The sequence below is a fragment of the Microcoleus sp. ARI1-B5 genome (assembly GCF_036705795.1).
GTDB lineage: Bacteria > Cyanobacteriota > Cyanobacteriia > Cyanobacteriales > Microcoleaceae > Microcoleus.
Window position 1 is genome coordinate 1 of the sequence record NZ_JAUBVK010000042.1, and the last position, 54100, is coordinate 54100.

Sequence of the window (54100 nt, forward strand, 5' to 3'; positions counted from 1 at the left end):
TCACAGCAGCGCCGACACCTGCACCTGTTGTCACACCGATGGTCACAGCAGCGCCGACACCTGCACCTGTTGTCACACCGATGGTCACAGCAGCGCCGACACCTGCACCTGTTGTCACACCGATGGTCACAGCAGCGCCGACACCTGCACCTGTTGTCACAGCGATGGTCACAGCAGCAGCAACACCTGCACCTGTTGTCACACGGATGGTCACAGCAGCGCCGACACCTGCACCTGTTGTCACACCGATGGTCACAGCAGCACCAATTGTTACAGCACCGATTGTCACAGCACCAACGGCGATTGTGACACCGATTGTGAAAGCAGCACCAACGCCAGCGCCTGCACCGACACCGATTGTCACCGCAACGCCGACGCCTGAAGCGCTCGACACATCGATCGGCACACCGACCCCCGCACCGACTCCGAGCGACGACACGCTGAGATCGCTCGTCACATCGATCGGCACATTGAGGGACAGGCTGACATCGATCGCGACGGCCGCACCGACTGGAACAACTGATCCGGCGACACCGATGCGGACACCGATCTCAATGACGACACGAACACCTGTGTTTACCGCCCCACCAACTCCCGCGCGTACAGTCAGCGATTGTCCGTCTGGGAAAATGCCGATCGGGCGATCGACATCCACTCCGATTTTTGTGAAGCGCGATCGCGAGGATGAATATGACTCTCTAACTTGCCCTCAGCAGAATCCAGTCAATTACCGCAGCCATACTCCAGCACAGATTGCCAAGCCGATCGCACATTGGGCACCTAATTGCAATTCTTTTGGGGGCGATCGGGATAATGATGACTTTTTGATCGGCAGCCCCAAAAATACCAACTTCGGCAGTCAAAAGAGCGATCGGCTATTAACTGTCAGGTTTTCTTTGTCGGGTGAATCCTGTTCTCTTGGAACTTCGCAACCATCCACATTTAATAATCGTCAGAGTTTTGGCCTAAAAACTGAGTTGCACTTTGGGATTTCAACATTAGTAAATACCGCACCTCAATGCCAGATTCGCTTGGTTTAGTAGGGCTATTAATAGCCAACACTAAGTAAGTACCTAAAAGTTACCTAAAGCCTAATTCCTGACACTATACGGATACATGGATAAAAAAATCATTGATTTATCCCTGTATCCGTTTTCTTTTCTCCCTGTGTGTTTCTACTTGTCTATTTGCTAAGTTGTCGCGCCTTTAATTTGTACGTTCCTGTCTGTTCACACACTTGTGGGGTTAGTCCGAAAGCCCGCCGGTACAGTTAAATTTGGACTTTGAGAACTTATTAGCTAGAATTGCCAAGCAAAGATGGCAATTTGGCTTAGTGCCTTAAGCCAAATTGCGGTTGACGTAAGATTTTATTTTTACTATACTAAAAAATAATGTCCTGTGATATCGCTGACATGAGCATCAGAATAATAATTTTCCGAGTGCGGTGCGATCGTCCCCCTCGCATCATATCGCTTCCGCCGTCATCTAAAAATCTACTTACCTAAGCTATAAAGATGATTTCAATCAATACACTGACACTTCCCGGCTACAAAATCAGCACCTCCATCTCCGACGGCTTCAATACCAGCGTTTACCGGGGAATTAGAGAGTCTGACGAACAACCAGTCATCATCAAAATTCTCAAGGCAGAATTTCCCACCCTCGAACAAATTACCCGCTTAAAAAACGAATATAAAATTACTCAGCATTTACACGCAGACAGCATCGTCAAATATTACAGTCTCGAAACCTATCAAAACCGTCTCGCCCTGATTTCAGAAGACTTTGGTGGCAACTCCCTCAGCCAAATTATCTCAAAGAAACTTAACTTGACGGCATTTTTAAACATTGGCATTCAACTAGCATCAGCACTCAAGTCGCTGCATCAAAACTGCATCATTCACAAAGACATCAAACCCTCCAACATTATCATCAACATTGAAACAGGAACTGTCAAACTCACCGACTTCAGCGTCGCTTCCCGGCTGAGCAAAGAAAACCCCCAAATTAACAGCGCTAACTTGGTTGAAGGTACAGTCGCCTATATGTCTCCCGAACAAACCGGGAGAATGAACCGCACCTTAGATTATCGCAGCGATTTCTATTCGCTCGGCGTCACATTTTACGAAATGCTGACAGGCAAATTGCCGTTTAACAGCAGCGATATTTTAGAACTCGTGCACTGTCACATTGCCAGACATCCCGTGCCGCCTTTTGAATGCAGAAAAAATGCAGAAAGTAGCGATGAGATTCCGCAAGTTGTTTCGGATATTGTGATGAAGCTTTTGGCGAAAAATGCCGAAGATAGGTATCAAACTGCGGAAGGGATCGAGGCAGATTTAGAAAAGTGTTTGAATTGTTTGCAGACAATTGGGGAAATTGTTTATTTTGTACCGGGACAGTTGGATCGATCGGGACAACTGTCAATACCTCAGAAACTCTACGGGCGAGAAGCCCAAGTCGATCGCCTGCTGGCTGCTTTTGAACGAGTTAGCGGGCTTGAGGAGGCGCAACCGCCAGAAAATGCGGAAAAATCTACCAGCTTCCAAAGCGAAATAGTCCTAGTTTCCGGTTATTCTGGCATTGGCAAAACCGCGATTGTTAATGAAGTTCACAAGCCAATTGTCCGGCAGCGCGGCTATTTTATAAACGGCAAATTTGACCAATTTAAGCGCAATATTCCCTATGCAGCTTTGATTCAAGCTTTCCAGTCATTAATCGGGCAGTTGCTGACTGAAAGTAGCGAAAAATTGCAAGCTTGGCGCGAAAATTTGTCGGCTGCTTTGGGTGCAAACGGTGCAGTAATTGCTGACGTGATTCCTGAAATCGAGCTAATTGTTGGCAAACAGCCGGAAGTGCCACAATTGGGGCCTGCCGAATCTCAAAATCGGTTTAATCGAGTATTCCAAGAGTTTATCGGTGTCTTTACTCGCGCAGAACATCCGCTGGTAATATTTTTAGACGATTTGCAGTGGGCTGATTCGGCCTCGCTGAATTTAATGCAGTTGTTGGTTGGCAATTCGGAAAGTCAATATCTGCTTTTGATCGGTGCTTATCGGGATAATGAAGTTAATCCGACTCATCCGCTCGTGCAGGCGATCGAGCAAATTGCAAAAACTGGCACTCCTGTTCATCATATCGTCTTGCAACCGCTGGATTTGGGCAATGTCTGCGAATTAATCGCCGATACCCTCACCGCTAACGACAAGGTGAAATTGCTGGCTGAGTTAATCTTTCACAAAACAGGGGGCAATCCTTTCTTTATCACGCAGCTTTTGCAAGCACTTTATCAAGAAAATCTGTTAAAATTTGAATTTAGCAGCGGTAGTTGGCAGTGGAATTTAGAAGAGATTCAGGCGATCGGTATTACAGACAAAAGTGTCGTCAAATTGGTAGCCAGCCGCATCGAAAAACTGCCAGAAACCGCGCAACAAGCGTTAAAATTGGCTGCTTGTATTGGCGATACATTTACCCTCGATGTTTTGTCCATTGTCAGCGAACAATCCCAGGCGCAAGCAGCTAGCGAACTCTGGGCGGCACTGCAAACTGGATTGGTTCTCCCCTTGAGCAATGCTTACAAAATTCCGCTGGTTGGAGGCTGGGAAGCGGAGAATTTGTGGGGGCGGACACGGGGGTACCACCCCTACGAAGAATCCAATATTTCCTACAAATTCCTGCATGACAGAGTGCAGCAAGCAGCTTATTCTCTGATTCCCGACGGCGAAAAGCAAGCAACGCACCTAAAAATCGGTCAACTGCTACTCAACAATACTCCCGCCTCTAAGATTGAAGAAAATGTCTTTGATATTGTCAACCAACTGAATGTCGGTGTTGAATTTCTCGCAGCAAAAGCCGAAAAAGATGAATTGGCAAAACTGAATCTCATCGCCGGGAAAAAAGCGAAAGCATCTAATGCTTACGAAGCTGCTGTCAGGTATTTGAATGTCGGTTTGGGACTCATTAACTCCTCCCAGTCCCCCGTCGGTACAAGCTCAAGTTGGGAGACTGATTATGACTTGACGCTGAATCTTCACGTAGAAGCAGCGGAGGCGGAATATCTCAATACTAACTTTGGGCGATCGCAAGAATTAGCTGATATCCTGTTGCAACAAGCTACAAACCTGCTAGATCGAGTTAAAGTCTACGAACTGCAAATGCAGTCTTATTTGTCTCAAAACCAGATGATTGAAGCAATCGATACTGGCTTAAAAGCTTTGGAAATCTTGGGATTTTCCCTATCAGAAATTCCCCCACAAGGTTTGGCAGGAATTAAGTTACCTCAGCTTGAGGAACTCAAAAACATTCCGGTAATAACTGATGGCTATCAGTTGGCCACAATGCGGATACTCTCGGCTGTTGTTTCTCCTGTTTTTGTGGCAAAACCAGAACTCTTGCCGCAGATCGTATTCACAATGGTTCATTTTTCTCTTGAACGCGGTCATTCAGCACTTGGGGCGATCGGCTATAGTTGGTACGGCTTGCTGCTGATTGGGGTATTAGGAGAGATAGACGCTGGATATCATTCTGGACAGCTAGCTTTGAAGCTATTAGACCAATTCAATGCTAAACAACTTAAATGCAAAGTTTACCACCTATTTAACACTTTTGTCCGGCACTGGAAAGAACACGCCCGCGAGACAATTGCACCCTTAATAGAGAGTGTTCAAAGTGGCCTGGAAACAGGAGATTTAGAATTTAGTAGTTATGCTGCTTTAAACAGTTGTTCTTGCCCATTTTTGATGGGAGAGCCGCTAGAAAATGTCGCTGAAAAACAAGTAAAATACTTCAGTTTAGCACAAAGTTTAAAACAAGAACTTTCGCAGCAATTGCTGGAAATTTGGGGGCAAATAGTTTTAAATTTACGAGGAAAATCCGCGAATCCATCTCAATTAATAGGTGAGAGGTTTAACGAACAAGAAATGTTACCTCGGCTGCACAAAGCTAATAATTATATGTCAGTTTTTAATGTTTATTTGGCGAAAATGCTACTTTTTTACTGGTTTAAAGAACCAGAACAATCAGTGGCTAACGCATCTTTAGCAGCAGAATATGCACAAGCAGCAATTGGCTTCATGATGATCGGTACGCACAATTTTTACTATTCCCTGGCACTCCTCGCTGTGTATCCAACTGCTGACAGTGCAGCACAAGAAAAACACTTGATGCAAGTAGCAGCAAATCAGGAAAAAATGCACAAATGGGCGCACCACGCCCCCATGAACTATCAGCACAAGTACGACCTGGTAGAGGCCCAAAAAGCGCGAGTTTTCGGTAAAAATTGGGAAGCCGCAGATTATTATGACAAAGCCATTCAAGGAGCAAAAGAGCAGGGATACATCCAAGAAGAAGCACTCGCCAACGAACTTGCAGCCGAGTTTTACTTGTCTTGCAACAAAGACAAAATCGCTCGAGTCTATCTCACAGAATCTTACTACGGTTATATCCGCTGGGGAGCGATCGCAAAAGTCAAAGATTTAGAAGCCAGATATCCCCAATTAGTCGCCCAAACCCTCAACCGAGAAACCAAAACCCGCGATTTAACTGTCACCGCCACGACAACAACCACCAGCAGCGATTTTAGCAAATCCTTAGATATCGGCACATTCGTCAAAGCATCTCAAGCTATTACCAGCGAAATTGTGCTGGATAAATTGCTCGCCGGTTTAATCAAAATTTTGTTAGAAAATGCCGCCGCTCAAAAAGCAGTGCTGATGCTCTACAAAGATGGCAATCTTTTGATCCAAGCCACCTGCACGTCAGAGCAAAATCAAGCCGTTGTCTTGCAATCCCTTCCCGTTGAAATTAGTCAAGATTTGCCCCTTTCTCTTGTCAACTATGTTGCTCGAACTCAAAAAGACTTGGTTTTAAACAATGCAGCTTCAGACGGCTTGTTTACCGCAGATGCTTATATTCTCAGCACTCAGCCCAAGTCAATTCTTTGCAATCCCGTCATCTATCAGGGTCAACTAACAGGCATTCTTTACCTGGAAAACAACTTAGCAGCGGGTGCATTTTCTGCCGAGAGATTACAAGTTTTAAAAGTCTTAACTTCTCAAGTCGCCATCGCCATAGAAAATGCTAAACTCTACGCACAAGCACAAGAAAAATCGCAGCAACTAGAACAATCTTTGCACAAGTTGCAGCAAACCCAAGCTCAACTCGTGCAAACGGAAAAAATCTCTAGTTTGGGGCAGTTAGTAGCAGGAGTTGCTCACGAAGTCAATAACCCCGTTGGCTTTATTTCCGGCAATCTTCACCATGCTAATGATTACGTACAAGACTTAATTGGCATTGTCAATCTTTACCAGCAATACTACCCACAGCCGGTACAGGAAATTGTAGAAGCAGCAGAAGATATTGAACTCGATTATCTGATGGAAGATTTGCCAAAAATGCTGGGTTCTATGCAGCTAGGAACCGATCGCATCCGCGATATAATGCAATCATTGCGCAACTTCTCGCGCATTGACGGCACCGACAAAAAACTCGCCGACATTCACGCAGGCATCGACAGTACGTTGATGATTTTGCAGCACCGCTTGAAAGCTACATCCGAACGTCCAGCAATTCAAGTTATTAAAGAATACGGATCTTTGCCGCAGGTTGAGTGTTACAGCGGACAACTCAATCAGGTGTTTATGAATTTGCTGTCGAATGCGATCGATGCTTTGGATGAGTCGAATTGCGATTCCCTACGGGATAGCTGCGCCGCGCGTACTTATGCTGAAATTGAAAAGCATCCGAATATTATCACAATTTACACGGAAGTCAAGGAAGGTTCGGCAGCGGATTTTGTAGCGGATTTAACGGATGTAGCGGATTTAACGGATGTTAGGAAGAAGGAAGAAGGAAGAGGGCGGAAAACTGAGGGTTTTGCGGTGATTCGGATTAAGGATAATGGGCCTGGGATGCCTGAATCAACGCGGTGTAAACTGTTTGACCCGTTTTTTACAACTAAACCAGAGGGGAAAGGTACCGGATTGGGGTTATCGATTAGCTATCAAATTGTTGTTGAAAAACACGGCGGGGCGATCGAGTGTATTTCGGAACCGGGAAAAGGTGCGGAATTTGTCATAGCAATTCCGTTGAATTAGGATTAAATCTTAACCGCAGATCGATGCAGATTCATCACATCTGCGGTGAAAATATTCCTCAAGATACAGGAAAATAAACAACAAGCATCGAAATATTTGGGTGAGCCCGGGCGATGGCTTCCGGTTCTTTGAGAGTTCCCGGTTGTTCCCACAAATTCTGTTGCTGAGAAATTGTTGTTAAAATCAGCAAATCGTGTTCTAACAAATTCTGCGAAACTAGCTTGATAAAATTTCCCCGCACCCAATTTACCGGTATCTCAGAAAGAATTTCTACCTCCGCCGCACTTTTGTTGCTTTGTTCCCGTTTTGTCGCCACCAACACCACTTGCAAAGTCGCCTTGAGTTCCTGGGCCAAACTCTTAGCAATATCCACCGTTTCCTGAAATCCAAACCGAGTTAACTCGCCCTCAGTAGCCGCCAAAATAACTCTGGCCGTATTCTGGAGAGGATCGGGAAATCGAGCAATCAGTACCGGTACGGGCGATCGCCTTACCACATTGTCAATGATGCTGCCAAAAAAATTGTCGCGAGTCGTGGAAAATCCCTTCCAACCGCAAACTATTAAACTAGCCTCGCGTTCGGTTGCACTCCGCAGAATTCCGCGATCGATCGCATCATCGATTCTCGCGATCGGTTCCACCGCACAATCAGCCGCGTTAGCCACAGTTTGGGCCGCCGTTAAAAGTTGAGTTTGCTGCATTTTATCGGATGGCGAAATTGCTTCTGTGCGATCGGACAAAATATGCAGCGGCAGCAAAGTTCCCCGAGATGTTTTTGCTAAAATCAAAGCCAAACGCAGCAAATTATCTTCCGTACTCGGATTAGCAACAGGTACTAAAACCCGCTCTCCCCACGAATGCTTTCGGGAAGTAGCAGCCGGCAAACTCGACCCCGGCTGCTGCATTTGTTGACCCCACCGAGATACAATCCAAGGAGAAGCCACACAAGTTACTAAAATCATGGCAATGATGCCGTTCACCGTGACGCGATCGACCAATTTAATGTCAAAAGCAACAGTAATCGCAGCCAAAGTAGAAGCAGCTTGAGCAACAGAAAGGCCGAACATTACCATAATGCTTGGAAACTCAAAACGAAATAATTTCCCCGGTATCCAAGCTGCCAAAAACTTGCTCACCACCTCTGCTAAAATCATCACCGCCGCCACCAACAAAGACTGCGGCTGCTTTACCAAAATTAGCGGGTCAATTAACATCCCCACAGAAATCAGAAAAAACGGCACAAACAGCGTATTGCCAATAAACTGAATCCGATTCATCAGCGGACTCATTTTGGGGATAATTTGAGTAATGGCAATTCCAGATAAAAACGCCCCAATAATTGCCTCAATCTCAATTTGTTCGGCTGCGTAAGAAACTAAAAATAGGGTAGCCAATACAAATATAAATTCTGCATTTTCGTCGTGTCCGAATTTCTTAAAAAACCAGCGACCGATTTTGGGAACTCCCCACAAAGTAGCAAAAGTGTAGATAGCAAGAGATGGAATTAGAAACAGCCAAAAATTGAGAGTGAGATTTCCTTTGAAAGCTTTGACAACAATTGCCAGCACCAACAATCCCAACACATTCGTAATTAAAGTCCCCCCCAAAGTCGCAGTAATAGTCTGAGTTCGCATCAATCCCAATTTTGTGAGAATTGGCAGCGCTAAAAGCGTGTGCGTAGCGAAACAAGAAGCGACTAAAATTGCAGCCAGCCAGCTATATCCCAACAGCAGCATCGCTCCCGTCCCCAATATCATCGGTAGCGAAAAAGTAGCCAGCCCAAATATAACAGCTTTGTCCGCATTGAGTTTGAGGTCGTCGAGGCTAGTTTCCAGTCCTGCTAGGAACATCAAAAACAGCAATCCTACTGTACCTAACAAAACAATAGTAGCGTCCCGTTGCAGCAAATTTAGACCGTTTGGCCCGACAATTACGCCAGCAATAATTAAACCGACTATTCCCGGCAGCCGCAAGCGCTCAAATAACAGCGGCGCGATTAGCATGATTGCTAAAAGAACCAGGAAAACGGGAACGGGAGCGGTAATCGGGCCGGAAGTTAACATAAATTTTTACCCTAAATAATGGCAGCGAACTGCTACCTGTTTTAAGATAAAAAATCAAAATATTTATCAATCTAAAGAGGGATTATGGAATAATTGCAGCGGATTATTGGTAATAACTATGACTTGCCCGGAGAAACTCGGTTTCTTGGCAAAATATCGGTTTGCCAACCAAAAATCTATGAAGAAACCGGGTTTCTAGCCCCCGCGCACAAGTCCAGATTTGGAATACCAGTAAAAAGGAGAAACGTACTTTTCTAGCAACCGCCCAGATGCTGAGGACGTTCTTAATTGCTGAAACCGTTGCGGAAGATTGCGATTTTCATTTCTCTTCTTCCGACTTCACGCTTGACGAATTCCCTATTGAAAATCCAAAACCGGGAAAGGTTTCGCCGCTTCTATCTGCGCTGCTAAAGCAATTAAAGTAGCTTCCGCCGCCGGCCGCCCGATAATTTGAATTCCCACCGGCAAACCGTTATCATCTAAAATGGCAGGAAGCGCGATCGCAGGCAAACCGCTAGCATTAAACGGCGGACAAGGAGCAATCCAATTAATAATATTAGCCAAAGTTTCCTCACAACTCAAATGGGCCCACTCGCCGATGCCAATGGGCGAGTGCATATAAGTCGGCAAAACTAACACATCAAAATTTTCAAAGAATCCCACAATCCGCCGTGAAATCACCTGCATTTGATTCACCGCGCGCAAATATTCCCCAGCCGAAACAGTCCTTTCCAACAACCAGCGATTCATCGGTTCCATCACCTTGCCTGGAATGCCGCTTGCAGCAGCCCCAGACTGCCAAATTACCGTAAACGGTTCGATTAAACCCGTAAAATCGGGGCATCCAAGTTCGACATCGTGACCCAAATCTGTCAGTAATTTTACGGTTTCGAGTACCGCTTGCTGACACGCAGGCGCCGCCTCGCCCACGGGGGCAATACTGGTAGAAAAAGCAATTCGCAGTTTGCCCAACTTTTCGCCGGAAGCCTCTAGAAATGTGGGATTTGGGTCTGGTAGCCAGTACGGATCGCCTGTTGTGTAGCCTGACATTACGTCCAAAAGTGCGGCCGCGTCAGCCACAGTGCGGGCGAGAGGGCCGTTGGCAGAAATGCCGCTGAGGTAATCTCCGACAGGTGCCCAGGAAACTCGCCCGCGCGAGGGTTTAATGCCTACTAAACCGCAGGCGGAAGCTGGGCCTCGGATCGAACCGCCGCCGTCTGAACCTTGGGCGATCGCGCATAAACCCGCCGCTACGGCCGCCGCTGAGCCGCCGCTGGAACCTCCGGGCGTGTAGTCTAAATTCCAGGGATTGCGCGCGGGCCGGAAACCTGGGGGCTCGGTGTAAGGCAATGAGCCTATTTGAGAGGTTGCTGTTTTGCCCAGAATGTTAAATCCGGCTGCTTTGATCCGCCAGACTACTGACTCGTCGTAGGGAGATAGGTTACCGTGCAAAGCCTGAACTCCGTAAGTACACGGAACGCCGGCAACTGGTGTTAGGTCTTTAATGGCGATCGGCACTCCGAAAAAAGGCGGCAATTCCTGTGACTTGTTTAAGCCTGCTAGGTGTTCGGTTTGCGCTGTCGCTAGCTCGATCGCCCGATCGGCCGTTACGGTAAAATAACTGCCAAGCTCATGGTTTAATCGATCGATCCGTTCCAAGTACACATTGACCAGTTCTAGGGGCGAAATTTCCCGCTCGCGGATCGACTTCGCCAAATCCAAAGCTGAAGTAAAAGCCCGATCGACAGAATTCATCGGTTTAAGTCCTTAAAAGTTTGGTAAAGTATCAATTTATACTGTTGTTTGCGGAAAACTGTTTCTCTTTAAAAAAAATATCCAGCAATGTGGAAAATCCATATTCGATCGTAGATCGATTTGGCTCGCCCGCGTGCAAGAGACGAGAAAATTTCCTTACTGGTGGAGAAGTGTGACCCCTTTTTGGGATAGACTGAACACAACAGTTAAGCTTTTGTGCAAGAAACGCACTTCGGGCGATCGGCATTGTCCAACTTCCACAAATCATCTGTTCGAGTCAGCCTTCTCACCAAATCAAGGTAGCGCATATGACACAACAGCATCCGCCAGCTCCTCGCCCGCCCGTACCCGGAGCTCCCCCACCCCCAGGGCTGCCCCGCCCTCCAGCTCCCGGCATTCCCAGAGCAGCAGGATTGCCGCCCGCACCGCCGCCCGCGCCACCTGCGCAGCCGGCAGCCGCACCGCCACCTGCCGCCGCGCCCCAATCCTCCGCCACACCTAAAAACCCCAGCAGCAGCGCAAATCCGACTCTCAAAGAGCTAGTCATCCGAGCCAAAGAAGAAGGAGTATCCGACCTTCACCTGGGAGTAAACGAATTCCCCCGCTTCCGCACGCGGGGCGAGATTGCCGACATCGGCTATCCACCGACGGATTTAGATACGTTTTTTGGCTGGCTGCGCGAGTGCATGAGCGATGAAGAAATTGAAATTTTCCAAAAAACCCTAGACTTTGACGGCGCTTTCGACTTCGGCTTCGTCCGCATCCGGATCAGCTGCATGGACTCCTTGGCCGGGCCGGCGATGGTGCTGCGACTAATTCCTTCCAAAATAATGACACTTGAGGAATTGAAGCTGCCGGATGTCTTTAAGAAAATATGCGGCTACCACAAAGGGCTGATTTTGGTGACGGGCCCCACAGGTTCGGGCAAATCTACCACCTTGGCGGCGATGATCGACTACATCAACAAGAGTAAAGCCTACAACATCATCACGATCGAAGACCCGGTAGAATTCGTACACGAAAGCAAAAAATCCTTGATCAAGCACCGGGAAGTCGGCAGGCACACCCTCAAGTTTATGAGCGCTCTCAAAGGCGCTCTGCGGCAAGACCCGGATATGCTGCTAGTAGGAGAAATTCGGGACAGAGAAACCGTGGAAATCGCCCTCAAAGCCTCTCAGACAGGTCACTTAGTTGCAGGAACCCTGCACACCAACAGTGCGGTTAAAACTTTGAACCGGATTCTGGATATGTTCGGGGCGGAAGAACAGGATGCCATACGGGTTTCAATTTCCGAATCCCTAGTGGCGATTATTGCTCAACTGCTGTGCAAAACCACAGACGGCAAGCGGGCTGCTTTCCACGACGTTATGATCAATACCGACGTGGTTAAGGAATACATTCTGAAGGGGCAGAATGAGGAAATCAATCAAATCATGATCAAAGATACTTATGAAGGCATGACGACGATGAATAAGTCGCTCTACGGCCTTTATCAAGAAGGTCGGATTACTGAAGAACTTTGTGTAGAAAACTCGCCGTTCCCGAACGAAATGGCTCAGATGCTCCGAGGTCGAGTCTAAAGGTCGAGTGTTAACAATTAACAGTTAACTATAGGGCTGACATATGGGCGCCCCGAAACCGGGTTTTTAAACGAAAAGACTTGCCTGAAACCCTCAATCTCGGTTTAAAAACCCGGTTTCTTTGTGAACGAGTGGGTAAGTCCTAAACTATTAACAGTTAAGTAGATAAGGGCAAAAAAACAATCTTGCAGGGGCGGGCGCGAGCTAAAAATCTATCAGACAAGCGAGTTATGGAGTGCGGTCATTCTCCCTGTCCATCTAATGTTTATTTGTAACCACCTACTTAACTTTAATGGGTGTACTTAATTGAAATTCGATCGCCCGATTTTGCCAGAATTTTTCAAAGGCATTGCACTGTTTACACCAGGGGGAGACTTAATCTATTGTATAGACTCCCGCAAGCAAACTCAGTGGCACTTGCAGTTGTGCGTTGCTCTCCAGGAGATACTTGGTTTGTCGGAACCGCCGCATTTTCTGATACCTTGCTACACGGCAACCGTTGATTGCTGGCGAGATCCGAGCGATCGGCAGTTGCGGGTTGCAGCCGAAGCCTACCCGCCGGTGCTGCGATATCAAACGCTGCTAAATGCCATTTTTGGCACTGGCGACTTGGTTTGGGAGGCCCGCAGCGACGAAATCTGCGAACCAATGGCGATCGCCACTTATCACGAACAATTCCCCGAACTGTGGGAAAATCACGACTTAGTTGTACAGTATCCCATGGAGCTTGGGCGATCGGACTCGCGCAGTTCCACGATTAGCTTACCTTCCTCGCGCTTCGAGCGATCGCAGGGGATGCCGACAACCAAACCAACAGCAATCACCCCACCGCTACAAACACAAGGGTACGTTTTGCGGCTGTTTGTTTCCGGGAGCAACCCCAGCACCCAACGCACCCTCGAAACTTTATACCAATTGTTAGAGCAATGTCTCGATCGCCCCTACACTTTGAAAGTAATCGATGTGTTGAAACATCCCGAACAAGCAGAAGCAGATCAGATTTCAGCAACTCCCACTTTAATTAAAATCTGGCCGAAACCCGTGCGGCGAATAGTCGGCGAACTGAACGATGCTGAAAAAATAGTGCGGTTGCTGAGCTATTCTGAATTTTAGATTTGTGCGAGTTATTGAATACTGGCGATCGCAGGTTGACTCACCATCGAATTAACAAGCTCTAGCAATTGCTCCTGAGACACTGCACTCAATGAAATTATGTCTAATTTTCACGATTTAATTAACAATAATTTCCATCATCCAGATTACGGAAAATTACTCCATCATCGCGACATTCACCAGCCCAATATCTTGCATTATTCAGTACAACTCAACGATTGCGAATCTATCGCATGGGAACCAATTCATAGCAATCGCCAAAGAGATACAGGACGATTAGCAATTTGGCAAATTGATTGGCATAGATTTCAAACTGCCAAATGGATATCATATCGGCAAAAGGAACGCATCAACAAAGCATTGCATATTTCTGTGGCAGAATTTCACGAATGCTGGCAATATGAACTCTATCGATTCAATTGCGAACATTGGGCAAGACTGGTAACGACAGGGAATTGTTGCTGCCATCAAATTACCGAATTCAAGAAATCACAAAAAATCCCTGTCCTGGGTGTTTTGGTTGTAGGAATAGTTGGTTGTGTGACAGGTGCTTGGGAACACAATGGATACGCACAAAAGTTGATTGCTGAGAGTGACTAGATGTGGAGTGAGGGAAACCCTAATTATTTCCTAGGCACCGTAAGTAGTAGAGCACCTGATAATTAGTTCCTAGTGAGGACTTCAGTCCTCTAAAATTCAAGAGGACTGAAGTCCTCACTACCAACCTTTTGGATCAATCAGGAAGACAAACATCCGGCGCGCACAAACCGTGAAAATCCAAAGTTGTAACTTCCAAAGTATCCAACTCAACTCGCCGAATCACGTGATTGTTCGTATCAGCAACAAACAAATGAGACCCGATCGCGCTCAACCCTGAAGGTTCAAAAAATCGAGCCTTGAGACCTTTAGCATCAACCAAACCCGCTGTACCATCTCCAATCATCGTCATGCAAGTACCGCCCCGGTGGTCGATCCGCTTAATTTTGTGATTGTAAGTATCAGCCACCCAGAGGTAATTTTGAGCGTATTCAACACCCAAACAGTGCTGCAACCTGACCTCTTCACCGCGACCATCCTTATCCCCAAAACCAAACAATTCACCGCTACCGCAGACAGTGCGCACCTTCGGATCTTCATCGATACCCACAGCCCGGATCGAACTAATTTCGCTGTCAGCAACAAACAACTCCGATCGATCCGTAGCCAGGCCGCTGGGCTGAGAAAAAGCAGATTCTGCAAGACTCCCGTCAACACAGGATTCTCGGCCAATACCCGCATAAGTCGCGATCGTACCCGTATCTAACTGCATCTCCCAAACTTGGTGCGAACCCGCCATGGCGATAAAAAGTCTATTTCCCACCCTTTCTAAATCCCAAGGCGAATTCAATGGCGTTTCTAAACCCTTGCCGCTGCGGGGTGCAATGTCGTGACTTTGTTCGCCAGTACCAGCAATAGTTTCAACTTTCTGAGTCGTAAAATCAATCTGTCTGAGAGCGTGATTTTCCGTATCCGCAACATAGAGAATTTGACTTTCTGCATCAAAAGCCATACCTTGAGGTGCAAAAAACTCAGCTTCTTCAAAGTTGCCATCAGTTAAACCCGGTTTCCCCGTACCGATGACGTGCAGCACCTCGCCTTCAGTAGTGCTCACAACAATCCGGTTGTGTCCAGAATCCGCAATAAACAAGCAAGAACCTACCAAGTTTTGTTGAACCGAGTTAGCAGGCCCCGGCAATACAATTTCATCTACAGATTCATTATCCTCAGTCATTTCGCCCAAAAGCGCGATTTGTTGGTGAAGCTTTTTTGCCTCCGTTGCAGTGATGGCAAATGCCAGCACTTTACCGGGAAAAGCCAGCGGCGTTGATAGAGGTTTGCGCTGTTTTTCTAAGCTGAAACGAAGTTCCTTAAAGTCGATCGCATTTTTATCTTTGTATTCAGCAATTAACTTACCAACTAACTGGTCAAGTGCTTCTCTATTGCCCTCGCCGGAAACAAAGCCGATGACATAACTTTCCGGATCGATCACCATTAAAGTCGGCCAAGCGCGAACGGCGTAGCTTTGCCAAACTTTCATGCCGCTGTCTACGATTACCGGATGTTCGATATCGTAGCGGAGGATAGCTTGGCGGATGTTTTCTACATCTTTTTCGTTTTCAAATTTAGCCGAGTGAACGCCGATGACAGTCAGGGAATCTTTATATTTTTGTTCCAGGTATTTTAAGTCGGGGAAGACGTGCAAGCAGTTGATGCAGCAGTACGTCCAGAAGTCCAGGAGGACGACGCGCCCTTTTAAGGATTCAATGGATAAAGGTTTCTCGGTGTTCAGCCAGGGGTAGTTTCCGGGGAATTCTGGTGCTCTGACGCGAGGCATGGCATCTCCTTGGTGGGGTCTGAATGATTTTTTACCTTCTTTAATTTAGCGGGAAGTTTCGCCGGATGGGGGAAATGGGAGGTTAAGGGAGGGAACCGCTTGAGGGCACAGGCGAGACGCCTGTGCCACAAGAGCAAGGGGAGGGGGCGATCGCACGGGAGTTTTGAGTCTAAGGCGCTCGGTCAAAAAACCCCCAACAGTCCAAAATCCTCTCCCTGAGCACCAAATACTGGCGATCGACCGGGTTGTCAACCAAGAATGCGTCCGGGACTGCATTCGTTGCCCAAAAACGCCTGAGAATGACCGTCACAAAGCTTGGCCAGTACCCTCCTCAACCTAGTCAACTTCCAAGATACAATAGGTTGGCTTAATAAATAGAGGTCGGGTGCAATGCTGGAACTTAAAAACTTGTTGGAACAGCAACCAACTAATATTATCAAACGCATTTCTCCAGAGGATTCGATGTATGTACCCAATGGAGATGCACACTATTATGGAGTCGGATGTTCAGCTTTAAAATCTGTGCGCTTAGCCATGCTGGCTGCGTCTAAGTCTGACTCGTCGATCGCAATTCTGGACTTTCCTTGCGGACACGGCAGGGTATTGAGGACACTTAAGGCAGCTTTTCCGAATGCTGAGATTACAGCCTGCGACTTGGATCGAAAAGCTGTTGATTTTTGTGCCGAGGTATTTAATTCGATTCCAGTTTACTCGGATCGCAATCCCGAACGCATAAAAATAGACCGCCAATTTGACGTAATTTGGTGCGGCTCTTTACTGACTCATTTAGACTCAAAATATTGGCCGGGATTTTTAAAGTTTTTTTACGAACATTTAACTATAGGAGGAATTGTAGTTTTTTCAGTACACGGCCGTTATGTTGCTGACTGCTTCAAAAGCGGTCATAATTATGGGCTGCCACCGCATAAAGTGACTGCGATACTAAATAATTATCAGCGTCAAGGCTTCGGTTATCAAGATTATGATGGCGCTTCAAACTATGGCATTTCTGTATCTTCGTCAGCTTGGGTAAATTCGCATTTAGAAGCAATACCCAATCTTCGGAAACTATTATTTTTAGAAAAAGGATGGGACAATCACCACGATATTGTTGCTTGCGAGCGGGTGTCAGGTTAGACTTTTCGACTTCCAGGCAGAGCCTGTTCAGTTGACAGTTGACAGTTGACAGTTGACAGTTGACAGTTGACCGCACGGGGGGCGACCTCTACCTGGAAGTCCGAGGATTGGAGTAATGAATAGTCTTCTTTTAATTTCTCAAGGGATCTCGGGGCTTGGGGCTTTAAACCAATTCTTTCTGGTAATGCCGGCCGCGAGTCTCTGCCTCGTCCTTTCTATAATATTAGTTGGAAATTAAACATATCGCTGTAGGGGCGGGTTCACCAAAAATATTTGCCTCCCACAAATAAGCAAAATAAACCCCCCCTCTTCTCTTATTCCGGGGATTAATGCTAGGAAATAGCAGATTGATGGTCTAGTTCTGGCATTGGGGCGGGGCGGGTTTATTAATATTTGCGCTACAAGCTACAGTCTAAGAGTGAACCCGCCCCTACAGGAATCTAAATATTTAAAATCCGACTCTTTACTCTTTCACCTAACAGCAACCGCCGCCGTTATAATGCCAAGTCGAATCAGTAATCAACACCTTATCCGGCATCAATCCCCCCAACTTCCCAGCCGTTTTATCGCACACCGCCGCCGGAACTCCCCGCTGCAAAACGTGACCCGCCCCGTCATCAAACAGCTCTTCAGACCCCGCATAAATCGCCGTCTTGCCAGTAAAAACGCAAGCGCCGTCCGGGGGAATGTCCACTTTAAAAGACACTGTATCGAGGCTTTCTAACAGCAAATCCGCATCCAATTTGTAATTGTGTTTGTCCAGCAGCCGGTAAGGACGGCGCGCCCGAACTTCCACTTGCCCAAAACCCACGTCTACAAGGTGTTGAACGTATTCTGCATATGTCAGAGCACCCGACAAACACAAGGCCCGCAAGCGTTGGTCTTCTTTCAAATGCTGCGGAATTGGCCGAGTTGCGATCGGATCGCTCATCAACAACCGGCCCCCGGGCTTCAAAACCCGATAAGTTTCTTTTAATGCTGCGGCTAAATCTGCAGGTTCAAAGATATTAAACAAGCAATTTTGTGCGACAACATCGACAGAAGCATCCGGTACCGGCAACGCAAAAGCATCGCCTTCTATAATTTCCACAAAACTCGCATCAAACCAATCATTTTCGTGGGCGGCAATTTGCAAGTTGCGCGCAGCCGCGTCTCGCATTGCTGGAACCGGATCGACGGCAATCACCGCTCCTTTGTGCCGAGAAAAATAAGCAAATTGCAGTGCTTCCAAGCCGCCGCCGACTCCTACATAAAGCACGACTGGATTGCCGACAAGTTCGGCGGCATGAACGGTTGTGCCGCAGCCGTAATTCATTTCTTGCATTTGTTCGGGAATTTTTAATCCTGGCAGTTGCAATGGACTGGTTTGGACGCAGCAAAGTCCGATTTGGGGGGTTTCGGCAACGTCGCTGTAGAATTTGGCTGCTGTTTCGAGATAGGTCATTTTCGTTTCTCCTGGTTTGTGTTTTTTGACCGCAGATGTAGGCGGATTTACGCGGATGTAGGCGAAGCCTTCCCGAAGGGTACGCTGATGAATGCAGAAATTTTTTGTTAGGTTTCAAATTCGACTTTTTGTTCGGATTTGGGCGGGTTTTCTGGTTCTGAAACTGTTTTTTCGGGAAGGGCTAATTCGGCGCTTTTGGGAGCGACAACCGAGGGCGCTGGTGCTACCAGATTGGGAGACTCTTCTGGTATCGCAGGAGCGACTACTTTTGGTACTGGTGCTTTGTCTGTTATTTCTGGCAGGGTTGGCGGCTCTGAAGGATTAGCGGGTTCTGGCTCTTGACGCAAAAAGTTGCGGAACCGATTGTAGTATCCTTTATATTCCTGTTTCTGTGCTTGGGGAGATGCTGTTGGTTTCGGTTCTATTATTTTAACTGGTACAACAACTTTGGGGGTTTCTAACTGGGGTGTTGCTGTCGGTGTCGGTTCTATTATTTGAACTGGTTCTACAATTTTTGGCGCTTCGAGTGGCGGTGTTGCTGTCGGTGTCGGTTCTATTATTTGAACTGGTTCTACAATTTTTGGCGCTTCGAGTTGCGGGGTTGCTGTGGGTGTTGGTTCTATTGTTTGAACGGGAGCAACTTTCGGAGCAACTTGTGGCTCTAAGCTGGGTTCGGTAACTGGGGTTTCTGGAACCGCTGGTGAGGGTTCGGCTACTGGTGTTTTTTCTAATGCAGGTGTCGGTGTCGGTGTCGGTGTCGGTTCGGGGGTTGGCGTTGGTGCGGGCTTGGGGGCTTGGTAGGTGCGATCGACTGTACCGCGAGCATCTGCTACGCTTAGCTCACCTCGCACTAATTTTGAAAGAGTGTCTTGCCCCTGCGGTTGGTAATCTATCAGTCTGACTGTATTGTTAAAGGCGTTTTTGACGGTATTTCCCCGTTCGTCGATTAATTCTAGCTGTACCCAGTTTTTGCCGGGTTTGAATCCTTTAAGATATATAGGTTGCCACTGGTCGATCGCAAAGCTTTCGCCGTTAACTGTGGCTCGAATTTTCCAGTCGAGTATTTCATCTTGGGAATTTTCTTGAGCCACTTGGTGCAACGGGGCATTTGTCAGGTAAAAGTCGAGCAGGATCGGTTCTGCGCCGTAGCTGCCCTGGGGGCTGTTGTACGTTAATAGGGGCAATGCTCGATCGGGATTGTTGTCCTCTGTTTTGGTAAAAATGTGAAAGGTGGTTTGGGCGAGGGCACCTTCGTTTTTAAAGCTTTCTTCCCAAGGGCGAGCGGCGAACACCCGCAGGGTATGGGTTCCGGGTTCTAAGTCCGAGAGCGTTACAGGCTGGTTGATGTCGTAAACTGTTGTGTAAGGTTGGTTGTCTAATAAAACTTGCAGGTGGGGGCCCAAACCCAAGTTTGCCTCTTTGAAAATGGGGAAGTCCTTGACTTGGAACTTAACGGACACATTTATATCCTGAAGCACTTCGTCAGGTTTTGGATTCAAAATACTTATTTGAGGCTGGTAGACTTCTTGAGCCTGACGCAGTTGTTGAATGGCTTCTGGGGGAGAAACCTCTGAGATTCTGTTTACCGGGGCGGGAGCTGAGCCGCTCTTGTTCCCTGAGTTGGGCAATTCCCGAGGGCCCGCGCCACAACTTGCTAAACCCAAAATTAATATTGCTGCTGCGAATAATGCCAGCAGCCTGCTCGCAACCGTTCTGTGCCAATTGATGCCAATCACGCAACCATACTCCTAGAAGCCTTCTCATAGGGAACTATAGCCCAAAACTGAATTTAGTATTGGGGAATTGCCGATCGGGAATTGAGCAGGCCAGTCTGCCCCGGATTCAGGCACGTCGGGCAACCAACCCGATCCGACTCATAACTCCCGCACCAGTTTTCCGAAAAATCTCTCTATAAATGAGTATTCCTCCATTACCTTATCTTTGAGTTTTGTAAAGTTAATGGCACTACCCCTTGACTTTTTCTGCGGGCTGTGGAAATTAAAACGGTTATTACATCAAGAATTGAGGCTTTTTTAAGTATTGTTAACAAGCGATTAATACTCCTCAGAGCAGGCTTATAATTCATAAAACTCCCTCAAAAGGAGCAGCCGGATCAAACCTAAATCAAGGACGCGACCGGCAGTTCATCTGACGAGAAGAGTTGGCAGTACCCAGGGACATTGTTAGCGACACTGGGGAACTGGCTTCTTTAAAGAAGCAAAATGCTTGGGGAAACGATGCACCTGCATATAACTCTTCAATGAGTGAAATGCAAGCTGTTTCGGGTAACCGAGAATCCCCCGCCTAATTAAGCGCGGGGAGTGTCAGATACAGTATTCATTTCTCGTTCCTTGTCTTACCGAGAGGAGAGTCTTCATGACCATTAGTCCTCCAGAGCGAGAGGCAAAAGTTAGGGTAGTAGTCGATAAGAATCCGGTTCCAACTTCCTTCGAGAAGTGGTCAAAACCAGGTCATTTCGATCGCACTCTAGCTAAGGGGCCAAAAACCACCACTTGGATTTGGAACCTCCACGCTAACGCTCACGACTTTGACAGTCACACCAGCGACTTAGAAGACGTTTCGCGCAAAATCTTTAGCGCTCACTTCGGCCACTTGGCAGTAATCTTCGTGTGGATCAGCGGCGCGTACTTTCACGGCGCGAAGTTTTCCAACTACGAAGCTTGGCTGACGAACCCTACAGGCATCAAGCCCAGCGCTCAAGTGGTCTGGCCGATTTTTGGTCAAGAAATTTTAAATGCAGATGTAGGCGGCGGCTTCCGCGGGATTCAGATCACCTCTGGTCTGTTCCAGTGGTGGCACGCCAACGGCATCACTAACTCATACCAGCTATATTGCACTGCGATCGGCGCCTTGGTAATGGCAGCTTTGATGCTGTTTGCCGGTTGGTTCCACTATCACGTCCGCGCTCCGAAACTGGAATGGTTCCAGAACGTGGAATCGATGATGAACCACCACTTGGCTGTGTTGTTGGGCTGCGGCTGCTTGGGCTACGCGGGACAGCAAATTCACGTTTCGCTGCCGATAAACGCTTGCATGGACGCGATCGATGCAGGCGCACCGCTGACAGTCGGCGGCAAGCTGATAAAAACAGTTGCGGACATCCCCCTGCCACACGAGTGGATTTTGACGCCGGGCTTGATGGCTGACATCTACCCGAGCTTCGCAAAAGGTCTAACGCCTTTCTTCACCCTCAACTGGGGCGCATACACAGACTTCCTGACCTTCAAAGGCGGTCTGAACCCCACCACAGGCGGTTTGTGGCTGACTGATTCAGCTCACCACCACTTAGCTTTGGCAGTGCTGTTCATCGTCGCCGGTCATATGTACCGGACGAACTGGGGCATCGGCCACAGCATGAAGGAAATCCTGGAGAACCACAAAGGCCCGTTCACCGGAGAAGGCCACAAAGGACTCTATGAAATCCTGACTACTTCTTGGCACGCGCAACTGGCGATTAACTTGGCACTGATGGGCTCTCTGAGCATCATCGTGGCTCACCACATGTACGCGATGCCTCCGTATCCGTACATCGCGACCGACTACCCGACTCAGTTGTCCATCTTCACCCACCACATGTGGATCGGCGGATTCCTGATCGTTGGAGGAGCCGCTCACGGGGCAATATTCATGGTGCGCGACTACGAGCCGAGCGGCAACGTCAACAACCTGCTCGATCGCGTGATCCGTCATAGAGATGCGATCATTTCCCACCTGAACTGGGTGTGCATCTTCTTGGGCTTCCACAGCTTCGGTTTGTACGTTCACAACGACACGATGCGGGCTTTCGGTCGTCCTCAAGATTTGTTCTCGGATACTGGGATTCAGTTGCGTCCGATATTTGCCCAGTGGGTGCAAAACATCCACGCCTTGGCTCCGGGCACAACAGCGCCTAATGCTATGGAAATCGTCAGCCACGCTTTTGGTGGCGGTGCAGTAGTAGTGGGCAACAAAGTAGCGATGATGCCGATCGAGTTGGGTACGGCGGACTTCATGATCCACCACATCCACGCTTTCACCATTCACGTTACAGTCCTGATTCTCTTGAAGGGCGTGTTGTTTGCACGCAGTTCTCGCTTGATTCCTGACAAAGGCAACTTGGGCTTCCGGTTCCCTTGCGACGGCCCCGGCCGTGGCGGTACCTGCCAAGTTTCGGGTTGGGATCACGTGTTCCTCGGCTTGTTCTGGATGTACAACTGCATCTCGGTCGTGATTTTCCACTTTAGCTGGAAAATGCAGTCGGACGTGTGGGGAACAGTATCGCCAGACGGCACAATTTCTCATATCACCGGCGGCAATTTCGCACAAAGTGCGATCACGATTAACGGCTGGCTGCGGGACTTCCTGTGGGCGCAAGCTTCTCAGGTAATTCAGTCCTACGGTTCGGCACTGTCGGCATACGGTCTGATGTTCCTAGCCGGACACTTCGTCTTCGCCTTCAGCTTGATGTTCCTGTTCAGCGGCCGCGGCTACTGGCAAGAACTGATTGAATCCATTGTTTGGGCTCACAACAAGCTCAAGGTAGCTCCCTCGATTCAGCCTCGCGCTCTGAGCATTATTCAGGGTCGGGCTGTGGGTGTAGCTCACTACCTCCTGGGAGGAATTGTCACTACGTGGGCATTTTTCCTAGCGCGAATCATTTCGGTAGGGTAAACTACCCCTAGGTTTTGGATTCGGGATTTGGGAGGAATCTCAAACTCTGAATCCAAACTCCGAACCGAATCCCTTCAATTTTGTTCAGGATTCAGGATTAATCAAGGCTTATGGCAACGAAATTTCCAAAATTTAGCCAAGACCTTGCCCAAGACCCGACCACAAGGCGGATCTGGTACGGGATTGCCACAGCGCACGACTTTGAAAGCCACGACGGCATGACCGAAGAAAATCTTTACCAAAAGATTTTTGCTTCTCACTTCGGCCACGTAGCAATCATTTTCTTGTGGACTTCGGGCAGCCTGTTCCACGTAGCATGGCAAGGTAACTTTGAACAGTGGATTAAAGACCCCCTAAACGTCCGCCCGATCGCTCACGCGATTTGGGACCCGCAATTCGGCGCTCCAGCAGTAGAAGCTTTCACTCAAGGGGGCGCTTCTAACCCGGTGGATATCTCTTACTCTGGTGTCTACCATTGGTGGTTCACCCAAGGGATTCGGACAAACGCCGACCTGTATCAAGGAGCTATCTTCTTGCTGCTGCTGGCTGCCGTCTTCCTGTTCGCAGGTTGGTTGCACCTCCAGCCCAAGTACCGCCCGAGCTTGTCTTGGTTCAAAAATGCTGAATCTCGCCTCAACCACCACTTGGCTGGTTTGTTCGGTGTCAGCTCTTTGGCTTGGACTGGTCACATGGTTCACGTTGCTATCCCCGAATCTCGCGGACAGCACGTAGGTTGGGACAACTTCCTGTCTACCCCGCCTCACCCGGCCGGTTTGGCTCCGTTCTTCACTGGTAACTGGGGCGTATACGCCGAGAATCCAGATGCAGCGAACCATGTCTTCGGTACCTCCGAAGGCGCGGGAACCGCAATTCTGACTTTCTTGGGCGGCTTCCACCCTCAGACAGAATCCCTGTGGCTGACAGACATCGCTCACCACCACTTGGCGATCGCAGTTCTGTTTATCGTTGCCGGTCATATGTACCGGACTAACTTCGGTATCGGTCACAGCATCAAAGAGATGTTGGATTCTAAGGCTGGTTTAGTAGGCGGCAAGAGTGAAGGTCAGTTCAACCTGCCTCACCAAGGCCTTTACGAAACCTACAACAACTCGCTCCACTTCCAACTGGCATTTCACCTTGCTGCTTTGGGCGTGATTACCTCGCTGGTAGCACAGCACATGTACGCGATGCCTCCCTACGCTTTCATAGGTAAGGACTTCACGACTCAGGCTGCGCTGTACACGCACCACCAGTACATTGCTGGTTTCATCATGGTCGGCGCTTTCGCCCACGGAGCTATCTTCTTGGTGCGGGACTACGATCCTGAAGCTAATAAAGGCAACGTGCTCGATCGCGTGTTGCAGCACAAAGAAGCGATTATCTCTCACTTGAGCTGGGTGTCGCTGTTCTTGGGCTTCCACACTCTCGGCTTGTACGTTCACAATGACGTTGTAGTTGCTTTCGGAACTCCTGAAAAGCAAATCTTGATTGAACCAGTGTTCGCACAGTTCATCCAAGCTGCTCACGGGAAGGCTCTGTACGGCATGGACGTGCTACTTTCCAACCCTGACAGCATTGCTTCTACCGCTTGGCCGAACTACGCTAACGTGTGGCTCCCAGGCTGGTTGGACGGGATTAACAACGGTACTAATTCTCTGTTCTTGGCGATCGGACCTGGCGATTTCTTGGTTCACCACGCGATCGCACTAGGCTTGCACACCACCACATTGATCTTGGTCAAGGGAGCTCTCGACTCTCGCGGTACTAAGCTGATGCCGGACAAGAAAGACTTCGGTTATGCTTTCCCCTGCGACGGCCCCGGCCGTGGCGGTACTTGCGACATCTCTGCTTGGGACTCTTTCTTCCTCGCTATGTTCTGGATGCTCAACACTCTGGGTTGGGTAACGTTCTACTGGCACTGGAAGCATCTGGGCATCTGGCAAGGTAACGTGGCTCAGTTCAATGAGTCTTCTACCTACCTGATGGGCTGGTTCCGCGATTACCTCTGGCTGTATTCCGCTCAGTTGATCAACGGTTACAACCCGTATGGTACTAACAACTTGTCTGTCTGGTCTTGGATGTTCTTATTCGGACACCTTGTTTGGGCAACTGGTTTCATGTTCCTGATCTCTTGGAGAGGTTACTGGCAAGAGTTGATCGAGACTTTGGTTTGGGCTCACGAGCGCACTCCTTTGGCTAACTTGGTTCGCTGGAAAGACAAGCCTGTTGCTTTGTCCATCATCCAAGGTCGTGTTGTTGGTCTGGCTCACTTTACTGTGGGATACATCCTCACTTACGCGGCTTTTGTAATTGCCTCGACGGCCGGGAAATTCGGGTAACTCTGAACTCTGGTTTCTAGGTAATTAAATGAAATCCCCTGCCTTCTGGCGGGGGATTTTTTTTGATATGTTGGTTAATTGTTGAGAGTGAAAAAAATTTTTTATGGCGAAGTTACCGCAGGAAACCACAAGCATAGTTTTGGATTTGCAGGCGAGGCTTTTGGACACAATTGATACTGCTAAAGCAGCCGAATTTACTATTCTCGAACAATTTGGCCAGGCTGAGGCAACCATTGAGGCTCTGGAGCAGCTTCAAAATATTACAGAACGCCTGAGAAATCCTTACTCTCGTTTTTGTACGTTGTTACTGCGAATAGCTGAGGCTCAACCTGTGGCTGACGCTGATACACTAGAGTTATTAAACCGAACTATGGAACAAGCACAAGCTACAATTGCTGGTGCACAGGTCAGCATTCGAGAATCTAAAGCAGATTTGAACTTATCATGACTCAAACAGTACAACTTCCCGACCCGGAGAAAGTTAAGCGAACCGTCGCTCGGTTGCGTGAAACTGGCCAACAGCTTGACGCGCTGACTATGGCGCTGGATGAATTGATTGCTAAGGTAGAGGCTGATATTCGCAACAGTCCGATTAATGTTCGCCGACGCGAGAAGGCGAAGCACTTGGGTGAATCTGTCAAGCACGAGTAAGAGGGCGATCGTATTCCCTATCTTTAATAGCATTTAATGTATGATTTTCAAATTTAGACAATGATATGCACTCAACGACAGAGCAACTCATCAACAAGTTCAAACAGTATGCGAAAAGTTTGAACCCGTTTTGGTGGGATACAGAGCGTAGAGGAAGCTTGAATGCCTGGAATCTGTTAGTCTCAGAAGGGTTTGTTCAGCTTGCAGACCTCGATCGAGCTATTACAGCGTGGAAAGCGATCGAGCGACGTGGATTGCCAGTTGACCCAAAGGAATATCCGGGCTATGAATACGCACCACCTCGACGCAAACGTGAAGATAAATCCTGGAATCCATATTTACAATCACAGCATTTCAAGTATTACAATGCTTTAGCATACTTCTTAAAAAATAGTTTGCAGAATCTTAAAGTTTACAGTTTGAGGAGTATTCAAAGTAGCCTCAACGCTCGTCGGGGGTCGGGCGAATTTAAGATTTATATAATTGTTGGTCAAACTCCTGATTCGGACTGGATTTGTCTTGCTCCTACCGTTCCGGATCGAGTTTGGAATCGATACGAGTTATCATATCATCCAGCTTTCGCGTCACTAACTTCCTGTGACTCACCAAACTTGGTAACACAAGATTTACATGATAAAATTTGCAAAATTATTGCAAAATTTAAACCTATTCAAGTGACTGGTTACTACAACGAATACAGCCACCATCATCAGATTTTTTGTACAGCAGCTTCTGAGGAAGCTACAGCAATTGAAAAAGCTATGAAGGTAGGCAAGTTTTTGGATGATGACATTTACTATTTCAACATAAATTATCATGACTTTTCTGAGGAGGAACCTGCTAATCAGTTAGTGCATGAATACCTGCAACACCAAAAACAATATATGTTTTGCTTTTGGGATGTTGGATGCGGATACCAGTTTGGCTGTACCGCACAGGGTGATTGGATTGGCTTGAGATACCAGAGCTTCATGGACTACAATCCTTGACAGTGGCACAACAATCCTGTCAGAGCAGACTCAATCGCCATTCTCCCTCACCTCACAAAAATCCCGTGAAGCGAAGCTATCCCCAGCGTGAATCGCCCTCAACCCCTCAAATCTCCCCATTCACCTGCATCTGATGCACCTTGTCAGCCAACTCTTGCAAGCGCTTTTTGTCCAACTCGTCAATCGCCAGCATCCCGACATAGATGATTTCCTTCAGCGTTAGTCGGGTTGCTAGCGCCTTTTTCTGCACAAGTTCCTTGATGATGGGGCTCACCCCGATGGCGGTACTGGCTCTAGTCATCCAATTTTAGATTTTAGATTTTAGATTTTAGATTGATCCCACAGATGAATCCGAGGCCCCGAACCAAATTGCTTGATTGTCACAAAGGTAACGGGAGATTAATAACTTGGATTAAATCTTAGCACTTTTCACCTGAGCTTTTAGATGGGATGCAACTTGTTTAACCGCGTTTTGACAAGATGCAACACAATGTGAAGTCAATCTCTCAAAAAATGCTGACTTATCTAAGAAATATTACAAACTCTACCGTAAGATGATTTGATGGTAAAGTTATCAATTGATGTGGAGAGCGATCGCTCTCCATCGTCGCACCGAGCTAGAGACTAAGTTGAGTTTGGCTTAGACATCGGCTGCTGGCTTTTTAACCCTATGTCTCTGTAAATGACCGAGTGCTGACGATTCAATTTACCATCACAATTGGAGATTTTTCAATGAAACTCAGTAAATCTTTGGCAACGTTATTGACATTAATTTGTATCACAGTCATAGTTGTGACTACTTTCAGATTAAGCCCTAGTTTCGCTCGTTCTACGCCTGTGATGTCAGCACAAGAATCAGCAGAAAAAGTAACTACAGATCTGATAGCACAAGGTTCTTCAGGAAGATCTCTCTACACTAGGTTAGGAGGCTACAACGCGATCGCAACAGTCATTGATGATGCAGCAAATTTCATATTCAATGACCAACTAATTGGTAAATACTTTATTGGCTTGAGCACAAACTCAAAACAGAGGCTGCGTCAGTTGTTAGTGGATCAATTCTGCCAAGCGGCAGGGGGACCTTGTGTTTATACAGGGCGGACTATGAAGCTTTCCCATAGTGGAATAGGTGGAGGTCTAACGAACAGTGAATTTAACGCTTTTGCTAATGGTGTGTCCCAAGCTCTCGATAAAAATAGGGTCAATCAATCAGAGAAAGCCGAAGTCCTGGCATTTGTTGAGAGTCTCAGAAGCAAGATTGTCGAAAAGTAATATGAAACGCTCGAATCTCCTCCTGCTCTCGGTTGCATTTCTGCTGCTGTCAGGAATGGCAACGGCCGACGCAGCCGGTGCAAAACCGTCACAGGCAACCACCGAGATGAAAGTTCCAGTATCCCCAATGCCGAGGCAGTCTTCTGAGCGCTTTTCCATGCCTGCTATTTTTGCTCCACCCCATGCTCAATCCAACGATCGACCTTTTTGTTTTTATCAGCGCTCCGATACCACGATAGTTGATTTGAGCAGACTGTGTGGGGCTAAGAGCACCGAAACGGGTACAAATACTAGATGGGAGAACGCTCCTGTTGAGGAGAAGAAGACCCCAATTTATTGGTAGAAAAATGAGAATTTGTTTCAGTAGACGAATTACATAGGAGCGCCCTTGCTTTACTTCACTCGAAGTGGGTGAAGTAAAGCTATCCCGAGCGTGAATCGCGCTTTTCCCCTCAAATTTCACCATTCACCTGCATCTGATGCACCTTGTCAGCCAACTCTTGCAAGCGCTTTTTGTCCAACTCGTCAATCGCCAGCATCCCGACATAGATGATTTCCTTCAGCGTTAGTCGGGTTGCTAGCGCCTTTTTCTGCACAAGTTCCTTGATGATGGGGCTCACCCCGATGGCGGTACTGGCTCTAGTCATCCAATTTTAGATTTTAGATTTTAGATTTTAGATTGATCCCACAGATGAATCCGAGGCCCCGAACCAAATTGCTTGATTGTCACAAAGGTAACGGGAGATTAATAACTTGGATTAAATCTTAGCACTTTTCACCTGAGCTTTTAGCTGCGATGCTAAATGCTTAAGCGCGTCTTGACTAGACGAAACACAAGGGTTTATAGTGGAAACGTGGAAAGGCCGATCGACCTATTCCTCCAAAATCTCCACCAAATCCTCAATCATCACATCAAAAGTCCTAGCCAATTTGTGGATGGCGGTAAAATCAACCATTGCCATTTCAGGACGGCGAGCATAGCTTCTGACTGTACTGTAAATTACCCCAGAACGATCGGACACTTCCTTCAGTGTCCAGCCTTTCTCAGCCGCCAGTTCCCGAATTTTCAGCCTGACTAAACCCATGCTTGACAGTTGATGCAATTGCGTCATATAATAGGACATACAAACCGAAAGCGCGTTCTCAGTCTACAAGACTCACGGACTTTCAGCTATTCTTCCAAAATCTCCACCAAATCCTCAATCATCACGTCAAAAGTCCGAGCCAACCTGTGCAGGTAGGCAAAGTTAACGGTTGTCATGCCTTGACATTGGGCGTAGTTCCTAATGGTACTTTGACATACTCCCCGGCGTAAACGCGCGGGGATTCTAAGGTCAAACAGCGATTGCAGGCATGGCCTGTCTAACATCACCTAACTCGGGCGGTTGATGCCCCAACCGCACAAATATTCTTGGCAGCATTTTCATCCCGTCCATTGATCGATTGACAGGATGGACAGCGCCATTCTCTCACCGACAAATCCAATTCTTTCAGGACGTGTCCACAGTTTGAACAAGTCTTACTAGATGGATACCACTGGTCTATAAAAACGATTTGCTTATCTTTTTTATTGGCAACCCATTCAATAATTTGTAGAAATTCCCCAAACGCCAAGTCAGAAATTTTACGTCCCCAAAGACGTTGCATTCCTTGGAGATTTAATGTCTCAAAACACAGAATATCAAACCTATCGGTTAAATCATGAGCCAGCTTCCAAAACCAATCAGAGCGACGATTTACAACGTCTTCATACTTGCGAACTAAATTTTTTCTAGCTCTTTCACGGTTAGCCGAGCCTTTCACTTTTTTAGAATGTTGACGATTGGCTTTTTTAATAACAGTGAGAGATTGCCTGAGAAATTGAGGTGATTCAATCTGAGTGCCATCTGAAACTGTGAGAAATACTTTGAGGCCGAAGTCAAATCCAGCGATTTTACTCATCTCGAATTTTGCCTTTGAGCCAACAATATCATCAACAACTACGACCATAAACAATTCACCCAATGGGGTGCGTTTAATGGTTAGTGTTTTGACTTTCCCTTCAATCTCTCTGGAATTCCAATACTGATAAACTATCTGCCCAATCTTGATTCGATTGCCACCCAGAAATTTATACCCAGCTTGCTTGAGAGTGAATGATTTGTACTTGCGAACCTTCTTGAAGTTCGGCGGTCTAACTCCTTTATTATGATGCTTGAAAAACAATTGGTAAGCTCGCTCAATACGTTGACAGATGTCTTGCACAGCTTGAGAACCAACCAATTGCCAGAACTCTTGACGTTTACGTAGTTTGGCAATATGAGCTTGAAGTTTAGCACAGTTCAAATGCTTGCCCCACATACGGTAGTAGCGTTTGTGGAGCGCAATACAATGGTTGTAAATTACCCCAGCGGCATTGATTGACCGCTTGAGAAATCGATTTCGCTTGTGTTGATATAGCTTAAACTTCAAGGTTTTCATTCTACTATTTTACCATCAATAACTGTATTGTACAATTAAGAAATAATTAATTAGTGTGAGAAAGGAATACAAATTTCATTTTTTTAAGGAATGTTGCAAATTCGTTGGTAGAACTAAAAACTGACCAAATCCAAGGGACTCATTAGAAGCTTAAAGAAAAAAGCCGTCCTAAAAGGACGGGGCTTTAAACCCAATTTTCCGGTAAATTGGTAGGTACAGTTAAATCGGTCATTTCTACTTCAGCGCTGCAACAGCTACGAGATGTTTATGCCGCCGAAAAAGATTTGATGGAGAAATTTTAAAGTGCGATCGAATAATACTGATAATTTTGAGTTGTTTGTCAATTAATTTTGATTTGTTTGTCAATCATGGCTGACAAGTAGCGATGATTCACGTTCAGAAGCTTTGCAAGATTTATTAAAAATAGATAAGGTGTCCAGTGCGCGACCTAATCGGAACCAAGAAACCGGGTTTTTCAGCGATATTGATGATTTTCAGCAAGTATTTTCGTGAAAAAACCCGGTTTCTGGCAACCCGTTCGCCCAGGACTAAATCAGTGGAAATTTAAGCAGGTTCTAACTGGGAAATTACCTTTTCCATGTACTCGGCAACTTTGGTTTCCTTTTCCACAGAATTGGTTTCCATGTAAACGCGCATCAGAGGTTCAGTTCCCGAAGGCCGCAGTAATACCCAACCGCCGTCTTCAAGATAAAGTTTAATCCCGTCTTTGCGGCCGAGTTCCTTAACACCAATACCCGCTATTTCTGTCGGGGGATTCTTGGTGAAAGAGTCCAAAACGGCTGCTTTGTGCGCGTCATCTAGGTGCAAGTCCAAGCGTTTGTTGTACAGGGGGCCGTCGGCTTCTTTGATGGCTTCTTCTACTAATTGAGAAAGCGGTTTGCCTTCGTAGGCGATCGCCTCAGCAACTAGCATATCAGCCAAAATCCCGTCTTTTTCGGGGATGTGACCCAAAACGCTCAAACCGCCCGACTCTTCGCCACCGATGAGCACCGCTGTTTCCCGCATCTTTTCGCCGATGTATTTAAAGCCGACTGCGGTTTCGTAGATGGTTAAACCGTATTTGGCGGCCATATTGTCCAGCAAGTGGGTAGTTGCGACGGTACGGACGATCGCCCCAGTCAAGCCTTTATTCTTCACCAAGTGACGCGCCAACAGCAACAGTACAGTGTTTGGAGTCAAGACATTACCCAACTCGTCAACAATACCAAAGCGATCGCTGTCGCCATCGGTAGCCAAACCCAAATCAGCCGCATCCTTCTTAACAGCTTCCACCAACTCGACTAACTGTTCGCCCTTGGGCTCAGGCATTCCGCCCCCAAACAGCACGTCGCGGTAGGTGTGAAAACTTTCCACATCGCAGCCGCAGTGTTCCAAAACGCCGTCGAGATAGCCGCGAGAAGTCGAATAAAGAGCGTCGTACTTCACCTTCAACTTAGCAGAGCGAATCCGCTCCACATCGATCAAAGTATACAGAAACTTCAGATATTCGGGTTTCGGGTCAAAAGTGGAGATTTTATCGTTGTGGCTGCCTTTGGCTGGGGCATCAGAAGCACCAGCAATATTTGCCACAATGGTATCCGTAATTTCCGGGGTAGCCGGCCCTGCGTAGTCGGGGATGTATTTGATGCCGCAGTAAGGTGCGGGATTGTGCGATGCCGTGAACATCAGGGCGCCTGCGGAGTTGAGATGCTTGGCGCTGTAGGCGATGACTGGTGTCGGGCAATCTCGATCGACTACCATCACCGTCCATCCCAAATCTGCCAAGACGGACGCCGATGTGCGGGCGAATTCGTCTGCCAGAAAGCGGGTATCGTAGGATACTAGCACTGGACGGTCTTTGGTGTAAGCGGTTTCGAGGTAGCTGGCGATCGCCCGGGTGACTTTTCGCACGTTGGCAAAAGTAAAGTCATGGGCAATCAGTCCCCGCCACCCATCGGTTCCGAACTTGATTTCTGTTGAATTGCTGCTGGCGCTCATTTTATCCACTTCCTCTCGTCCTACTAATCGTACCCGAGGGATAGCCTTAAAGATGCACTGACCGTGCTGTTTATGAGGATCGATCGCCCGTGGGGCCCTTAAACCTAATCCTATGGTTGTAGGGACGGGCTACCACCTCCGGCAGAGGACTCGCAGCAGCCAGATTTGGTAAAATACCTAAGCGATCGGACGAGTCGATCTAAATTCCGGTTTGGCAGCCCTCAGGGGCGATCGGGAATCTCAAAAAAACTGAGCGCTGCCAAACCGCGCTGGCAATGGCATTAACGAAAATCACATAAATCTGATTCTCATCTCACATTTAATTATTTATTTATAAAAGCCGATGGTTGAATTTGTTAAGGTTTCCTAACAACCGCAGGGCTGAAAATAAATTTCTTGCTTCACCTAGGGAAATAAATTAATCAAAGTCACCGCTCGATCGTGATGTAGCCTAGATTCTTTGAGAAGGTAGGGCGATCCTCTTCGAGGGCTTCGCTAACGACAAAAGCGATCCAAAACAAAGATAAAATATCTCAAGGAGTAGTTGTTTCGAGGCATACTTGACTTTAATTCTGAGCTTTTAAGACAAATTAAATTTATTTTTCCCCGTATTTACAGGTCAAGAAAAAAATATCCGCTGGCGATCACATGGTGACGGTGATCGAGCGCACAATAAATAGCGTTATTAACGTGCAACTTATATAAGATGCAGGCAGTGCAGCCAAATGGCCCAGAGCTTTAAGCAAAATGGCTGATGACTGTCAGCCTAGAAATGCAGAAAATTGTAGTTAATAACGTTAAAAATTAGGGGAATCGATCGAGTGCGACTTCAAAAAAAAACGAGGTTTCTCATGACAGGTATTTCACAAGTATCTTCAAAGTCTTTACTTACGGGCGACGAAATTCTACAGGGCGACAGTCTTGCGTCACAGGGCATTACAGGATCGGAAACTCACAAACTCCCAGAGGGTAAAGGCGTTAGCGTTTCTTCCTTAGCAGTTAGCTGGGCAAAAAAATATTACAGTACAGTGGCGGCACGAGAAAACCAAGGGCCGCGGCAAATTCCCCAAACCCCAGAGTCAAACAATTTTTTTGAGGGAAATCGAGCCAAAATAGTTGACAAATTGACAGATACCCTGAAAGTAGCCAGCGAGATAGCTTGGAGTAAAGTAGAAGCGGTTTTAGGGGAAGAAATAGAGCGGCACGCGATCGATCCCAGCTTAATTAATCCTGAAGAAATTGCCGCCGACACTCGCACCTTATATCGGAAAGCAATAGACGCTTACGCCGATAGAGAGCCTGTTTTCCGCTTGTCAGTGCTGGTGGGAAAAGATATTGTCCGAGTGAGGCGGAAATACTCAGAGACAGATCCGTTAGTGCTGGGATTTGTGACGTTGGAGTTTCAATACACTAGCAAAATCTTGTTAGGATGTCTTTCGGAGTCAGAGCGATCGGAATTTGCACCCTACTTAAAAGTTGTAGACGACTACCTCCACATTCCCCACGGAGAGATGAACGAGGCTGCGGCGGATCATGCCCCGAATTCAAAAGCTCTCTTAGCCGTTCAGCATTTGTTGCCGCACACGACTCAGATTGCTAGTGCAGTGTACGATCGCGCTAGTTCCCAGCATCAAGGATATCGCAGCAGCAGCGGTTATTTGAGCCATCCGCAGGTAAAAATTTCTGGCATTCGGGATGTCGAGATTTTTCAAAGCTATTTGTGCTGGTGCGTTTTGGAAAAAAGCATTCGCCCGCTACAGCAAGAATTGTTTCCAATTTGCGTGATGCTGTACCCGAAACTTCATGTAAGTTGGGAATTAGTGCAGGATATGCTGCTGATTTTGTTTTGGGAAATATCCGATCGCCTCCCTGCTGCGGATGTTATGATATTTTTACCTTACTTGCGCACTGTGACAGAGATGTTTTCCAGCGATGTGTTTGACAATTAGGTAATTGGTAATTGGGAATTGGTAATTGGGAATTGGTAATTGGCGTCAGAATTTACCAATTGCCTATTTAAAAGTAAAAGCTGCAACTGCCAAACAGCCCCAACCGACAAGAAAAGCAACTCCGCCCAGCGGCGTGATTGCACCCAGCCATTTGATGTCTGTCAGACTCAGGGCATACAAACTGCCTGAAAAGACGATCGTGCCGACAATAAAAGCCCATCCAGCCGCTGCAAAAAAGGTTTGAGACTCTGGGGCGCGGTTTAATAGTAAAGCGACGAGCAATAGAGCCAGAGCGTGGTACATTTGATAGCGGGCGCCGGTCTCAAAAATTGCTAAAGCTCGATCGCTCAATTGATTTTTCAAAGCGTGGGAAGCAAAAGCGCCGCCTGCAACCGACAAACCTCCGAATACGGCTGCGGCTGCCATAAAAATGCGTGTTAGGATCGGCGTTGACATCATATTTATTTAATTGGTAATTGGTGAACATAAATAGACTTGAGTTGCATTCATTCACAAACTATATTAAAATCATCTGCGTTATCTGCGTTTATCTGCGGTTTCCCTATCAATGAAAAATTAGCGAAGCAATCCCATAATAGGGATCAGTCCTGTAGGTACGTTGTTGCGATGAAAGCGCTCTTTTATATACGAAAGAGCGCTTTCATCGCAACAACGTACCTTTATTTAATTTGACAGTTGCGCTCGCGAACTGTGGATGTTAATTTGCTTAACTCCGGGAAGGGAAGGAAAGGTACGCGGCGCGCCCCCTGCGTTTATGAGAAAGTCACTTTTTAGCCGATATTTTTAACCTATTTGCGCACAGCTTCCAGCAAGCGAGAATAGTAAAAGCTAGTGCTATTCATGGCTGTTCTGTTAATCACAAAACCGTTGCTTTCTAGGATTTTGATAATATCGGCTTCGCGGTGCTGGTAAGCGCGGGTAGTTTTGCTCGGGCCGGGGAAAAGTTCGCCAAATTTTTTGAGGGCGGTAAGTGTTAAAGTTTTGGGGGCAAAACTGAGAATTAGCCGCGATTGGGCGATCGAACTTAGGTGAGCAATCATGGACGCAGCCTTACTCTGAGGATAGTGGATCAGCACGTCCAGGCAAATAACCGTGTGAAATTTGCCCGTTAAAGCTTCCAAATCTTGGGCGGCGAAGGAGATGTTGTAGAGCTTGCCGGGAACGGCTGTCGATCGATCGTAGGCTTCTGCTACCATCTTTTCAGAAATATCGCTCGCGGAAACAATTGCCCCAGCCTCAGCTAGGGGAATGCTCAGAGATCCCACACCGCAGCCGGCATCGCACACACCAAGCCCGCGCAAATTGCCGTCTGCTTGCAGCCATTCGATGACTGTATCCACCGTTTTCTGGTGCCCGGTGCGGATGTCTAGCTGCACTTTGTTGACTTTGCCGTCGCCGTAAATTCGCTGCCAGCGATCGAATCCCGTCGAGTTAAAATACTGTCTAACTATAGTCTTGTCGTCTACCAAATTCATCGATCTGCCTGCTGCTGAGTTATTGCCAACGGTTTGATATTATAGCAGAAGAAAGTTCGGCAACGGATTTTTTAACGGATTTAACGGATGTCATGGATAGAAGGAAGTTCGGCAACGGCTTTTTTAACGGATTTAACGGATAGAAGGAATTGACCGTTTATGTTTCAGCAATGGAGAACGTCCTAATTTTCTGGCGCGATCGCTATTATACAGCAATCTGGAGCGGACAACGCGCAAATTGGAACAACCGATTTTAGATTGGAGATTTTAAATTGTAGATGAAAATCTCAAATCTCAAATCTCAAATCTCAAATAGTCGGTGCCAAGTCAATTCTTTTGTCGCCTCATTTAAATTCCAGCGCAACAATTGAGTGGCCGGTTCGCCGATAATTCCCGAAAGTCCTATCGCCTTTCTGGGAGATTCAGTTGCCAGGGCGATCGCACTTTCGGCCCCGCAAATCCCCCACTTCACCAAATTTTGCACTCCCGCCAACAGCGGCAGAGTTGTACCTGCTAAAGTAGCAGATTCCAGGGGCGAGTGGTAATCCAATCTTACCCAAGCCGTACCTTTTCTGACTTCAATTTGTCGGGAATCCCAAGGATAAACACCGTCAGGCAAACCCAAAGGAGCCAAAGCATCGCTCACTAAAAAAACTCCTGTTTCGTACCTGCCAGCCCGCAGCAAAAAATCGATCATTGTTGGAGAAACGTGCTTGCCGTCAGCAATTAAACCGCATTTTACTCCCGGATAAACGATCGCCGCTCCCAACAAACCCGGTTCTCGGTGGTGCAAACTCGGCATCGCATTAAAAGCGTGAGTTACCATGGAAGCTCCTTGCGCGAATGCTTGCTCCGCTTGCTCTGCAGTCGCTTGGGAGTGTCCGAGACTGACGGCAATTCCCAAACTTTGCAAATAGGGGATTACTTCGCCAGTGCTGTCTAACTCCGGCGCTAAAGTAATTATTTTGACAATATCGGCACAATCTCCTAAAACTTGCTTGACATTTTCTATAGTTAGGGGTAGTAAAAACTCAACTGGGTGAGCTCCTCGCTTCTGGGGGTTGAGAAAAGGGCCTTCGAGGTGAACCCCGATAATTTCGGCTGTTTTGGGTTTATTGGTGGCGGTAGCGGCGGTTTTTGCAGTGCGGATGCAATCAGCTATCGTCGAGAGCGATCGCCTAAACTTATCCAGGGAAGTTGTCACCAAAGTCGGCAAAAAAGCATCTACTCCCTGATACCATAAAAACTGACAAATTTTCGGTAAAACTTCAATATGCTTGCTTTCTAAATCGGGGAAAGCAAAACCGAGGGCCCCGTTAATCTGCAAGTCAACAGCGCCCAGAGAAACCAAGTTGCCTGCTACATCCAGGACTTGCAAATTGGGAGGAGCAATCCGCTTAAATACGGCGTCCATCGGGCAGACTTCTTGAATGATGCCCGCTTCATCAACAGCAAGCATCTGCAAATCTTTGCAGCCCGGGAGGCGAGCATTGAGAATATCTGTAGGGGCGGCAGTTCGGGTTGTGGCTTCAGTCATCCGATTTTAGATTTTAGATTTTAGATTTTAGATTTGCTCGCCTCGATCGATCTGGGGCTGGTTATGAGGATGCGGAGCTTTTTGCTTGGGGCAGGATGGCTTGTAACCCAATTGCTTTCGAGCGTCTGTTTTGCTACCAAATATCTAAATTTGAGTTAACGCCATAATTTAAAATTACCATTAATCTGAAATCTCACATCTGAAAATTGCATGAATGAACCGACAGTTGGAATTATCATGGGTAGCGATTCGGATTTGCCAACCATGAAAGATGCGATCGCCGTTTGCGAAGAATTCAACGTACCGTGCTCCGTAGCGATCGTCTCCGCCCACCGCACCCCCTCGCGCATGGTAGAATACGCCCAAACCGCGCACCAACGGGGTTTGAAAGTCATTATCGCAGGTGCTGGGGGAGCGGCGCACCTTCCGGGCATGGTAGCATCTTTAACGCCCTTGCCGGTAATTGGCGTGCCGGTACTGAGCCGCCACCTGCAAGGGGTAGATTCGCTGTACTCGATCGTGCAAATGCCAGCCGGGATACCCGTAGCAACAGTGGCGATCGGCAATGCTAAAAATGCTGGCTTGCTGGCAATTCAAATATTAGCAGTTTCCCAACCAGAATTACTAGAGCGAGTCCTGGATTACCGCAAAACTTTGTCCGAATCTGTCATGAAAAAACAAACTCAGCTAGAAGAGCTAGGCTATCAAAACTATCTCAATCAGAACAATAATCTATAAACTTCTGTAGTACAATTAGGGGATTTTCAGAATATTGCTGAGCTGATTAGTTGTAAAGAGGGTGAAAGTGATTAAAATGACTGTCGGAAAGAAAAACTCGAAACAAGTCAGGCGGGAGTCCTTAAATTTGCCAGCAACTAACTTTTTGACGAAAGCAAACAGGCTCAAGAAATTACAAAGGGCTCTCGCCCGCCTCAGCCCGAGCTGGCAAGCCTGCATACCAATAGCAGCCATCATCGTCTTGATGTGGGGATATGCGGCGGTAGCCCAAACCGCTCCCGCGCCTACCGCCGAGGAACAATTAGCCAGCCTCAAGGTGGGGATGGATACCATGTGGGTCATGGTAACTGGGATGCTAGTGTTCTTTATGAACGCCGGTTTCGGTATGTTGGAAACAGGTTTCTGCCGCCAGAAAAATGCAGTTAACGTGCTGGCCAAAAACCTGATTGTTTTTGCGCTTTCTACGATCGCATTTTGGTCGATCGGCTTTGCCTTAATGTTCAGCGACGGCAACGGTTTTATCGGCAGCAGCGGCGGATATTTCCTGTGGAATGTAGCTGACAACAGCCCCGCCACAGGAGAAGCTTATCAAGGCATTTTCGACTCGCTAAACTGGACGGGAGTCCCCCTCAACGCTAAATTCTTTTTCCAATTAGTTTTTGCGGGAACTGCTGCGACGATCGTTTCTGGAGCAGTTGCAGAGCGAGTTAAATTTATTGACTTCTTAATTTTCAGCTTGCTGCTAGTAGGCATTGCTTACCCAATTACCGGACACTGGATTTGGGGCGGCGGCTGGCTGGCAAAAGCAGGCTTCTGGGATTTTGCCGGTTCGACAGTGGTTCACTCGGTAGGCGGTTGGGCTGCTTTGATGGGAGCGGCATTTTTGGGGCCGCGGATCGGCAAGTACCGCGACGGCGAGACTGTGGCGATGCCGGGACACAATATGAGCATTGCCACCCTGGGCTGCTTGATTCTGTGGTTGGGTTGGTTCGGGTTCAATCCCGGTTCGACAATGGCACTCGATCCAAATGCGATCGCCCACATTGCCATCACCACCAACACCGCCGGCGCCTTCGGGGGAGTTGCTGCCACAATTACAGCTTGGCTTTACCTAGGAAAACCCGACCTTTCGATGATTATCAACGGCATCCTCGCCGGCTTAGTCGGGGTAACAGCGAGCTGCGCTTGGGTCAATGTGTCCAACTCTGCCATTATCGGCACGATCGCGGGCATCCTGGTAGTTTTCTCCGTAACTTTCTTCGACAACTTGAAAATTGACGATCCTGTAGGGGCAACTTCAGTTCACTTAGTCTGCGGCATCTGGGGAACTCTAGCAGTGGGTTTGTTTGCTGACGGGCCTACAACTGGACTTTATACCCTTGGGCCGAAAGCGGGATTGCTAGTAGGGGGAGGCTTCGATCAATTATTACCACAGTTGATCGGTATTATCTCTGTAGGCGGGATGACCGTCCTGCTGAGTACGATTTTTTGGGCCGCACTCAAAGCTTTGCTGGGTATCCGCGTTTCTGCTGTAGAGGAGGCTGAAGGTTTGGATATCGGCGAACACGGGATGGAAGCTTACACCGGGTTTGTGAAGGAAACTAGCTCTGGCAACCGAACTGAGGGCAGCTACGGCGGTTATGCTGGAGGTTCTGGGGGGAGGACTACCAAACTTTAGAGCGATCGATCGAGCAATTCAGCTTTCAGGCCCTCGATCGGCGATTTGTACGCTAATCTAGGGCTTGATTAACAAAAACCGCAATCTGAAATCCCCCGCCCACAGATGCAGTCCCGGACGCACTCTTGATTCTTTTACACCCGGTTTATCGTTCTCAGCGTGTTGCTAAAATCGCGCAATTACGTTAACAAACCGGGTTGGTGCGTCCAGGCCTCTTTCCAAAAAAATGCTGCTGTAGAACAGCTCTCAATCCTTATGCAGTAAGTCATTCCCCAATTTAAAATCTAAAATCTAAAATCTAAAATCTAAAATAGTCGGATTTGTGTGCTGTGAAAGTTTGGCAGGCAGATTTTTTATGGTAGAGTAGTGCGAAAAAGCAAAGTTCTGCATCGCCACCGCGCCCAACACATGACAGTGCTTGATTCTTACAAGCATTGAGGCGAAAATTGAGCGGTAAAATTTGATGCAGCAATGAGTGCCAATTATTCGGTGTGGTGCCTGCAAATCGCTTGAGTTTATGGAGAAGTTTGGAGGAGTTAGCAGAAGTAGAACTCATAAATCCCTCTTGGGGATGGAAGTTAGCCGATCGAAAACTGTTCCGGTTTGGGCTTTGCTATCTCTGCTGACGAACGGGTTACTGATACTCGCAGTCGTTCAACTGCTGCGGGGACACAACTTGACAGAAAGCTCCACCCAGAGTGCTGCGGTGACGGTAGATAGCCCTGAGGAAGAAATTCGCTCAGGGCCGGTGACAAACTCTGCAAAGGCAGTGCTAGACGTGCCGGTTCCGGGACAGCGACACAAATGGTCTTACCAGCAATGGGTCACGCAGTTGGGCCGGGAAGCTGAGGCGGCGGCGGCGAATCGCCCCCCAAAACTGAGTGTTTTGGCTGGGGATTCTCTGAGTATGTGGTTTCCGATGAAGCTGTTACCAGCCGATCGCATTTGGCTCAATCAAGGGATTTCGGGGGAGACATCCGTAGGTTTGCTGAAGCGGTTGCAGTTGTTCGATCGAACTGCGCCGGATACGGTGTTTGTGATGATCGGGATTAACGATTTGTTGCGGGGAGCCAGCGACGAAGGGATTTTGAACAACCAGCGACAGATAATCCGCGATTTGCGGTGGGCTCACCCGAAAGCACAAGTGGTGGTGCAGTCGATTTTGCCGCACAGCGGAGAACAGTCTACCTGGGAAAATCGCGATCGGCTGTTGGCGATTCCCAACAGTCGGATTCGGGCAATAAATCGGCGGCTGAAAGAAATTGCTAGTTCAGAAAATGTTTCCTATCTCGATTTGCAGCCGCTGTTTGCGGATGCTGACGGCAATTTGCCAACCGAACTCAGCACAGACGGCTTGCACCTTAACGATCGAGGTTATCTGGTTTGGCGATCGGCCCTGCAAATGTTCGGTCAAATGCAGTTGAGAAATTAGTCATCAGTCATCAGTCATCAGTCATCAGTCATCAGTCATTAGTTAGAAAGATCGAGGATGAAGTCATATTCTCCGAAACTGTCCCACTCTCCCACTCTCCCACTCTCCCACTCTCCCCCTCTCCCCCTCGCGGCTTACTCTGCTTCCACGGGTTATGTCAAGTATCCTGGGATAGATTAAGAAAATATTATAGAGGGGAAATTAGTATAAGGTAATACAGAATAACTGTTATTACAAATGGTGCAATCCAAAAGGCACACAGTATGGGATAGATACTTGACGAATTAAGATGAGTCCGGCTAGAGGAAGTCGGGGAGTTGAGGATTTGGAAATTATCTATTAAAGATGTGTTCCGCTAAAACAGGGACGAAAAACCAAATAACTATTGCATCTAAAATCCTCGCATCTAAAATCGGCTCGGTCTTCCCTGCAAATTGCTGAGTATTAGAAGGTAAAAATAACGTGCTCAAAAAAAGTTTAACGATCGGCATCCTCGCACTGTGGCTGTTAAGCTGGCCGCTGATGAACAATGCCTTAGCTCAAGATGCTCCTGCTGCTGCTCCTGCGGCGGCGGCGGTGGTAGCGAATCCGATCGACACCGGCGATACAGCCTGGATGTTGGTATCCTCAGCACTGGTATTGCTAATGACACCCGGGCTAGCGTTTTTCTACGGAGGGCTGGTGCGATCGCGCAACGTCCTCAACACCATGATGATGAGCTTAGTCATGATGGGACTGATCGGCGTCACCTGGACGCTGTGGGGTTACAGCCTAGCCTTTGACGTTTCCACTCCAGTTTCCGAAGGCTTTGGGAAAGGATTTGAAACCTTCATCGGCGGCTTCGACTGGATGTTCTTGAACAACGTCGCAGCCGACAAACCAGATCCGATCGGCTACGCACCGACAATACCCCACCAAGTATTCATGGTGTACCAGATGATGTTCGCCATCATCACCCCAGCCTTGATTTCCGGGGCGATCGTCGAACGGGTAACATTTAAAACCTACTTCTGGTTCGTGCTGCTGTGGTCAACATTCATCTACTCACCTTTAGCCCACTGGGTTTGGGGTAGAGGCTGGCTGGGCGCGATCGGAGCATTAGACTTTGCAGGCGGCACAGTCGTGCACATCAGTTCCGGCGTATCAGCCGTAGTCGCAGCTTGGGTAATCGGGCCCCGCAAAGACCACTTGAACAAGCCCCACACCCCCCACAACGTACCCTACGTCCTGCTCGGAATTGGGCTGCTGTGGTTCGGCTGGTTTGGCTTCAACGGCGGTAGCGCTTTGGGTTCCGGTTCATTAGCAACCGTTGCTTTTGTCACCACAATGATTTCTACCGCAGCCGGGGGCTTAACTTGGACAATCATCGAATGGGTGCTCAGAGGCAAACCGACAGCAGTCGGAATAGCTAGCGGCTTCCTAGCGGGATTGGTAGGCATCACACCGGCGGCTGGATTCGTGCTGCCAGTAGGGGCGCTGTTGATCGGATCGATCACTTCCGTTTGTTGCTTCTTTGGCGTTAGCTTGCGAGCTAAGCTGGGATTTGACGACTCTTTGGATACCTTCCCAGTTCACGGCCTCGGCGGGACTGTAGGGGCGCTGCTGACTGGCGTATTTGCAACTAAAGCCGTGAACGCTGCCGGAAATGACGGGCTGTTTGCCGGAAATCCGGGGCTAATCGTGACCCAGTTTGTAGGCGTTCTAGCTACTTACGTGTTTGCGGCTGTCGGCACTTTTGTGATTTTGAAAATTCTGGCGCAGTTTATGGAACTGCGAGTGCCGTCATCTGCTGAAGACCAAGGTTTGGATATCGGCCAGCACGGGGAAGAAGCTTACGGTGAGGATTTTGCCGGCGGTTTCAGTTCCTTTGAATCTGGTTCTCCTTTTGCGCCGAAGAAGATTTGAGGCTGATTTTCTCGATAAGTTCGATCGTGTAGAGATGCAGTTATGTGCGTCTCTACGCTTTTTTTTGTTTTTTTTTGAACGAACCCATGAAAGTCGCGCCTCTGTTCGTTACTGAATTAAATATAGCAACCGCCACATCTGGCGCGGACATAAATAACCTCATCAATAGCTCCCTGAAACCGCTAGCATAAACGGTTTGATTAGGGTACATAGTAAGCTGTCAACTGTCACAGGTCAACTGTCAACTGCTATAATACCAGTTTCAAAAGAGAATGTAACTTTATACAAGCCACTAACCCTTATGCAGTAGTTCATTCCAATCTAAAATCTAAAATCTAAAATCTAAAATCTAAAATCTAAAATCGTATAATCCCGATCGCACCCAGGCCTTCTAAAATCAAAGGTAATTAACCTAGATTTCAACTCGGTACCGCATGGATACTAAAGCTTTTAAACGATCGCTCCAACAGTCTGAAAACTACCACCGCAAGGGTTTCGGACACGAAGCTGAGGTAGCTGGCGTCATGCAGACGGCTTATCAAAGCAGTCTGATCCAGCAAATTCGCGAAAACAATTACAGGCTCCAGCGAGGTGCAGTCACGATCCGGCTGGCTGAGGCTTTTGGCTTTTGCTGGGGGGTGGAACGCGCTGTGGCTATTGCTTACGAGACTCGCCAGCACTTCCCCTCCCAACGGATTTGGATTACTAATGAGATTATTCACAATCCGTCTGTCAACCAGCATTTGCGGGATATGGAAGTTGGTTTTATTGCTGTTGAAAAGGGACAGAAAGATTTTTCGGTTGTTGATAGCGGCGATGTGGTAATTTTACCTGCTTTTGGGGCGAGCGTGCAAGAAATGCAGTTGCTTAACGATAAGGGCTGCAAGATTGTTGATACTACTTGTCCTTGGGTTTCTAAGGTTTGGAATACTGTTGAGAAGCACAAGAAAAAAGATTATACTTCGATTATTCACGGTCAGTACAAGCATGAGGAAACTGTTGCTACCAGTTCTTTTGCTGATAAGTATTTGATTGTCCTGAATTTGCAGGAGGCTGAATATGTCAGCAATTATATCTTGCACGGGGGCGACAGAAATGAGTTTCTTGCTAAGTTTAGCAAGGCTTATTCGGCTGGTTTTGACCCGGATCGCGATTTGGTAAGTGTCGGGATTGCTAACCAAACTACTATGCTCAAAACTGAAACTGAGAATATTGGCAAGTTGTTTGAAAAGACGATGATGCGGAAGTTTGGGCCTTCCAATCTTAACGAACATTTTCAGAGTTTTAATACTATCTGCGATGCGACTCAGGAACGGCAAGATGCTATGTTGGGTTTGGTTGAGGAAAAGTTGGATTTGATGCTGGTGATTGGCGGTTTTAATTCTTCTAATACTACCCACTTGCAGGAAATTGCGATCGACAAAGCTCTTCCTTCTTATCACATTGATTCTGCGGAGCGCATTTTACCGGGAAATCGTATCGAACACAAGCCTTTGGGCGGAGATTTGGTTGTTACCCAAAATTGGCTGCCTGATGGTAATATTGTCGTGGGCGTGACTTCGGGTGCTTCGACTCCTGATAAAGTGGTTGAGGATGCGATCGATCGCATTTTAACCCTGAAAGCCGCTGTTATTGCCTAATTCTATTGTTCGCCACTGCACTAGGAATCTTCATTTTCTCCGTGCAGTGCGATCGTCTCCTTCCTCAACAGACTATCAACTCGAATTGCTCTTCATTCCCTCTCGATGCTGAAAATTATCTGCGTTAAGGAGCGTTTATCTGCGGTTAGTTTCCCTAGCAATTTCTCCCCTGCGTCCCCAATTATTTTTTTCACAAATCCTGAAAAATTCGCCTTTTTTTTGGGGTAAAAAGCTTGACACTGGTCGCTTGACAAGGTATTATTTAATAATGGCAATAGTGGCAATTTTCAAACTTAAGTCACCACTTCCATTATCTAAAATATACCCCAAAAATCCCGCAAAATCAATAGGTAAAAACTCCTTTTTTTGCGCCGCGATTTGAAACTGTGAAAGCGCTGCTTTCGATGCCACAGAAAATGGCAAATTAAGCTTTGCTCGCAGCGAGAGATTGTCTGTTTGCCATCTCCTACAACCAGGGGAGTAGGGGTCGAGTAGGGGGTATGCGAGGAGGAGCGAGACTAAACAAGAAACAAGATCGATCGCACATTTGAGCCTGAAATTTATAGAGTTTCGCCGCCGAGTCGGCCCGAGCAAAAAATTCATCGCCCGCATCCAAGTAAAATAAAAAAAATAGGACTCGCGCGCCCACTATTTCATGAACAAATCGCTGACTCGCCAAATCACCGCAGGTATCGGCACGGCCTTGGCGCTGCTAATTTTAAACGCGGCAACTTCCTACCGCAATACTCTGAAGTTAGTCGAAAACGAAGCCTGGGTGAGCCACACTCACCGAGTTTTAACTGAACTCGAAGCCACACTTTCGACGCTAAAAGATGCTGAAACCGGACAGCGCGGTTATTTGCTCACGGGAGAAGAACGGTATTTGGAACCGTATCGTAGCGCGATCGCCCGCGTCAACGCACAAATAGGCGGATTGCAGCAGCTAACCGCTGACAACAACCGGCAGCAACAGCGCATTCGCGACTTGAAAATTGCGATCGACTCTAAATTAGCCGAACTTGAAGAAACGATCGATCTGCGGCGCCAAAAAAACTTAGCAGCAGCCCTGCGGCTGGTAAAAACCGATCGGGGAAAGCAAATCATGGGCGCCATTCGGCAGCAGGTAGCCGTCATGACTGCCGAAGAAACTCAGCTATTGCAGCAGCGCGCCCGAGAATCCCAAGCCAGCGCCCATTTGACAATCGTGACTTTTACCGTTGCTGCTGTAGTAGATTTGCTGTTGCTGCTGTTGGTTTTCTATTTGGTGAAGCGCGATCGCACTTTGCGCGACAATGCCGAAATCAAGCAAAATCAACTCTTAGAAGAGCTAGAACACGATCGCCACTCCCTAGCAGTAACCGAAGAACGTTTCCGCCTCGCGATTCTCAACGCTCCGCTGCCGATTATGCTGCACGCTGAAAACGGAGAAGTTTTGCAAGTTAACTCGGCTTGGACAGAACTCTCAGGTTATGAATACTCAGAAATTCCCACAATAGAAGATTGGACAGAAAAAGCTTACCACAGCCGCAAATCGCTAGTGCAACAAGATATCGAAGGGCTGCACCAATTAAACGGGCGCGTTTCTGAAGGCGAATATATAATTACCACAGCCAGCGGCGAACAACGAATTTGGGACTTTTATTCCGCACCTTTAGGCAAACTTTCTGACGGCAGAAGTTTAGTAATTAGTACCGCCATTGACGTAACTGCGCGCAAACAAGCAGAAGCGGAAATTCGGATGCTCAACGCTACCTTAGAACGGCGGGTGCAACTCCGCACCAACCAACTTCAAGCAGCTAACGAAGAATTAGAAGCTTTCACCTATACCGTCGCCCACGATTTGCGCGCTCCCCTGCGGGGAATGCAGGGATTGGCTGAAGCTTTGTTAGAAGATTACCGCGATCTCCTCGACGAACTCGGTCAAGAATACGCCCAGCAAATTGTTAATTCTGGGCAACAATTAGAAGCATTGATCCAAGATTTGCTAGCTTACAGCCGCCTGAGCCGCACTGATTTATCGCTGCAAGTTCTAGACTTAGAATCTGCTGTCGCCGAGGCAATTGCTATGATACAAGCCGACGCTAGATCCCGAAGCGCTCAAATCAGTGTTCGATCGCCCTTATTTGCGGTAATTGCCCACCGCGTTACTTTAGTTCAAGTAATCGCAAATCTGCTCACCAATGCTCTAAAATTTGTGGATGGCGCATCGCCCCAAGTGCAGATATGGGCCCAGGAAATTGAGATTCCTCAAGAGCCACAGACAGACACGCAGACAGCGGGAAAATGGGAAAGGGGGACAGTGGGACAGTGGGAGAATTCCCAGTTACTGATTGCCAGTGGCCAATTGCCCGTTAGCGAAGCCCTCGAAGAGGATCGCATCATCCGTCTTTGGGTAGAAGACAACGGCATCGGTATTGCTCCAGAACATCAAAAACGCATTTTTCGCGTCTTTGAACGGCTGCACGGTATCGAGTCTTACCCCGGAACTGGTATAGGATTAGCTATTGTACAAAAAGGAGCCGATCGCATGGGCGGTCAAGTAGGGGTGGAATCTCAATTAGGACAAGGGAGTCGTTTTTGGATCGAGCTGAGGAAAGGATGAGGGTAACGCAGACGATTTTGCTGGTGGAAGATAATCCTGTTGATATTTTGTTGATGCAGCGGGCTTTTCGCGATCGGACTTTTACTAATACTTCGCTGCAAATTGTCCGAGATGGAGATGCAGCGGTTTTTTATTTAAATGGTGACGGAGAATACAGCGATCGCGATCGCTATCCTTTACCTGCGATAATTTTACTAGATTTGAAATTGCCCAGGCGATCGGGTCACGAGGTTCTGGGTTGGCTGAAGCAGCAGCCTCAACTAAAACGCTTGCCGGTGGTTGTTCTTACTTCTTCTAGGCAAACACTTGATGTCGATCGAGCTTACGATTTAGGGGTGAATTCTTATTTGGTTAAACCGGTCGGGTTTGCTTCTTTATCGGAAATGATGCAGAGTTTTGGCGAGTATTGGCTCAACCATACCGAACTGCCGGAACTTATAGAACTTTCTGGTTTTTAGTGGCGGTTTCCCAGTTTTATTGCCTCGTTTCCTTGTTACCAGGCTCTTCCTAGTAACGAGAAAATTAAGTTTTTAGTGAGCATGAGTGTCAACTCGATCCTAAAACTATTGTATCTCTCGTTTATACCCGAGTCTCGATCCCCCCGGCGCCCCCGCAACGATTCGGGGGGGATTGGAGTCTTCTCTTTCGTCAACCCCTACTCCCCTAAAATCAGGGGGAGTAGGGGTTGACGCAAGATGCTCTTTCTCCCCCCTTAAAAAGGGGGGTTGGGGGGGATCTTAGGGTTTGAAAACACGCCCTAGGAGTGGGATCGGCGGGCCTAATCGTCAAACGGTAGAACGGTACTTTTGACGCTAAGTTGACACCAATGGGTAGTGAGGACTTGATTCCTGTATCATCTTAAATGAGCGACCTCCAACATTTTTATGATGAGCGATTGACCCACCCGATCGGACAGCAAAATTATCAATTGTTAAATGCTACACATTCTGGTAATTGACGACAATCCAACGGATAGGCTGCTCGTCAAACGCGAATTAGAGCGGGAATTCTCGCCATTGCAAATAACGGAAATTTCCGACGCTGGGTCCTTGGGGGAAGCACTGCATCGAGGCGGATTCGATCTGGCAATTACCGACTACCAACTCCGCTGGACGAACGGTTTAGATGTGCTTAAAACTATTAAAGTTAGTTATCCAGAATGCCCGATCGTCATGTTTACCAATACTGGGAACGAAGAAATTGCTGTAGAGGCGATGAAAGCTGGATTGGACGACTACATTATCAAGTCGCCGAAGCACTACCTCCGCCTTTGCATTGCGGTTCGCGCTGTGTTCGATCGAGTGGCAGCCCAGCAGCGAGCCGCCAGACTGGAAAATCAACTTAATTCTCTGCTAGAACGCTTAAATGTCGGAGTTTTTCGCTCGACTTCCCAGGGGCAGCTTTTGGAAAGCAATCAAGCTTTTTTGCGCTTGTTTGATGCCAGCAATTTAGCAGATGTCCAAGGCATTTATCGGCGGCAATTGTTTTTGCAGCCGCCTGATTCAGGTAATTCTGGGCCTCAAACTCTAGAAATTACCTTTCCGGTGGCGGACGGTAGAGTAAAATGGATTCGCTTGAGTCAATATCTCAACAGCGCAGAAGCTGAAAGTACGATCGAGGGATTGGTTGAAGATGTTACCGAACTCAAGGCGGCCCAAGTTGCTTTGCGCGAATTTAATGAAACTTTGGAAGAGCGGGTGAGAGAGCGTACTGCTGAGTTAGAAGAAGTTAACGCACAGCTCGAATCGTTTACTTATTCAGTTTCTCACGACTTGCGCGCTCCCCTGCGGGGAATTTTGTTTTTTGCTGAAATGTTACTAAAAGATAGCGCCAGGGATTTGGATGCTACCGCACAGGATTACTTGTCCCGGATTAGCAGCAGTGCAACTCTGATGAATACTTTAATCGAAAATTTGCTGGAGTACAGCCGCCTGGGCCGGACAAACTTGCCGCTAAAACCTGTCTCTCTTAATTTAATTGTGTCTCGCTCGATCGCGCAACTCGATGCTGAAATTGCCCAAACACAAGCTCGGATAACTGTTGTCGAACCTCTACCTGCGGTGTTGGCCCATCCTCCCACGCTGCTGCAAGTATTGGCTAATTTGCTCTCCAATGCTATTAAGTTTGTGCAGCCCCCGATAGTGCCGCAGGTGCGAGTTTATACAGAAGCTGAGGAAGAATTTATCTATCTTTGGGTAGAAGACAACGGTATTGGTATTGCACCAGAATTTCATGAGAGGATTTTTGGATTGTTCGATCGCCTGCACGGTCAAGAAGTGTATCCGGGGACGGGCATTGGGCTGGCGATAGCGAAGAAAGCCTGCGATCGGATGGGCGGCGCGATCGGGCTGGAATCGACTCTGGGAACCGGTACCAGATTCTGGGTAAAATTACGCAGTTGCGAGTGCTGAAGAAGAAGGAAGAAGTCCGATGTTCGTCTGAAGAAGTCCGATGTTCGTCGGAAGTTCGGCAACGGATTTTGTAGCGGATTTAACAGATTTAACGGATTTAACGGAAGTTCGGCAACGGGTAATGTACGGAATTTAACGGATTGAACGGATGAGGTTGGAGGTTCGAGGTTCGAGGATTTTAATAGCAATATTGTACTGTAGCTGAAAGTAAGTAGATCCACCTAATTAAACGTAAAATACAGATCGCGCTCTAGCTTGCTGTGCAAGTCTTCTTCCGACTTCCATCTTCCTTCTTCCATCTTCCGACTTCCATTTCTCTTCTACTTATCGATCGACCCGCTTCATCACAGCAGAACGCAGAACAAAAAAGTAGTATAGTGAAATTTATAGCAACCGTCACATGGCGTGAGGGCATAAATGACAAAAATGAAGGGAGACGAGAACCCACAGCATAAACGGTTTGATTGCCATACTCTGTAACTGTCACAGGTCACAGGTCAACTGATATCTTGCACGGGTCTGGCTCGATCGGGCGAGTGTGCTCTGTTTTACAAGAACTTAATTAATTTGCTTGTGGGACAGGCATTTAAAAGTCTTATTGAAAAAAGTGCGAGCTGTGAGATAGAATAAAATACACGCAAACACGCTCGACCTATTTGCAACTCTATTTAACCCGATCACTAAATATTGAAATTATCGGGAGTGCTCGATAACATATTTTTAGATTTAATAAGGTTGGCGAAAATACAAAGAGCAAAATCCCAATGCTATCTATCCTATTAATCGACGACAACCCGAACGATCGCCTGATGATCGATAGAGAACTGAGGAAAGCTTTTGGCGATTTAGAAATCAAGTCGGCTATTGATGCCCAAACTCTCGAAGAAATCCTGGCAGCCGGGGGTTTTGACCTGGTAATTACCGACTACCAACTGCGCTGGAGCGACGGATTAACTATTCTCAAACAAGTTCAAAGCCGCTACCCGAATTGTCCGGTAATTATGTGTACCGACAGCGGTAGCGAACAAGTGGCAGTCGAAGCGATGAAAGCGGGTTTGAGCGATTACGTGTTCAAAGGGCGGCACTTCAACCGCCTGGCGGGAGCCGTGGCCGAAAGCTTGGAAAAACAACAGTTGCGCGATAACTACGCCAAAACGTCGGCGCAGTTGGCAATTTCTGAGGAACGGCTGAGAGTGGCGATCGAAGCCTCGCAAATGGGAACTTGGGATTGGAATATATTAACCGGCGAGGTGGTTTGGTCGGAGGGACACGAACAGTTATTCGGGTTGGAAAAAGGCAGTTTGGCGGGAACTTACGAGGCGTTTTGGGCCTGCGTTCACCCGGACGATCGCGATTCTATTGCTCGCGAGATCGCCTTTTGTTTAGAAAAAAAAATAGAATACCAGCACGAATTTAGAGTTATTTGGCCCGACGGCAGCTTGCACTGGATCGCGGGTAGGGGCAAGTTTTTTTATGACGGTACGGGTCAATCGGTGCGATCGATGGGCGTGGTTTGGGATATTACCGATCGCAAATTATCCGAAGCCAGAATACAAGAAAGCGAGGAAAATTTGCGCTTTGCTCTAGAAGCAGCTAACACGATCGCTTTTACCTGGGATGTGGCATCGGGGGAAGTCCGCCGTTCGTCCAATGCCGAAACACAGATGGGTTTGGGCCCCGATAGCACCTTTGGTACTTTTGAGCAAAAAAAGAATGCGGTGCATCCAGAAGACCGCGAAAGCTTTTTGGCAGATTTGGATGTCGCACTCAGGGGCACGGGAGTTTATGAGTCGGAATACCGCAAACTGCGACCCGACGGCTCAGTGATTTGGCTTCACGACAAAGGGCGGATGGTTTTTGACGCATCGGGTACACCCCGAAGGCTGTTCGGCGTGGCGATCGACATTACGGATCGCAAACAGTTAGAATACGACCGCTCGCAGGCGATTGCGCGCGAGCGGTCGTATTTGCGCCGCCTGCAACAGTTAACCTCCGCGTCAGTTGCGATCAACTCCACGCTGTCGGTGGAAGAAATACTTCAGTTAGCGGCAGATAGCGCCCGCTCGATTCTGGAAGTCCACCAGGTAGCTGTCAACCTCACCCCTGCCGCCAACTGGGATGCGGGAATTAGCAAGTTTTCGATGTCAGAAAAATACGCCCGGTGGCAAGATTACTGCCAAGAGCCAGACGGTACGGGCATTTACCGGGAAGTTTGCCAGCAGCAACAGGCGATGCGGATGACTCAAAGCGAGTTAGAGTCTCACCCGGCCTGGCGGGGGTTCGGCTCTTCTGCGGGGAAGCACCCGCCGATGCGGGGCTGGCTGGCTGTACCGCTGACTGCTCGGGACGGCAGAAATCTAGGATTGATTCAGTTGTCGGACAAGTACGAGGGGGAGTTTGGCGAAGATGATGAAAGTATTTTAATGCAGTTGGCTCAGGCGGTGTCGGGGGCGATCGACAATGCCCGACTTTACGAAGAATCTCAGCAGGCCAATCGTATGAAAGATGAGTTTTTGGCAACTCTTTCTCACGAGCTGCGATCGCCCTTAAACGCGATTTTGGGCTGGGCGCAACTGCTGCGGCACCGCAGTTTGAGTCCGGCTGTTAGTGCGCAGGCACTGTCCACTATTGAGCGCAATGCTAAATTGCAAAGTCAATTGATTGAGGATTTGCTGGATATTTCGAGAATTATTCGCGGCAAGTTGACTTTAAATCCAAGTCCTGTAAATTTGATTTCGATGGTGGAAGGAGCGGTGAATACGGTGGGTTTGGCGGCCGATGCTAAGTCGATCGAGGTGCGGTTGGCAATTGTCGATTTGGGCTGCGATACAGCAGAATTTTGCCAGCCCGGAGAGGTTTCTGGCAATCGCGAAGCTCAGTTAAATCCGAGATTTTTGGTATCGGGAGACCCCGGCCGCTTGCAGCAGGTAATTTGGAATTTGTTGACGAATGCGATTAAGTTTACGCCGCGCGACGGGCGAGTGTCCATCCGCTTGCAGCGATTTGATTCGGAGGTTGAGCTGGCTGTTTCCGACACGGGAATTGGGATTGCTGCGAATTTTTTGCCTTACGTGTTTGAGTCTTTCCGGCAAGCGGATGCTACGATTACTCGCAATCATAGCGGTTTGGGGCTGGGGCTGGCGATCGTCCGGCAGTTGGTTGAACTCCACGGCGGCAGGGTTTGGGCCCAGAGTGCGGGGCTGGATCTGGGCTCGACTTTTACTTTCCGCCTCCCTTCGATTCCGGTAAATTCGATCGCCCGCCAGGAAGCGCAGGTGTTGGCTGGCGGCGGTAATTTACAGGGGGTTAAGGTTTTGGTGGTTGATGACGAGGTTGATTCGCGGGAGTTTATGATGTTTGTCTTGACTGATTCCGGGGCGGCTGTCAGGGCTGCATCGTCGGCTGCTGAGGCGTTTGAGGCGGCTGCTGAGTTTGTGCCGGATGTTTTGGTCAGCGATATCGGAATGCCGGAGGAAGACGGCTATTCGCTGCTGAGAAAGCTGCGCTCTTGGGCAACCGAAAGGGGAGGGAAATTTCGGGCGATCGCCCTGACGGCTTATGCTAGGGATGAAGACCGCGCCAGCGCTTTGAAAGCTGGTTTCGATCGGCATCTGGCTAAACCCGTGCAACCCGATGTTTTGGTGGAGGCTGTAGTCAGTTTGAGGCAGCAAGCGCTAAAAATTTAAAATAACTGTCTTGGTAATTGGTAATTGGTAATTGGTAATTGGTAATTGGTAATTGGTAATTGGTAATTGGTAATTGGTAATTGGTAA

The 54100-nt window shown here is 47.8% G+C and carries 36 protein-coding genes and 1 pseudogene; 23 read left to right on the plus strand and 14 right to left on the minus strand.

From position 1 onward, the window contains the following. Window positions 1-1040 (plus strand): annotated as a pseudogene (locus tag QUB63_RS32055) (hypothetical protein); the annotation flags it as partial. Window positions 1041-1514: 474 nt separating this feature from the next. Beyond that, the gene (locus QUB63_RS32060; RefSeq protein WP_332949419.1) at window positions 1515-7094 is read left to right on the plus strand and encodes an ATP-binding sensor histidine kinase; all 5580 of its coding nucleotides are present in this window, start codon (window positions 1515-1517) and stop codon (window positions 7092-7094) included. 58 nt (window positions 7095-7152) lie between these two features. On the opposite strand, the gene QUB63_RS32065 is transcribed toward QUB63_RS32060, so the two are convergent. Both QUB63_RS32065 and QUB63_RS32070 read right to left on the minus strand, forming a co-directional pair. Further along, entirely contained in the window at window positions 7153-9156 is a 2004-nt protein-coding gene (locus tag QUB63_RS32065; RefSeq protein WP_332949420.1) for a cation:proton antiporter domain-containing protein, read from the minus strand. Between the two features lie 357 nt (window positions 9157-9513). Then, window positions 9514-10911, minus strand: a complete 1398-nt coding sequence (locus QUB63_RS32070) for an amidase (RefSeq protein WP_332949421.1) — start codon at window positions 10909-10911, stop codon at window positions 9514-9516. A 308-nt stretch (window positions 10912-11219) separates the two neighbouring features. Here QUB63_RS32070 and QUB63_RS32075 point away from each other — a divergent pair, with 308 nt between their 5' ends. The 3 genes from QUB63_RS32075 (at window position 11220) to QUB63_RS32085 (ending at window position 14204) form a co-directional block, all read left to right on the plus strand. Continuing rightward, the gene (locus tag QUB63_RS32075; protein WP_332949422.1) at window positions 11220-12491 is read left to right on the plus strand and encodes a type IV pilus twitching motility protein PilT; all 1272 of its coding nucleotides are present in this window, start codon (window positions 11220-11222) and stop codon (window positions 12489-12491) included. A gap of 306 nt (window positions 12492-12797) precedes the next feature. Next, a complete protein-coding gene (locus tag QUB63_RS32080) occupies window positions 12798-13604 on the plus strand; it encodes a circadian clock KaiB family protein (RefSeq protein WP_332949423.1) in 807 nt (268 codons plus the stop codon). A 99-nt stretch (window positions 13605-13703) separates the two neighbouring features. Beyond that, a complete protein-coding gene (locus QUB63_RS32085) occupies window positions 13704-14204 on the plus strand; it encodes a hypothetical protein (protein WP_332949424.1) in 501 nt (166 codons plus the stop codon). Between the two features lie 133 nt (window positions 14205-14337). Here QUB63_RS32085 and QUB63_RS32090 read toward each other — a convergent pair whose 3' ends face one another. After that, the gene (locus QUB63_RS32090) at window positions 14338-15978 is read right to left on the minus strand and encodes a thioredoxin-like domain-containing protein (protein WP_332949425.1); all 1641 of its coding nucleotides are present in this window, start codon (window positions 15976-15978) and stop codon (window positions 14338-14340) included. Window positions 15979-16368: 390 nt separating this feature from the next. On the opposite strand from QUB63_RS32090, the gene QUB63_RS32095 reads away from it, so the two are divergent. Beyond that, the gene (locus QUB63_RS32095; protein WP_332949427.1) at window positions 16369-17115 is read left to right on the plus strand and encodes a class I SAM-dependent methyltransferase; all 747 of its coding nucleotides are present in this window, start codon (window positions 16369-16371) and stop codon (window positions 17113-17115) included. A 475-nt stretch (window positions 17116-17590) separates the two neighbouring features. Here the strand turns inward: QUB63_RS32095 and arsM are convergent, their stop codons facing one another. Both arsM and QUB63_RS32105 read right to left on the minus strand, forming a co-directional pair. Next, window positions 17591-18559, minus strand: coding sequence for an arsenosugar biosynthesis arsenite methyltransferase ArsM (gene arsM, locus QUB63_RS32100; protein WP_332949428.1), 969 nt, complete (start codon window positions 18557-18559; stop codon window positions 17591-17593). Between the two features lie 107 nt (window positions 18560-18666). Beyond that, window positions 18667-20295, minus strand: coding sequence for a hypothetical protein (locus QUB63_RS32105; protein WP_332949429.1), 1629 nt, complete (start codon window positions 20293-20295; stop codon window positions 18667-18669). A gap of 640 nt (window positions 20296-20935) precedes the next feature. Here QUB63_RS32105 and psaA point away from each other — a divergent pair. The 5 genes from psaA (at window position 20936) to QUB63_RS32130 (ending at window position 27209) form a co-directional block, all read left to right on the plus strand. Further along, window positions 20936-23230 (plus strand): photosystem I core protein PsaA, encoded by a 2295-nt coding sequence (gene psaA / locus QUB63_RS32110; protein ID WP_332949430.1) that lies wholly within the window; start codon window positions 20936-20938, stop codon window positions 23228-23230. A gap of 110 nt (window positions 23231-23340) precedes the next feature. After that, complete coding sequence (gene psaB, locus QUB63_RS32115) at window positions 23341-25569, plus strand: photosystem I core protein PsaB (RefSeq protein ID WP_332949431.1); 2229 nt, start codon at window positions 23341-23343, stop codon at window positions 25567-25569. Between the two features lie 103 nt (window positions 25570-25672). Further along, window positions 25673-26017 carry a hypothetical protein gene (locus QUB63_RS32120; RefSeq protein WP_332949432.1) on the plus strand — a complete coding sequence of 115 codons (345 nt, stop codon included), beginning with the start codon at window positions 25673-25675 and terminating at the stop codon, window positions 26015-26017. Next, window positions 26014-26220 carry a hypothetical protein gene (locus QUB63_RS32125; protein ID WP_332949433.1) on the plus strand — a complete coding sequence of 69 codons (207 nt, stop codon included), beginning with the start codon at window positions 26014-26016 and terminating at the stop codon, window positions 26218-26220. Before QUB63_RS32120 ends, QUB63_RS32125 begins: the two co-directional genes overlap by 4 nt. A 65-nt stretch (window positions 26221-26285) precedes the next feature. Beyond that, window positions 26286-27209 carry a hypothetical protein gene (locus tag QUB63_RS32130; RefSeq protein WP_332949434.1) on the plus strand — a complete coding sequence of 308 codons (924 nt, stop codon included), beginning with the start codon at window positions 26286-26288 and terminating at the stop codon, window positions 27207-27209. 106 nt (window positions 27210-27315) lie between these two features. Here QUB63_RS32130 and QUB63_RS32135 read toward each other — a convergent pair whose 3' ends face one another. Further along, the gene (locus QUB63_RS32135; protein WP_332949435.1) at window positions 27316-27510 is read right to left on the minus strand and encodes a hypothetical protein; all 195 of its coding nucleotides are present in this window, start codon (window positions 27508-27510) and stop codon (window positions 27316-27318) included. A gap of 389 nt (window positions 27511-27899) precedes the next feature. Here QUB63_RS32135 and QUB63_RS32140 point away from each other — a divergent pair, with 389 nt between their 5' ends. Then, window positions 27900-28481, plus strand: a complete 582-nt coding sequence (locus QUB63_RS32140) for a group I truncated hemoglobin (protein WP_332949437.1) — start codon at window positions 27900-27902, stop codon at window positions 28479-28481. 1 nt (window position 28482) lies between these two features. Beyond that, window positions 28483-28824, plus strand: coding sequence for a hypothetical protein (locus QUB63_RS32145; protein WP_332949438.1), 342 nt, complete (start codon window positions 28483-28485; stop codon window positions 28822-28824). Window positions 28825-28933: 109 nt separating this feature from the next. On the opposite strand, the gene QUB63_RS32150 is transcribed toward QUB63_RS32145, so the two are convergent. From QUB63_RS32150 to QUB63_RS32165, 4 genes are all read right to left on the minus strand, one after another. Continuing rightward, window positions 28934-29128, minus strand: a complete 195-nt coding sequence (locus QUB63_RS32150) for a hypothetical protein (RefSeq protein WP_332949435.1) — start codon at window positions 29126-29128, stop codon at window positions 28934-28936. A 225-nt stretch (window positions 29129-29353) separates the two neighbouring features. Beyond that, on the minus strand, window positions 29354-29566 hold the full coding sequence (locus QUB63_RS32155; protein WP_332949454.1) for a helix-turn-helix domain-containing protein: 213 nt from the start codon (window positions 29564-29566) through the stop codon (window positions 29354-29356). A gap of 283 nt (window positions 29567-29849) precedes the next feature. Beyond that, window positions 29850-30941, minus strand: coding sequence for an RNA-guided endonuclease InsQ/TnpB family protein (locus QUB63_RS32160; RefSeq protein ID WP_332949439.1), 1092 nt, complete (start codon window positions 30939-30941; stop codon window positions 29850-29852). A gap of 564 nt (window positions 30942-31505) precedes the next feature. Continuing rightward, window positions 31506-32939: a phosphoglucomutase/phosphomannomutase family protein gene (locus QUB63_RS32165; protein WP_332949440.1), complete on the minus strand. Its 1434-nt coding sequence runs from the start codon at window positions 32937-32939 to the stop codon at window positions 31506-31508. 851 nt (window positions 32940-33790) lie between these two features. On the opposite strand from QUB63_RS32165, the gene QUB63_RS32170 reads away from it, so the two are divergent. After that, window positions 33791-34888, plus strand: a complete 1098-nt coding sequence (locus tag QUB63_RS32170) for a hypothetical protein (protein ID WP_332949441.1) — start codon at window positions 33791-33793, stop codon at window positions 34886-34888. Between the two features lie 63 nt (window positions 34889-34951). Here the strand turns inward: QUB63_RS32170 and QUB63_RS32175 are convergent, their stop codons facing one another. From QUB63_RS32175 to nagA, 3 genes are all read right to left on the minus strand, one after another. Continuing rightward, complete coding sequence (locus QUB63_RS32175) at window positions 34952-35347, minus strand: DUF423 domain-containing protein (protein WP_442921861.1); 396 nt, start codon at window positions 35345-35347, stop codon at window positions 34952-34954. A 350-nt stretch (window positions 35348-35697) separates the two neighbouring features. Next, window positions 35698-36384 carry a magnesium protoporphyrin IX methyltransferase gene (gene bchM / locus QUB63_RS32180; protein WP_332949442.1) on the minus strand — a complete coding sequence of 229 codons (687 nt, stop codon included), beginning with the start codon at window positions 36382-36384 and terminating at the stop codon, window positions 35698-35700. A 301-nt stretch (window positions 36385-36685) separates the two neighbouring features. Further along, window positions 36686-37921 (minus strand): N-acetylglucosamine-6-phosphate deacetylase, encoded by a 1236-nt coding sequence (gene nagA / locus QUB63_RS32185; RefSeq protein ID WP_332949443.1) that lies wholly within the window; start codon window positions 37919-37921, stop codon window positions 36686-36688. 210 nt (window positions 37922-38131) lie between these two features. Between nagA and purE the strand changes: the two genes are divergently transcribed. From purE to QUB63_RS32210, 5 genes are all read left to right on the plus strand, one after another. After that, the gene (gene purE, locus QUB63_RS32190; protein WP_332949444.1) at window positions 38132-38659 is read left to right on the plus strand and encodes a 5-(carboxyamino)imidazole ribonucleotide mutase; all 528 of its coding nucleotides are present in this window, start codon (window positions 38132-38134) and stop codon (window positions 38657-38659) included. A 76-nt stretch (window positions 38660-38735) separates the two neighbouring features. Next, window positions 38736-40337, plus strand: coding sequence for an ammonium transporter (locus QUB63_RS32195; RefSeq protein ID WP_332949445.1), 1602 nt, complete (start codon window positions 38736-38738; stop codon window positions 40335-40337). A gap of 517 nt (window positions 40338-40854) precedes the next feature. Next, window positions 40855-41769: an SGNH/GDSL hydrolase family protein gene (locus tag QUB63_RS32200; RefSeq protein WP_332949446.1), complete on the plus strand. Its 915-nt coding sequence runs from the start codon at window positions 40855-40857 to the stop codon at window positions 41767-41769. Between the two features lie 522 nt (window positions 41770-42291). Then, a complete protein-coding gene (locus tag QUB63_RS32205) occupies window positions 42292-43674 on the plus strand; it encodes an ammonium transporter (RefSeq protein ID WP_442921863.1) in 1383 nt (460 codons plus the stop codon). A 434-nt stretch (window positions 43675-44108) separates the two neighbouring features. Next, window positions 44109-45314, plus strand: a complete 1206-nt coding sequence (locus QUB63_RS32210) for a 4-hydroxy-3-methylbut-2-enyl diphosphate reductase (protein ID WP_332949448.1) — start codon at window positions 44109-44111, stop codon at window positions 45312-45314. Between the two features lie 258 nt (window positions 45315-45572). On the opposite strand, the gene QUB63_RS32215 is transcribed toward QUB63_RS32210, so the two are convergent. Continuing rightward, window positions 45573-45725: a hypothetical protein gene (locus QUB63_RS32215; RefSeq protein WP_332949449.1), complete on the minus strand. Its 153-nt coding sequence runs from the start codon at window positions 45723-45725 to the stop codon at window positions 45573-45575. 244 nt (window positions 45726-45969) lie between these two features. Here QUB63_RS32215 and QUB63_RS32220 point away from each other — a divergent pair, with 244 nt between their 5' ends. From QUB63_RS32220 to QUB63_RS32235, 4 genes are all read left to right on the plus strand, one after another. After that, window positions 45970-47916: a sensor histidine kinase gene (locus QUB63_RS32220; protein WP_332949450.1), complete on the plus strand. Its 1947-nt coding sequence runs from the start codon at window positions 45970-45972 to the stop codon at window positions 47914-47916. Continuing rightward, the gene (locus tag QUB63_RS32225; protein WP_332949451.1) at window positions 47913-48374 is read left to right on the plus strand and encodes a response regulator; all 462 of its coding nucleotides are present in this window, start codon (window positions 47913-47915) and stop codon (window positions 48372-48374) included. Before QUB63_RS32220 ends, QUB63_RS32225 begins: the two co-directional genes overlap by 4 nt. A 477-nt stretch (window positions 48375-48851) precedes the next feature. After that, on the plus strand, window positions 48852-50327 hold the full coding sequence (locus QUB63_RS32230) for a sensor histidine kinase (RefSeq protein WP_332949452.1): 1476 nt from the start codon (window positions 48852-48854) through the stop codon (window positions 50325-50327). A 764-nt stretch (window positions 50328-51091) separates the two neighbouring features. Then, window positions 51092-54013, plus strand: coding sequence for a response regulator (locus tag QUB63_RS32235; protein WP_332949453.1), 2922 nt, complete (start codon window positions 51092-51094; stop codon window positions 54011-54013). The last annotated feature ends 87 nt before the right edge of the window (window positions 54014-54100 follow it).

What these genes read in the sequence shown, in the direction of transcription:
- QUB63_RS32060 (WP_332949419.1), top strand. Translation starts at nt 1,515, where the DNA reads ATGATTTCAATCAATACACTGACACTTCCCGGCTACAAAATCAGCACC.
- QUB63_RS32065 (WP_332949420.1), bottom strand. Translation starts at nt 9,156, where the DNA reads ATGTTAACTTCCGGCCCGATTACCGCTCCCGTTCCCGTTTTCCTGGTT.
- QUB63_RS32070 (WP_332949421.1), bottom strand. Translation starts at nt 10,911, where the DNA reads ATGAATTCTGTCGATCGGGCTTTTACTTCAGCTTTGGATTTGGCGAAG.
- QUB63_RS32075 (WP_332949422.1), top strand. Translation starts at nt 11,220, where the DNA reads ATGACACAACAGCATCCGCCAGCTCCTCGCCCGCCCGTACCCGGAGCT.
- QUB63_RS32085 (WP_332949424.1), top strand. Translation starts at nt 13,704, where the DNA reads ATGTCTAATTTTCACGATTTAATTAACAATAATTTCCATCATCCAGAT.
- QUB63_RS32090 (WP_332949425.1), bottom strand. Translation starts at nt 15,978, where the DNA reads ATGCCTCGCGTCAGAGCACCAGAATTCCCCGGAAACTACCCCTGGCTG.
- QUB63_RS32095 (WP_332949427.1), top strand. Translation starts at nt 16,369, where the DNA reads ATGCTGGAACTTAAAAACTTGTTGGAACAGCAACCAACTAATATTATC.
- arsM (WP_332949428.1), bottom strand. Translation starts at nt 18,559, where the DNA reads ATGACCTATCTCGAAACAGCAGCCAAATTCTACAGCGACGTTGCCGAA.
- psaA (WP_332949430.1), top strand. Translation starts at nt 20,936, where the DNA reads ATGACCATTAGTCCTCCAGAGCGAGAGGCAAAAGTTAGGGTAGTAGTC.
- psaB (WP_332949431.1), top strand. Translation starts at nt 23,341, where the DNA reads ATGGCAACGAAATTTCCAAAATTTAGCCAAGACCTTGCCCAAGACCCG.
- QUB63_RS32120 (WP_332949432.1), top strand. Translation starts at nt 25,673, where the DNA reads ATGGCGAAGTTACCGCAGGAAACCACAAGCATAGTTTTGGATTTGCAG.
- QUB63_RS32125 (WP_332949433.1), top strand. Translation starts at nt 26,014, where the DNA reads ATGACTCAAACAGTACAACTTCCCGACCCGGAGAAAGTTAAGCGAACC.
- QUB63_RS32130 (WP_332949434.1), top strand. Translation starts at nt 26,286, where the DNA reads ATGCACTCAACGACAGAGCAACTCATCAACAAGTTCAAACAGTATGCG.
- QUB63_RS32135 (WP_332949435.1), bottom strand. Translation starts at nt 27,510, where the DNA reads ATGACTAGAGCCAGTACCGCCATCGGGGTGAGCCCCATCATCAAGGAA.
- QUB63_RS32145 (WP_332949438.1), top strand. Translation starts at nt 28,483, where the DNA reads ATGAAACGCTCGAATCTCCTCCTGCTCTCGGTTGCATTTCTGCTGCTG.
- QUB63_RS32150 (WP_332949435.1), bottom strand. Translation starts at nt 29,128, where the DNA reads ATGACTAGAGCCAGTACCGCCATCGGGGTGAGCCCCATCATCAAGGAA.
- QUB63_RS32155 (WP_332949454.1), bottom strand. Translation starts at nt 29,566, where the DNA reads ATGGGTTTAGTCAGGCTGAAAATTCGGGAACTGGCGGCTGAGAAAGGC.
- QUB63_RS32160 (WP_332949439.1), bottom strand. Translation starts at nt 30,941, where the DNA reads ATGAAAACCTTGAAGTTTAAGCTATATCAACACAAGCGAAATCGATTT.
- QUB63_RS32165 (WP_332949440.1), bottom strand. Translation starts at nt 32,939, where the DNA reads ATGAGCGCCAGCAGCAATTCAACAGAAATCAAGTTCGGAACCGATGGG.
- QUB63_RS32170 (WP_332949441.1), top strand. Translation starts at nt 33,791, where the DNA reads ATGACAGGTATTTCACAAGTATCTTCAAAGTCTTTACTTACGGGCGAC.
- QUB63_RS32175 (WP_442921861.1), bottom strand. Translation starts at nt 35,347, where the DNA reads ATGATGTCAACGCCGATCCTAACACGCATTTTTATGGCAGCCGCAGCC.
- bchM (WP_332949442.1), bottom strand. Translation starts at nt 36,384, where the DNA reads ATGAATTTGGTAGACGACAAGACTATAGTTAGACAGTATTTTAACTCG.
- nagA (WP_332949443.1), bottom strand. Translation starts at nt 37,921, where the DNA reads ATGACTGAAGCCACAACCCGAACTGCCGCCCCTACAGATATTCTCAAT.
- purE (WP_332949444.1), top strand. Translation starts at nt 38,132, where the DNA reads ATGAATGAACCGACAGTTGGAATTATCATGGGTAGCGATTCGGATTTG.
- QUB63_RS32195 (WP_332949445.1), top strand. Translation starts at nt 38,736, where the DNA reads ATGACTGTCGGAAAGAAAAACTCGAAACAAGTCAGGCGGGAGTCCTTA.
- QUB63_RS32200 (WP_332949446.1), top strand. Translation starts at nt 40,855, where the DNA reads ATGGAGAAGTTTGGAGGAGTTAGCAGAAGTAGAACTCATAAATCCCTC.
- QUB63_RS32205 (WP_442921863.1), top strand. Translation starts at nt 42,292, where the DNA reads ATGAACAATGCCTTAGCTCAAGATGCTCCTGCTGCTGCTCCTGCGGCG.
- QUB63_RS32210 (WP_332949448.1), top strand. Translation starts at nt 44,109, where the DNA reads ATGGATACTAAAGCTTTTAAACGATCGCTCCAACAGTCTGAAAACTAC.
- QUB63_RS32220 (WP_332949450.1), top strand. Translation starts at nt 45,970, where the DNA reads ATGAACAAATCGCTGACTCGCCAAATCACCGCAGGTATCGGCACGGCC.
- QUB63_RS32225 (WP_332949451.1), top strand. Translation starts at nt 47,913, where the DNA reads ATGAGGGTAACGCAGACGATTTTGCTGGTGGAAGATAATCCTGTTGAT.
- QUB63_RS32230 (WP_332949452.1), top strand. Translation starts at nt 48,852, where the DNA reads ATGCTACACATTCTGGTAATTGACGACAATCCAACGGATAGGCTGCTC.
- QUB63_RS32235 (WP_332949453.1), top strand. Translation starts at nt 51,092, where the DNA reads ATGCTATCTATCCTATTAATCGACGACAACCCGAACGATCGCCTGATG.